General features: G+C 67.9%; 43 protein-coding genes and 1 pseudogene. 26 read left to right on the top strand and 18 right to left on the bottom strand.

The window, feature by feature from the left end; genetic code table 11:
* Positions 1-230 precede the first annotated feature (230 nt).
* A complete protein-coding gene (abc-f, locus tag ACLJRL_RS38510) occupies positions 231-1,850 on the bottom strand; it encodes a ribosomal protection-like ABC-F family protein (RefSeq protein WP_410661336.1) in 1,620 nt (539 codons plus the stop codon).
* Between the two features lie 432 nt (positions 1,851-2,282).
* On the opposite strand from abc-f, the gene ACLJRL_RS38515 reads away from it, so the two are divergent.
* Positions 2,283-3,581 (top strand): hypothetical protein, encoded by a 1,299-nt coding sequence (locus ACLJRL_RS38515; RefSeq protein ID WP_410661419.1) that lies wholly within the window; start codon positions 2,283-2,285, stop codon positions 3,579-3,581.
* A 63-nt stretch (positions 3,582-3,644) separates the two neighbouring features.
* Here ACLJRL_RS38515 and ACLJRL_RS38520 read toward each other — a convergent pair whose 3' ends face one another.
* Genes ACLJRL_RS38520 through ACLJRL_RS38535 form a run of 4 tightly spaced genes read right to left on the bottom strand, consistent with a single transcriptional unit; the run spans position 3,645 to position 8,214 of the window.
* Entirely contained in the window at positions 3,645-5,054 is a 1,410-nt protein-coding gene (locus ACLJRL_RS38520) for a GH1 family beta-glucosidase (RefSeq protein WP_410661337.1), read from the bottom strand.
* Complete coding sequence (locus tag ACLJRL_RS38525; protein ID WP_410661420.1) at positions 5,051-5,887, bottom strand: carbohydrate ABC transporter permease; 837 nt, start codon at positions 5,885-5,887, stop codon at positions 5,051-5,053. The genes ACLJRL_RS38520 and ACLJRL_RS38525 overlap by 4 nt, the downstream gene beginning before the upstream one ends.
* Before the next feature lie 32 nt (positions 5,888-5,919).
* A complete protein-coding gene (locus tag ACLJRL_RS38530; protein WP_410661338.1) occupies positions 5,920-6,909 on the bottom strand; it encodes a carbohydrate ABC transporter permease in 990 nt (329 codons plus the stop codon).
* Between the two features lie 3 nt (positions 6,910-6,912).
* Positions 6,913-8,214, bottom strand: coding sequence for an ABC transporter substrate-binding protein (locus tag ACLJRL_RS38535; protein ID WP_410661339.1), 1,302 nt, complete (start codon positions 8,212-8,214; stop codon positions 6,913-6,915).
* Positions 8,215-8,415: 201 nt separating this feature from the next.
* On the opposite strand from ACLJRL_RS38535, the gene ACLJRL_RS38540 reads away from it, so the two are divergent.
* Complete coding sequence (locus tag ACLJRL_RS38540) at positions 8,416-9,462, top strand: LacI family DNA-binding transcriptional regulator (RefSeq protein WP_410661340.1); 1,047 nt, start codon at positions 8,416-8,418, stop codon at positions 9,460-9,462.
* Between the two features lie 6 nt (positions 9,463-9,468).
* On the opposite strand, the gene ACLJRL_RS38545 is transcribed toward ACLJRL_RS38540, so the two are convergent.
* Positions 9,469-12,612, bottom strand: coding sequence for a family 43 glycosylhydrolase (locus tag ACLJRL_RS38545; RefSeq protein WP_410661341.1), 3,144 nt, complete (start codon positions 12,610-12,612; stop codon positions 9,469-9,471).
* Positions 12,613-12,929: 317 nt separating this feature from the next.
* On the opposite strand from ACLJRL_RS38545, the gene ACLJRL_RS38550 reads away from it, so the two are divergent.
* The 17 genes and pseudogenes from ACLJRL_RS38550 to ACLJRL_RS38630 all read left to right on the top strand — a co-directional run bounded on the left by ACLJRL_RS38550 (position 12,930) and on the right by ACLJRL_RS38630 (position 37,330).
* On the top strand, positions 12,930-13,718 hold the full coding sequence (locus tag ACLJRL_RS38550) for a hypothetical protein (protein WP_410661342.1): 789 nt from the start codon (positions 12,930-12,932) through the stop codon (positions 13,716-13,718).
* A gap of 126 nt (positions 13,719-13,844) precedes the next feature.
* Entirely contained in the window at positions 13,845-14,888 is a 1,044-nt protein-coding gene (locus tag ACLJRL_RS38555) for a LacI family DNA-binding transcriptional regulator (protein ID WP_410661343.1), read from the top strand.
* Between the two features lie 116 nt (positions 14,889-15,004).
* Entirely contained in the window at positions 15,005-15,940 is a 936-nt protein-coding gene (locus tag ACLJRL_RS38560) for an ABC transporter substrate-binding protein (RefSeq protein WP_410661421.1), read from the top strand.
* Positions 15,941-15,953: 13 nt separating this feature from the next.
* The gene (locus ACLJRL_RS38565; protein WP_410661344.1) at positions 15,954-17,474 is read left to right on the top strand and encodes a sugar ABC transporter ATP-binding protein; all 1,521 of its coding nucleotides are present in this window, start codon (positions 15,954-15,956) and stop codon (positions 17,472-17,474) included.
* Entirely contained in the window at positions 17,471-18,526 is a 1,056-nt protein-coding gene (locus ACLJRL_RS38570) for an ABC transporter permease (RefSeq protein WP_410661345.1), read from the top strand. Before ACLJRL_RS38565 ends, ACLJRL_RS38570 begins: the two co-directional genes overlap by 4 nt.
* Entirely contained in the window at positions 18,523-19,506 is a 984-nt protein-coding gene (yjfF, locus tag ACLJRL_RS38575) for a galactofuranose ABC transporter, permease protein YjfF (protein WP_410661346.1), read from the top strand. The genes ACLJRL_RS38570 and yjfF overlap by 4 nt, the downstream gene beginning before the upstream one ends.
* Positions 19,507-19,575: 69 nt before the next feature.
* Positions 19,576-21,258, top strand: a complete 1,683-nt coding sequence (gene araB, locus ACLJRL_RS38580; protein WP_410661347.1) for a ribulokinase — start codon at positions 19,576-19,578, stop codon at positions 21,256-21,258.
* On the top strand, positions 21,255-21,941 hold the full coding sequence (locus ACLJRL_RS38585; RefSeq protein WP_410661348.1) for an L-ribulose-5-phosphate 4-epimerase: 687 nt from the start codon (positions 21,255-21,257) through the stop codon (positions 21,939-21,941). Before araB ends, ACLJRL_RS38585 begins: the two co-directional genes overlap by 4 nt.
* Entirely contained in the window at positions 21,938-23,443 is a 1,506-nt protein-coding gene (gene araA / locus ACLJRL_RS38590) for an L-arabinose isomerase (RefSeq protein WP_410661349.1), read from the top strand. Before ACLJRL_RS38585 ends, araA begins: the two co-directional genes overlap by 4 nt.
* Positions 23,444-23,469: 26 nt before the next feature.
* Positions 23,470-24,596 (top strand): annotated as a pseudogene (chvE, locus tag ACLJRL_RS38595) (multiple monosaccharide ABC transporter substrate-binding protein).
* A 5-nt stretch (positions 24,597-24,601) separates the two neighbouring features.
* Positions 24,602-26,125: a multiple monosaccharide ABC transporter ATP-binding protein gene (gene mmsA / locus ACLJRL_RS38600; protein WP_410661350.1), complete on the top strand. Its 1,524-nt coding sequence runs from the start codon at positions 24,602-24,604 to the stop codon at positions 26,123-26,125.
* 3 nt (positions 26,126-26,128) lie between these two features.
* The gene (mmsB, locus tag ACLJRL_RS38605) at positions 26,129-27,376 is read left to right on the top strand and encodes a multiple monosaccharide ABC transporter permease (RefSeq protein WP_410661351.1); all 1,248 of its coding nucleotides are present in this window, start codon (positions 26,129-26,131) and stop codon (positions 27,374-27,376) included.
* 151 nt (positions 27,377-27,527) lie between these two features.
* Positions 27,528-30,062 carry an alpha-L-arabinofuranosidase C-terminal domain-containing protein gene (locus tag ACLJRL_RS38610; RefSeq protein WP_410661352.1) on the top strand — a complete coding sequence of 845 codons (2,535 nt, stop codon included), beginning with the start codon at positions 27,528-27,530 and terminating at the stop codon, positions 30,060-30,062.
* Between the two features lie 2 nt (positions 30,063-30,064).
* On the top strand, positions 30,065-31,534 hold the full coding sequence (locus ACLJRL_RS38615; RefSeq protein WP_410661353.1) for a family 43 glycosylhydrolase: 1,470 nt from the start codon (positions 30,065-30,067) through the stop codon (positions 31,532-31,534).
* A gap of 36 nt (positions 31,535-31,570) precedes the next feature.
* Complete coding sequence (locus tag ACLJRL_RS38620; RefSeq protein WP_410661354.1) at positions 31,571-35,317, top strand: glycoside hydrolase family 2 TIM barrel-domain containing protein; 3,747 nt, start codon at positions 31,571-31,573, stop codon at positions 35,315-35,317.
* A 222-nt stretch (positions 35,318-35,539) separates the two neighbouring features.
* On the top strand, positions 35,540-35,944 hold the full coding sequence (locus ACLJRL_RS38625) for a hypothetical protein (RefSeq protein WP_410661355.1): 405 nt from the start codon (positions 35,540-35,542) through the stop codon (positions 35,942-35,944).
* A 405-nt stretch (positions 35,945-36,349) separates the two neighbouring features.
* Complete coding sequence (locus ACLJRL_RS38630; protein WP_410661356.1) at positions 36,350-37,330, top strand: VOC family protein; 981 nt, start codon at positions 36,350-36,352, stop codon at positions 37,328-37,330.
* On the opposite strand, the gene ACLJRL_RS38635 is transcribed toward ACLJRL_RS38630, so the two are convergent.
* From ACLJRL_RS38635 to ACLJRL_RS38650, 4 genes are all read right to left on the bottom strand, one after another.
* On the bottom strand, positions 37,299-37,835 hold the full coding sequence (locus ACLJRL_RS38635) for a hypothetical protein (RefSeq protein ID WP_410661357.1): 537 nt from the start codon (positions 37,833-37,835) through the stop codon (positions 37,299-37,301). The two genes, ACLJRL_RS38630 and ACLJRL_RS38635, sit on opposite strands and share 32 nt — an antisense overlap.
* Before the next feature lie 38 nt (positions 37,836-37,873).
* On the bottom strand, positions 37,874-38,665 hold the full coding sequence (locus ACLJRL_RS38640) for a serine/threonine protein kinase (RefSeq protein WP_410661358.1): 792 nt from the start codon (positions 38,663-38,665) through the stop codon (positions 37,874-37,876).
* A gap of 100 nt (positions 38,666-38,765) precedes the next feature.
* A complete protein-coding gene (locus ACLJRL_RS38645; RefSeq protein WP_410661422.1) occupies positions 38,766-39,407 on the bottom strand; it encodes a DsbA family oxidoreductase in 642 nt (213 codons plus the stop codon).
* Positions 39,407-39,532, bottom strand: a complete 126-nt coding sequence (locus ACLJRL_RS38650; protein ID WP_410661359.1) for a hypothetical protein — start codon at positions 39,530-39,532, stop codon at positions 39,407-39,409. Before ACLJRL_RS38650 ends, ACLJRL_RS38645 begins: the two co-directional genes overlap by 1 nt.
* A 78-nt stretch (positions 39,533-39,610) precedes the next feature.
* Between ACLJRL_RS38650 and ACLJRL_RS38655 the strand changes: the two genes are divergently transcribed.
* From ACLJRL_RS38655 to ACLJRL_RS38665, 3 genes are all read left to right on the top strand, one after another.
* Entirely contained in the window at positions 39,611-39,991 is a 381-nt protein-coding gene (locus tag ACLJRL_RS38655) for a winged helix-turn-helix transcriptional regulator (protein WP_410661360.1), read from the top strand.
* Positions 39,992-40,163: 172 nt separating this feature from the next.
* Positions 40,164-43,061 (top strand): glycoside hydrolase family 48 protein, encoded by a 2,898-nt coding sequence (locus tag ACLJRL_RS38660; protein WP_410661361.1) that lies wholly within the window; start codon positions 40,164-40,166, stop codon positions 43,059-43,061.
* Positions 43,062-43,108: 47 nt separating this feature from the next.
* A complete protein-coding gene (locus ACLJRL_RS38665) occupies positions 43,109-44,599 on the top strand; it encodes a cellulase family glycosylhydrolase (protein WP_410661362.1) in 1,491 nt (496 codons plus the stop codon).
* Between the two features lie 47 nt (positions 44,600-44,646).
* Here the strand turns inward: ACLJRL_RS38665 and ACLJRL_RS38670 are convergent, their stop codons facing one another.
* Positions 44,647-45,831 (bottom strand): DUF418 domain-containing protein, encoded by a 1,185-nt coding sequence (locus ACLJRL_RS38670; RefSeq protein WP_410661363.1) that lies wholly within the window; start codon positions 45,829-45,831, stop codon positions 44,647-44,649.
* Between the two features lie 84 nt (positions 45,832-45,915).
* On the opposite strand from ACLJRL_RS38670, the gene ACLJRL_RS38675 reads away from it, so the two are divergent.
* Positions 45,916-46,665 carry a TetR/AcrR family transcriptional regulator C-terminal domain-containing protein gene (locus ACLJRL_RS38675; RefSeq protein ID WP_410661364.1) on the top strand — a complete coding sequence of 250 codons (750 nt, stop codon included), beginning with the start codon at positions 45,916-45,918 and terminating at the stop codon, positions 46,663-46,665.
* Between the two features lie 87 nt (positions 46,666-46,752).
* On the opposite strand, the gene ACLJRL_RS38680 is transcribed toward ACLJRL_RS38675, so the two are convergent.
* The 6 genes from ACLJRL_RS38680 to ACLJRL_RS38705 are packed head-to-tail and all read right to left on the bottom strand — an operon-like array spanning position 46,753 to position 53,085.
* Entirely contained in the window at positions 46,753-47,520 is a 768-nt protein-coding gene (locus ACLJRL_RS38680) for an HpcH/HpaI aldolase family protein (protein WP_410661365.1), read from the bottom strand.
* On the bottom strand, positions 47,505-48,290 hold the full coding sequence (gene hpaH / locus ACLJRL_RS38685; RefSeq protein WP_410661366.1) for a 2-oxo-hept-4-ene-1,7-dioate hydratase: 786 nt from the start codon (positions 48,288-48,290) through the stop codon (positions 47,505-47,507). Before hpaH ends, ACLJRL_RS38680 begins: the two co-directional genes overlap by 16 nt.
* Positions 48,291-48,300: 10 nt before the next feature.
* On the bottom strand, positions 48,301-49,395 hold the full coding sequence (hpaD, locus tag ACLJRL_RS38690) for a 3,4-dihydroxyphenylacetate 2,3-dioxygenase (protein WP_410661367.1): 1,095 nt from the start codon (positions 49,393-49,395) through the stop codon (positions 48,301-48,303).
* Between the two features lie 31 nt (positions 49,396-49,426).
* Entirely contained in the window at positions 49,427-50,932 is a 1,506-nt protein-coding gene (hpaE, locus tag ACLJRL_RS38695; protein WP_410661368.1) for a 5-carboxymethyl-2-hydroxymuconate semialdehyde dehydrogenase, read from the bottom strand.
* A gap of 15 nt (positions 50,933-50,947) precedes the next feature.
* Entirely contained in the window at positions 50,948-51,619 is a 672-nt protein-coding gene (locus ACLJRL_RS38700) for a GntR family transcriptional regulator (RefSeq protein ID WP_410661369.1), read from the bottom strand.
* Entirely contained in the window at positions 51,601-53,085 is a 1,485-nt protein-coding gene (locus ACLJRL_RS38705) for a fumarylacetoacetate hydrolase family protein (RefSeq protein WP_410661370.1), read from the bottom strand. The genes ACLJRL_RS38700 and ACLJRL_RS38705 overlap by 19 nt, the downstream gene beginning before the upstream one ends.
* Positions 53,086-53,241: 156 nt before the next feature.
* Here ACLJRL_RS38705 and ACLJRL_RS38710 point away from each other — a divergent pair, with 156 nt between their 5' ends.
* Positions 53,242-54,615: an MFS transporter gene (locus tag ACLJRL_RS38710; RefSeq protein WP_410661371.1), complete on the top strand. Its 1,374-nt coding sequence runs from the start codon at positions 53,242-53,244 to the stop codon at positions 54,613-54,615.
* 18 nt (positions 54,616-54,633) lie between these two features.
* Here the strand turns inward: ACLJRL_RS38710 and ACLJRL_RS38715 are convergent, their stop codons facing one another.
* Positions 54,634-55,335, bottom strand: a complete 702-nt coding sequence (locus ACLJRL_RS38715) for an IclR family transcriptional regulator (protein ID WP_410661372.1) — start codon at positions 55,333-55,335, stop codon at positions 54,634-54,636.
* 59 nt (positions 55,336-55,394) lie between these two features.
* Here ACLJRL_RS38715 and ACLJRL_RS38720 point away from each other — a divergent pair, with 59 nt between their 5' ends.
* On the top strand, positions 55,395-55,943 hold the full coding sequence (locus tag ACLJRL_RS38720; RefSeq protein ID WP_410661373.1) for a flavin reductase family protein: 549 nt from the start codon (positions 55,395-55,397) through the stop codon (positions 55,941-55,943).
* A 30-nt stretch (positions 55,944-55,973) separates the two neighbouring features.
* Positions 55,974-57,434, top strand: coding sequence for a 4-hydroxyphenylacetate 3-monooxygenase, oxygenase component (gene hpaB, locus ACLJRL_RS38725; protein WP_410661374.1), 1,461 nt, complete (start codon positions 55,974-55,976; stop codon positions 57,432-57,434).
* Positions 57,435-57,671: the final 237 nt, after the last annotated feature.

Here is a 57,671-nt window from a genome sequence, read left to right on the forward strand (position 1 = left end):
ACCAGCAGGGGCGACGGTCTTCACGAAGGTCTCGCAAAACCCAGGCCTCACGAGTGCTCACCCGCCAGCAGCCACCACATCCAAGCCTGCCAAACCCAGCTCGAACACAACCCATTAGGCCTCCTTGCCTACTCTCAAGGTAGGTAAGGAGGCCTTCACGGACCAGCGACCCGGAGACGACCGCGCGCACCCTCGTAAAGGACGCAACTAGAGGACTAAACGCAGAAGGCTCAGGAATCCGTCAGAACCCCATCGGCCAGCCGCACCCGCCGGTCCACCTTGATCTCCCGCAAGAACCGCTCGTCGTGGCTCACCACCACGAACGCCCCCTGATAGGCGCCGAGCGCGCTCTCCAGCTGCCCGACACTGACCAGGTCGAGATTGTTCGTCGGCTCGTCCAGCAGAAGCAGCTGAGGCGCCGGCTCGGAGAACAGGACGCAGGCGAGCGTGGCGCGCAGCCGTTCGCCGCCGGAGAGCACGCCGACGGGAAGGTGACCGCGTGACCCGCGGAACAGGAACCGGGCGAGCAACGTCATCCGTTGCGACTCCGGCAGCCCCGGGGCGAACGTCGCGAAGTTGTCGGCGATGGTGCGGTCGAGGTCCAGCAGGTCTAGGCGCTGGGAAAGGTAGGCGATCCGGCCCTCGGATCGTTTGAGCACACCGCTGTCCGGCTCCAGGTCGCCGTTGAGGACGCGCAGGAGCGTCGACTTCCCGGAGCCGTTGGCGCCGGTCAGCGCGATGCGTTCGGGGCCGCGGATGGTCAGGTCGACCCCGTCGCCCGCGAACACGTCCCGGTCGTCGTAGCGGACCTGGATGTGCTCGCCGTGGAAGACCGTGCGGCCGGCCGGGACCTGGGTGCCGGGGAGGATCAGCGCGATCTTCTGGTCGTCGCGTAGTGACCGCTCGGCCTCGTCCAGACGGTTCTTCGCGTCGCTGACCCGGGAAGCGTGGGTCTCGTTCGCTTTGCCCGCCGATTCCTGGGCGTTGCGTTTCATGGTTCCGGCGAAGATCTTCGGGAGACCGGCGCTGCCGAGGTTACGGGCCGCGTTGCCCGCCCGTCGCGAGGCGCGTTCGCGGGCCTGCTGCATTTCCCGTTTCTCGCGTTTGACCTCTTGCTCGGCGCTGCGGACGTTGCGCTCGGCCACTTCCTGTTCGGCCTTGACCGCCGCTTCGTACTGGGTGAAGTTCCCGCCGTGGTAACGGAGGTCGCCGCGGTCGAGTTCGGCGATCCGGTCCATGCGGTCGAGTAGTTCGCGGTCGTGGCTCACCAGCAGGAGACCACCGGACCAGTCTTCCAAGACGCCGTAGAGCTTGCGGCGGGCGTCGAGATCCAGGTTGTTGGTCGGTTCGTCCAGAAGCAGCATGTCGGGCCGCTTCAACAGTTGCGAGGCCAGGCCCAGCGAGATGATCTGGCCACCGCTGAGCGTGCGCAGGCTCCGGTCCATCGAGAGACCGTCGAGGCCTAGCCGATCGAGCTGGGCCCGGGTGCGTTCCTCGATGTCCCAATCGTTCCCGATGGTGGTGAAGTGCTCGTCGCTCGCGTCGCCGGACTCGATGGCGTTCAACGCCGCCAGTTGCGGCGCGATGTCCAGCACCTCGGCCACGGTCAGCTCGCCGGCCAGTGGCAGTGACTGCGGCAGGTAGCCGAGCACGCCCTGGACGGACACCGTCCCGGTGAGGGGGCGCAGTTCGCCCGCGATCAGTTTGAGGAGCGTGCTCTTGCCCGCTCCGTTGGGTGCGACGAGCCCGGTACGGCCGCCGGGCACGGTGAAGGAAAGGTCGTCGAAGACCGGGGTGTCGTCCGGCCAGGCGAAGGAAAGGGCGGACACGACGACGAAGGCGTCTGACATGGAAATGGACCTCGCGGGGAATGCGGGTTCCTCAAGGAAGCACCGCGGTGGACGTGGCGTTGAGGGAACGACGAAATGGCCACCTCGGCGATACCCGCCGGTGGCCTGGCAACTCCGGCTTACCCGGAGATGTCGTCTTCACCTGCCACGTCTGCTCTCTCCCGCTTCGTTGATCAGTTGCGTATACACCATAACAAACCGGCCGCCGTCGCTGTACTGCAAATAGCCGAGCCCTTTTCCGGTGAGTGGCACTGGCTTGTGAGGTGGATCATATTCGCCGAGGGCGCGGTGGGATCACTTCTAGTGTTCGTCGAGTGACGGTCTCGCGACTGGGGATTACGCGATCTGTCCGTCACCCCCCATTTCCTTTACCGGAGAGGTTCCTCGATGGCGCCGAGCCCGAGATCCCGAAGACGAGTCGCCCCCGCCGTGATGGCGGTAACCGCGTTGGGGACGTTCGCCCTGGCCGCTCCACCGGCTCACGCCGAGGAGATCGCCGTTCCCTGTGATTCCACCGCGCTGGTCCAGGCGGTGGCCGCGGCCACCGCCACCCCGGAGCCGGACACGCTGTCCCTTACGCCGAACTGCGTCTACACCCTCACCGCGCCCGCGGATGTCACCTCGAATACCGGGCTGCCCATTATCCGGGGGAAGCTCACCCTCAACGGGAACCACGCCACCATCGGCCGTGCGAAGGACGCACCCCCGTTCCGGATCATGTCCAACCAGGGCGAGCTGGACATCAAGGGACTCACGATCACCGGTGGTCATGCAAGTGATGGTGTCGGCACCGACGCTTATGGCGACGGAAAGGCGGGCGAGGCCGGTGGCGGTATCCACAACTGGGGTTCGTTGACCATCACCGGAAGCGTCATCACCGGCAACACCTCGGGCTCGGGTGCGCCCGGTGCCGACGCCACCGCCACCTCCTCCGCGGGTCGCGGCGGCGGCGGAGGTTTCGGAGGTGGTATCGCCTCCTACATCTCCGCGGAGGCGACGCTGACGATCACCGACAGCTTGATCACCGGCAACGCCACCGGGGCCGGCGGCCGGGGCGGCAACGGTACGGGCGCTAAACCCGGTGGCCGAGGTGGCTCGGGTGGTTTCGGCGCCGGCATCGACGTCCTCCGGGGTACTTTCCTGCGGCTCAGCGGCAGCACCGTGACCGGCAACGTCGCCGGTGATGGCGGAAAGGGCGGCGACGGAGGCGCCGAGCGCGGCGGGGGAGGAGACGGCGGTAGTGGTGGTACGGGCGCCGGCGTGATGACGTCGGCGGACGCGGGCAAACCGCTGAATCCGGTCATCGCCGGTACCGAGATCACCGGCAACCAGGCGGGCCGCGGCGGTGACGCCGGTGTGGCGGGGCCCGGCGGGTACTCCGGCTACGCAGGCTTCGGAGGGAGCGGCGGCGGACTCAGCGTGTTCCATGACACGCTCACGTTCGACGGCGGGGCGGTCAGTGACAACGCCGCCGGTGAGCCTGGATCAGGATCGTTCCCCCTTCCCGCCTCCGGTGGCGGCATCTACACGCTCGACGGGCACGTCACGCTGGCCAACGGGGCCGTGGTGAGCGGAAACCGGCCCGACAACTGCCACGACGTGGCGGAAGTACCCGGCTGTGTCAACGACTTCCGTGTCGCGGTGGCCCGCCATTCCGGCGCGGCCGACGCTCTCGCCGTCGCGGAACAAGCCGTGGTCTCGGCGATTTCGGTGGAGAGCTCGCGCGAGTAACCGACCTGAGCTGTCATGAAGGGTCCTTTGAGGACAGAGGAACCCTTCATGACAGCCGGTCGATCAGCTCAGCCCGTTGAGGCTGATCGCGCGGGCGTACCAGAGCGCGCTCTGCTTCGGCGTCCGCTGCTGCGTCTCGTAGTCGACGTGCACGAGACCGAACCGCTTGGCGTACCCCTCGGCCCACTCGAAGTTGTCGAGCAGCGACCAGTAGAAGTAGCCACGCAGGTCGACGCCTTCCTCGATCGCCTCGTACGCGGCACGCAGGTGCGAGTCGAGGAAGGCGATCCGGTCGGTGTCGGCGATGTCCCCGCCGATGAGGGTGTCCGGATAGGACGCCCCGTTTTCGGTGATGTACAGCGGAATCGGCCGGTACTCACGATGGACCTGCAGCAGGCACTCGGTGAGACGGCTGGGCTGGACCTCCCAGCCCGAGTCGGTACGCGGCGCCGCCTCGTCGGGGACGAAGTGGACATCGGGGACGCCGAGCCAGTCGGGTCCCGCCGGTTCGCTGCCCGGCAACGGGGTGCCGGAGACCTGGTAGCCGCGGTAATAGTTGATGCCCAGCCAGTCGATCGGGGCGGCGATCGCGTCCAGGTCGCCTTCCCGTACCAGGCCCTCGATACCGAGTGGCGCCAGGTCGGCGAGCAGGTCGGCCGGGTAGCCGCCGCGCAGCACCGGGTCGAGGAAGAGCCGGTTCTGCAGGCCGTCGATCCGGCGCGCCGCTTCGACGTCCACAGTGGACGAAGGGTCGACAGGGGAGACGGGATACAGGTTGAGCGTGATGCCCGACGACGCTGCCGGGGCATGCCGGCGCAGGACGTCCATCGCGAGACCGTGCCCCAGCAGGAGATGGTGCGCGGCGGCCACGGCCGCGCGGGGTTCCTGCCGTCCGGGAGCGTGGATCCCGGACGCGTAGCCCAGCATCGCGGCGCACCACGGCTCGTTCAGGGTGGACCAGTTCGTGACCCGGTCGCCGAGATGCGCCGCGATCGTCTCGGCGTATTCGGCGAACCGGAATGCGGTCTCGCGCGAAGCCCAGCCGCCCTTGTCCTCCAGCACCTGGGGCAGATCCCAGTGGTAGAGCGTCGCCCAGGGCTGGATCCCGGCCTCGAGAAGCCTGTCGACGAGCCTGTCGTAGAACGCGAGGCCCTGTGGGTTCGCCGCGCCGGCGTCGGGCCGGATCCGCGGCCAGGACAGGGAGAACCGGTACGCGCCGAGCCCGAGACGCCGCATCAGGTCGACGTCTTCGGCGTAGCGCCGGTAGTGGTCGGCACCCGGTTCGCCGGTGTCGCCGCCCACGACCGCTCCGGGCCGGCGGGCGAACACGTCCCAGATCGAGTCGGTACGGCCGTCGATCGAGGTGGCCCCCTCGACCTGGAAGGCCGCGGTGGCGGCGCCCCACACGAATCCGGGCGGGAACAGCAGCGCGGTCTTCGCCCGGACACTGTCGGGATGAGCTGACATGGTCACCCTTTCACGGCACCTTGCATGATCCCGGCCACGATCTGGCGGCCGAGCAGGAGAAAGACGATGAAGATCGGGATGGTGGCCAGGGTCGTCCCGGCCAGCACCAGCGAATAGTCGACGTAGTAACCGCTCTGCAGCTTCTCCAGGGCGAGCTGGACAGTGGGATTGCCGGCGTCCAGCACGACGAGCGGCCAGAGGAAGTCGTTCCACGACGTCATGAACGTGAACATCGCGAGGATCGCCGCGGCCGGGCGGACCGCGGGCATACAGACGTTCCAGAAGATCCGGATCATGCTGCAGCCATCGACCCGGGCCGCCTCGATCAGCTCGTACGGCACGGCGTCCAAGGTGTACTGACGCATCCAGAAGACGCCGAACGCGGTCACCAGGTTGGGCACGATCACCGACTGCAGGCCGCCCGCCCAGCCGAACTCCGACATCGCCATGAACAACGGGATGATGCCCAGCTGGGTCGGCACGGCGAGGGTGATCACGATGAACACGAACAACCCGTTCTGGCCGCGGAACCGCAGTTTGGCGAAGGCGAACCCCGCCAGCGACGAGAACAGCACCGTGGTGAGCGTGACCGTGCCGGACACGATCACGCTGTTCGCGAGCGCCTTCCAGAACGGCACCGTATCGAAGACCCGGGCCGCGTTGGCGAAGAAGTTCCCGCCGGGCAGGAACGGCGGGACCCGTTCGGTGAGCATCCCGCTGTCCCGGCTGGCCACCAGGAACGACCAATAGAACGGGAACAGCGAACCCAGCACGAAGATGACCAGCACGATGTAGGTCGCCTTGCGCGGTTTGCCGAGAGCGGACACCGTCCGCTTCATTCCATTCTGTTTGACAGTGCTGAGGATGGTGGTCATTTCTTCTTCACCGCCGGGGTCCGCGCCAGCCTGCCGGTGAGGAAGAAGTTCACCAGTGCGATCAGCACGATGATCACGAACAGCACCCAGGCGATGGCCGAGGCGTAGCCGAGTTCGTAGTTTTCGAAGGCCGTTTGATAGAGGTAGAGCGTCACGGTCTGGAACTGGTTGGACGAGCCGCCGTTGTTCGACCCGGGCATGGCGTCGAACAGCTTGGGCTCGGTGAAGATCTGCAGCCCGCCGATCGTCGACGTGATCGTGACGAAGATCAGGGTCGGCTTCAGCAGGGGAAGGGTGATGCTGAAGAACCGGCGGACGGCGCCCGCCCCGTCGATGAGGGCGGCCTCGTGCAGTTCCTTCGGGATCGCCTGCATCGCCGCCAGCACGATCAGCGCGTTGTACCCGGTCCAGCGCCAGTTCACCATGATCGCGATCGCGGCATGGCTGCTGAACCGGCCGGCCTGCCAGTCGACCGGGTCCAGCCCGATGGTCTGCAGCAGGCCGTTGACCAGGCCGTACTTCGGGCCGAACAGGTTCGCGAAGATGATCCCGAGCGCCACCAGGCTGGCGGCGTAGGGGAGCAGGATGCCGACGCGCCACCCGGTCGCCCCGCGCAGCCTGCTGCTGAGCAACGCCGCGAGCAGCACGGCGATGATCAGCTGGGGAATGCTCGAGAGCAGGAAGATACTGACCGTGTTCTCGAGCGCGTTCCAGAACTGGGTGTCGGCGAACAGGTCCTTGAAGTTGTCCAGTCCGATGAAGTCCGGATCGTCGTCACCGGCTTCCCAGCTGAACAGGGACACGTACGCGGTGTAGAGCAGGGGGAACAGCCCGACGATCCCGAACACGATGAAGAACGGCGCGATGTAGAGGTACGGCGAGACCTTGACGTCCCACCGGCTCAGGCGATGCCGGAGGGTGGGCCGGGGCGACGTGCGCACCCCGGCCTTACTCCCTTCCGGCGCGATCTTGTCGACGACGGTCATCGGTCAGCGCGTGATCTTCTTCGCGGAGTCGAGCAGTTGCGTCCAGCCCTCGTCCGCCGACTTGCCCTGTTCGACCGCCTGCAACGCCGGACTCGACGCGTTCTCCTGGATCTGGCCGTCGCCCGGGCCCTTGTACTGCGGCTTGGTGACCTTCTTGGCCTGCTCGGCGAACAGCTGACCGACCTTGGCGCCGCCGAAGTAGGCGTCGGTCTCGTTCAGCAGCGCCGGGTCCTCCAGCGCCTTGACCTGGCTGGGGAAGGTGCCCTTGGCCTGGAACGCCTTGATCTGCTGCTCGGGCGCGGTCAGCCAGGCGGCGAGTTCGGCCGCCTCCTTCGGGTGCTTCGACTGCGTGGGCACGGTCAGGTACGACCCGCCCCAGTTGCCGCCGCCACCGGGGAACGCCGCGGTGACCGCCCACTTACCGGCGTTGTCCAGCCCGGAGTGCTCCTCGATCACGCCGAGCATCCACGCGGGACACACCTTCGTGGCGAAAGCGCCCTGCTTGAAACCGGAGTTCCATTCGTTGCTGAACGCGGTGAGCTTGGCCGACTGTCCTTTCGCGACAGCGCCGGTGACCTTGGTCCAAGCGTCCTTGATGCCCTGGTTGGCTTCCAGCGCCAGCTTGTCGTCGCTGCCGATGTAGCCGGTGGGAAGCTGGTTGACCATGGCGTTGAAGTTCTGCGACGCCGAGTCGAACCACGCCTTGCCGTTGGTCTTGGCGACGTACTGGTCGCCCGCGGCGAAGTAGCTGTCCCAGGTGGCGAACAACGGCTTGACCGCTTCGGGATCGGTCGGCAGGCCGGCCGCCTCCAGCATGTCCTTGCGGTAGCACATGGCCAGCGGCCCGATGTCCGTGCCGTAGCCGATGACCTTGCCGTCCTTGGTCTTCGCCGCGTCGTACTTCCAGCCGAGCCAGCGGTCGGGGGAGGCGTCCGCCGGGCCGATCTTGGGCAGGTCGTTGAACTTCGAGCCCTTGTCGAGGACGTTGGACAGGTGTCCCTCTTCGACGGCGGTGACGTCGGCGAGGCCCGATCCCGCGGCCAGCTTCGTGATCAGGTCCTGGTGGTAAGGCCCGCCCTGACCGGTCTTGCGGTGGGTGACCTTGATGTTCGGGTGCAGCCGTTCGTACTCGGGAATGAGATTTTCGTACCCGAATTCGGTGAACGTCGCCAGCGACAGTTCGACCTTCGCGTTCGGGTCCGACGCGGCGGGTGCACCGCCGTCGTCACCTCCGCACGCCACTAGGCCGAATGCCGTCATCGTGATACCCAGTGCCAGCACCAGGCCGTTCCGGATGGTTCTCACGTGTCTAAACCCCTTGCCGATGGATAGGGAACTCCGTTGCGAGACGAGCAGAAAATGGGAGCGCTCCCAGGATGCGCCGAGTCTGTCGCCAAGGTCCAGTCATGTCAAGGTCTTGTAATGAGAGCGTTTTCATCAGGGGAGCGCTCTCAGTGTCCGGGGCCGCCGGACACTAAGCTGTAGGTGTCCGGGTGGTTGTGAAGGGTGAAGGTGACGCGGGTGGGGCCTCGACCAGGAGAAGACGGGCGGCCGACGCTGGAAGACGTCGCCGCGTCCGCCGGCGTGAGCCGGTCGACGGCGTCCCGGGCGCTCAACGACGACGGGTACGTCAGCGCGCGCTCCCGGGAGAAGGTGCAGGCCGCGGCCCGCGAACTCGGCTATTCGCCGAACCAGGCGGCCCGGTCGCTGGTGACCCGGCGGACCGGCGCGGTCGCGGTGGTGCTGTCGGAGCCGGAGGCACGGCTGCTCGACGATCCGTACCGCACCGCGGTCATGCGCGCCGGGTACCGGGAACTGGCCGACATCGGCTGCCAGATGGTCCTGATCTTCAGCGATACCCGCGAGGATCTCGTCCGCACGGTGCGCTTCCTGGACGGCGGGCACGTCGACGGCGTGCTGGTCTTCGCGCCCCACCGGACCGACCCGCTGCCCAAGGCCCTGCGGCAGCTGAGGGTCCCGGTGGTCTACGGCGGGCAGGCGGCCGGGCTCAAACGGGGCGTCCACGTCGTCGACTTCGACAACGAGGGCGGCGCGAAACTGGCCGTCGCCCACTTGGTGGACGCCGGCTACCGCCGGATCGCCACGATCGCCGGCCCGCAGGACCAGAGCGCGGCCATCGACCGGCTGTCCGGCTGGCGCAAGACGCTGCTCGACGCCGGTCTCGACCCCGGCGACCTGGTCGAGGAAGGCGACTTCACGCTGACCGGCGGGGCGAAGGCGATGACGAACCTGCTCGCGCGGCGGCCCGACCTCGACGCCGTCTTCGTGGCCAGCGACATGATGGCCGTCGGCGCTCTCCGGACCCTGCACGCGGCCGGGCGGCGGATCCCCGCCGACGTCGCGGTCGTCAGCTTCGACGACAACGCGACGCTGGCGCCGGAGATGGATCCGCCGCTGACCTCGGTGCATCAGGACCCGCGTGAGCAGGTCCACGCGATGGTCGAGACGCTCCTGGCCCTGATGGACGACCAGGAGCTCAAACCCCGGCAGCGGATACTGCCGGTCTCCCTCACACACCGCGCTTCGAGCTGAACCGGCTCACACCGGCCGGCTCGCCCCGCAGACGTGGCGGATCGGCCGGGGAGCGACGCCTTCGAGCGTCGGCACGACCGGGGCGATCGCGCCGTCGCGGGTGAAGGACAGCTTGTCGATGGCGGTCTCCCGGTGCATGCCGTCGCCGCCGGGGATGGCGAAACGGTGGTAGGCGATGTACCACTCGTCCGTCCCCGGCACCCGCAGCATCGAACTGTGCCCGGTGCCCTTGATACCGAGCGTCGGGTTCTTGCTCAGGATCAGGCCGCGGTTCGTGAACGGACCCGTGGGGCCGCTCGCGGTGGCGTAGGCGACGCGGTAGTTCTCGCTGCGGGTGTCGTCGATCGACCAGCTCAGGTAGTAGGTGCCGTTCCGCTCGACCATGAACAGCCCCTCGCGGAAGCCGTCGAGACCGGTGATCCGCTGGATCTTGGTCGCGTCGAAGGAGACCATGTCGTCGTTGAGCGGCACGACGTACGCCTCGCCGTTGCCCCAGTAGAGGTACGCCTTCCCGGAGCGGTCGATGAAGACGGCCGGGTCGATCGCCTGGCCGCCGCCGGGGTTCTTCGCGATCAGCGGCTTGCCGGTGTCGACGAACGGGCCGGTGGGTGAATCACCGACGGCGACCCCGATCTTGGCTTCGGCGCAGTAATAGAAGTAGTACTTGCCGTTCCGCTCGGCGATCGTCGGCGCCCAGGCGTTCTTGTCCGCCCAGCTCACGCCGGGGCCGAGGTCGAGCGCGACGCCGTGGTTCGTCCAGTCGACGAGGTTCTTCGACGACCAGGCGGAGAAGGTCGTGCTTCCCCAACCGTCGAAGCCGTCGGAGGTCGGGTAGAGATAGTAGGTATCGCCGAACGCGACGATGTTCGGATCCGCGGTCAGCCCGGGCAGCGCCGGGCTGCGGAGTTCGCGGGCTTCGACGGTCCACACCCGCCTTTGCCCGCCCGGCGCGGCGACCGTGTACTTCTGGGGACGGCGGAGGTCGACCGGACGGCCGTCACCGGGCTTGATCGTCGCTCCCGGAGCGAGGGCGAACCGAGGACTGAGCCGGCGCAGGTCGGTACCGGGCCGGACCGGGAGCACGACGGTGCCCGCGCCCGCGTCGACGATCGCCGGTGCCTTGAGCGAGTCGAGTTCGACCGAACGGATCAGCGTGCTGTTCGACGGCAGCGCCGCGACGTCCGCGCCGGACAGTGCCCGGTTGTAGAGCCGGACGTCCTTCATCCGGCCCTTGAACGTCTTGTCGGCCGAGTACACCGAGCGGCCGAGGTAGTTCGCCGCGGTGACCCCGCCACCGAGATCCGAGGGCTTGAGGGTGACCTTGTCGTTGCGCCCGACCTCGACGCCGTCCAGGTACAGCACCGCGCTGCCACCGCCGACGGTGAGCGTGACGTTCTTCCACACCCCGCGCGGCAGCCCGCCGCTCGAGGCCGCGCCCTGTTCGGTGGTCCAGTTCCCGGTCGCGATCGCGCCCCGGAAGCCGCCGCCGTCGGTCCCGCCGGTGCCGAAGAGGTAGCCGTCCCCGGCTCCGGACGGGCCGGTGTTGCCCAAGCCGTAGAGGAAGTAGGGCGTCTGCTGGTCGGGATCGACGAGGACGTCGGCGGACACCGTGGCGGCCGGGGCACCGTTCAGCAGGTTGTTCGGCAGTTGCACGTGACCGTTGGTGCCGCCGAACTCCAGGGCGCCGTCGGCCCATTTGACGTCCCCGGCGAGCGCGCCGTCATAACCGTGGCCCGTGCTGTCGGCCGCGGTCGGCCCCGTCTTGCCGTCGAGCGGCCACCGCGCCACGAGACCGTCCTTGTCGGCCTTGGCCGGGGCGGGCGGCGCGGTCAGCCGGTCGAGTTCGGCCTGCGTGACCGGGAGAACGGTGCCGTGCCTCGGCGACGCGGGCAGCTTCGCCCCGGCCGACATCGTCCACTTGCCGGACGCGAGGTCGGTGGTTTCGAACGGGACGTAGCCCCGCCCGCCGTACTCGTCGATGAACAGGTACCACTTGTCCTCGGTGTTGGACTTGAACCCGGTCGGGCCCTCGCCTCGGTCGAGTCCCGGGTTCCCCTTGCCGATGCAGTCGGCGACGAAGTCGTAGGACGGATCGAGGAGATCGGTCGACTTCTCGGCGGTGATGTACTTGCTGCACGGCGACGACGACGTGGGGTTCCGCTCGTCCTTGGTGTACCGGTAGTAGGTGCCCTTGTCCTGGATGATCGTCGAGTCGATCACCGAATAGCCCGGGTCGATCCATACCTTGGGCGCGCTGAACGTGTGGAAGTCTCGAGTGGTGGCGTAGAGCATCCGGTTGTAGCTGTCGCCGGTATGCGCGGGATCGTTCTCCGCGTAGAGCTTCGACGCCCAGTACACGACGTAACTGCCGCGCTTGGCATCCCAGAACGCTTCCGGCGCCCAGGTGTTCCCGGCCGTCGGTGGCGAGACCTGCACGCTGCGCTGCCGGGACCAGGTGACCAGGTCGGTGGACTCCCACACCATGATCGACCGGCTGCCGGTGCGCTGCGCGGCGTCCCAGCCGCGGCCGTTGTGGATCTTGAGGTCGGTGGCGAGGAGGTAGAACTTGTCGCCGTCGGGGGAGCGGAGGATGAACGGATCGCGGACGCCGAGTTCGCCCAGGCTCGATTTGAGGGCCGGCCTGCCGTTGTTGAGCTCGGTCCAGTTCAGCGGGTCGTTGCCCTTGCTGGCCGCGGTGTAGATCTGCTCGCCGTCAGGGGTGCCCTCGCCGGTGAAGTAGAAGAAGCTGTAGCCCGTGAGCGGCTGCTGGACCGGTTTCGGGGGCACCGTCGCGGTGAACCGCCGGGTCACCGCGTCCCGCCCGCCGGAGACGTTCGCCGTGAGGGTGACTTTGGCGGCCGGGCCGCCCGAGGCGGGCCGGGTGACCTCGCCGGTCGGGGTGATGACCGAGGGATTCGAGGACTGCCAGCGGATCGACGTTCCGTCCGGGCCTGTTCCGGGGAGGGTCAGGTTTCCGCGGACGTCGTCCAGGCCGGGGACGGAGAGCGTGTTCGCCGCGGTCCGCGCCAGGTCCGCTGTGGACGCTGTCGCGGCCGGGACGGCGGCCGCTGTGGTGATGAGTGCTGTGGTGGCCAGCAAGGCCACGGAGGTGAGGAGGACGCCGAGCCGGCGTGGACGTAAGGAGATCATCGTTGAGTGCTCCATAGGCCGCTGGGGAATGTTAACGTTAACATCAGCTGGTGCATGCTGACGGTAGAACGACGGCTCCTCTTGGTCAAGAGTCCGGCCGGCGGCTCTCCGCTTCCGCTTCCTAGGTAATACGTATCGGAGAACGGTTCGGTTCAAAGAGATTTCTCTTTTCTTTTTTCGCTGTCCGGTACTGGACAAAGCGGCTCCGAGAAGGTCACGATGTGGATACGGCGGGAGTGCGAACAATGCGCACTCCCTATTCCGGGACATTCCTTTCCCTGCTGTATTCCCCTTTGGTTTCTAGCTTGGAGTGACGCATGAATCGAAGAGCGGGCGCTCATCGCCTTTCCCGGCGGACGAAGGTCGCCACCGGTGCCCTGGGCCTGGCCATCGCGGCCGGCGCGTTGATCGTGTCGACCGCCGCGGGCAATTCCGACAGCGCCGGTGCGGCGCAGGCGTCGCGGATCATCTGCCCGGACGTCGCGAGCAGGTTGCCGTCGATCCCGGCGCGGGCGAAGGCAGAGGTCGATCGAAATCTGGCGCAGCTGGCCACGCAGATCGCGGAAGCGGAGCAGCGCTTGGCGTCGTCGCAGGGACAAGGCGGGCCGAATTTCGTGCAGAACGCGATCCTCGGGCCGCTGGCGGACAAGCGGACGGCGGCGATCGAGCGCATCGCGATCGCCATCGGCCGGGTGGACGCGAAACCGCAAGGTCTCGGGAGTCTGGCCCCTTGTGCTCAGGGTTCGGGTGGTGGACAAGCACCGGCTCCCACGACGACGACGTCGAGTGCCGGTGACACCGGCGCCGCACCGGGTGTGCGGCGGATCGCCTGCCCGGACGTCGCGAGCAGGTTGCCGTCGATCCCGGCGCGGGCCAAGGCCGAGGTCGATCGGAACCTGGCGCAACTGAACACCCAGATCGCCGAAGCCGAGCGGCGGTTGGCCACATCTCAGGGTCAGGGCGGGCCGAACTTCGTCCAGAACGCGATCCTCGGGCCGCTGGCGGACAAGCGCGCGGCGGCGATCGACCGGATCGCCATCTCGATCGGGCGAGTGGACGCGAAACCGCAGGGATTGGGCGACCTGGCCCCTTGCGCCTTAGCCTGATCTTCAGGTCCGTGCCTGTGACCCGACTGTGACTCAAAGGGCCCTTGACCCTGTCCGTGTTATCGCTAACACTTGCGGCACTCGTCACACGGCGGGGTACCCGGCGACGCGGATGGGAGGCAGGCGATGGCGCGCGACACCGTCGGCGGAGATGGCAAAGCGATCGTTTCCCCCGCGAGCAAGCAGGCGAGCTTGACCGACGTCGCCGCGCTCGCGGGGGTTTCGCATATGACCGTTTCCCGGGTCATCAACGGCACCGGCCCGGTGCGCGCCGAGACCCGGGTCCGGGTCAACGCCGCGATCGAGCAGCTGGACTACCGGCCGAACTCGGTCGCTCGCGCGCTGGTCACCGGCCGTTCGGGCACGCTCGGCGTGGTCGCGCTGGAGGCGAACCTCTACGGCCCGGCCAGCACCTTGAGCGGGATCGAGCACGCGGCGAGGGAAGCCGGGTACGCGACGACCATAACGAGCATCAGCCGTCCGGGCCGGTCGTCCATCGCCGACGCGGTGGAGCGCCTGCGGCGCCAGGCCGTCGAAGGCATCGTCGTGATCGCCCCGCACGTCACCGCCGGGCGCGCCCTCGAAGCGGCCCCCAGGGACGTTCCGCTCGTCGCGGTCGGCGGCGGTGAAGAAGCGCCGGTACCGGTGATCTCGGTCGACCAGTACGACGGCGCCCGCCGCGCGACCGAGCACCTGCTCGGGCTCGGCCACGAGACCGTCTGGCACGTCGCCGGACCCGAAGACTGGCTGGAGGCGCTCGACCGCGAGCGCGGCTGGCGAGAAACCCTGCAGCGGCGCGGCGCGCGGATCCCGCCCGTCGTCCGGGGTGACTGGAGCGCGCGTTCCGGGTACGCGGCGGGGCGATCCCTCGTCGGCGAAAAGGGGCTGGACGCGGTTTTCGTCGGCAACGATCAGATGGCCCTCGGTTTTCTCCGCGCCTGTACCGAGGCCGGGGTGAACGTGCCGGGGGAGATGCGCGTCGTCGGATTCGACGACGTGCCCGAGGCGGCGTACTACACGCCTCCGCTGACGACCGTGCGCCAGGACTTCGTCGAAGTCGGCAGGCGCACTTTCGAACTCCTGCGCCGCCGGATGAACGGTGGCGAGGAACGAGCACGTGACCTGGTGGTCCCCGAGTTGATCGTGCGGGAGAGCACCGGCATTTCGTAGCACCGGAGCCGTCCGCAAGGCGGCTTCACTCTCAACTGTTAACGCTAACTCAAATGATCAGTGCAGATCTAGGAGTCGATGTGTCAAGAAAATCGTTGACGTCGATCGTGGCCGGAATGGCCGGGCTGCTGGTGCTCACGGCGTGTGGCGGTGGTGGCGGAACGGGTGACGGCGGGGCCATCACCCTCGGATTCGCTCAGGTGGGCGCCGAGAGCGGCTGGCGGACGGCGAACACCAAGTCCATCCAGGATTCCGCGAAGGCGGCCGGGATCGAGCTGAAGTTCTCCGACGCGCAGCAGAAGCAGGAGAACCAGATCACCGCGATCCGGTCCTACATCCAGCAGAAGGTCAAGGTGATCGCCTTCTCGCCGGTCGTGGAGTCCGGTTGGGACACCGTGCTCAAGGAGGCGAAGACGGCGAACATCCCGGTCATCCTGACCGACCGGGCCGTCGACTCGCAGGACAAGACGCTCTACAAGACCTTCCTCGGTTCGGACTTCGTGGCCGAGGGCAAGAAGGCCGGGCAGTGGCTGACCAAGGAGTTCGGTTCGGCGGCCGGTGACGTGAACATCGTCGAACTGCAGGGCACCACCGGTTCCGCGCCCGCGAACGACCGGAAGAAGGGCTTCGCCGAAGTCATCGCGTCCGAGCCGAAGTACAAGGTCGTCGCCTCGCAGACCGGTGAGTTCACCCGCGCCAAGGGCAAGGAGGTCATGGAGGCCTTCCTGAAGTCCCAGCCCAAGATCGACGTGCTCTACGCCCACAACGACGACATGGCGCTCGGCGCCATCGAGGCGATCGAAGCCGCGGGCAAGGTGCCCGGCAAGGACATCAAGATCGTCTCCGTCGACGGTGTCCGCGACGCGCTGCAGGCCTTGGCCGACGGCAAGATCAACCACGTCGTCGAGTGCAACCCGCTGCTCGGCCCGCAGCTGATGGACCTGGTGAAGAAGGTCGCCGCCGGCGAGCAGGTGCCCCCGCGCATCGAAACCGCCGAGACCGAATTCGACCAGGCGGCCGCGAAGGCCGCGCTGCCGCAGCGCCAGTACTGACAAAGGCCGGACGATGACAGAGCCCACCGCACTTCTGCGGATGAGCCACATCCGGAAGGAATTCCCCGGTGTGGTCGCCCTCGACGACGTCTCCTTCCGGATGTTCCCCGGTGAGGTGCACGCCTTGATGGGCGAGAACGGCGCCGGCAAGTCCACCTTGATCAAGGTGCTCACCGGTGTGTACGGAGTGGACGCGGGCTCGATCGAACTCGCCGGGGCCCAGGTCGCGTTCAGCGGCCCCGGCGAGGCTCAGCGCTCCGGCGTGAGCACCGTCTATCAGGAAGTGAACCTCTGCCCGAACCTCTCGGTGGCGGAGAACATCTGCCTGGGCAAGGAGCCGCGAAGGCGCGGCCGGATCGACTGGCGCGAGATGCGCCGCCGGGCGGCCGCGCTGCTGGCCAGGCTGGACGTCGAGGTGGACGTCTCGGCCGAGCTGAGCAGTTGCTCGATCGCGGTGCAGCAACTCGTCGCGATCGCCAGGGCGCTCGACGTCGAGGCGCGGGTCCTCGTCCTCGACGAGCCGACGTCCAGTTTGGACGCCGGTGAGGTCGAGCAACTGCTGAACGTGGTGCGGTCGTTGCGGGATCAGGGGATGGCGATCCTGTTCGTCTCCCACTTCATCGAACAGGTCTTCGCCGTCGCGGACCGGATGACGGTACTGCGCAACGGGAAGCTCATCGGCGAGTACCGGACCGAGGAGATCACCCCGGTCGATCTGGTGACCAGGATGATCGGCAAGGAACTCGCCGCGCTCGAAGACATCGAGGACGCCGGCCACAGCCGGTCCGACGTGGCAGGCGCGCCGGTGTTCCTCGAAGCGGGCGACGTCGGCCGCAAGGGCGGTGTCGCCCCGTTCTCGCTCGACATCCGGGAAGGCGAGGTCGTCGGCCTGGCCGGGCTGCTGGGTTCCGGCCGCACCGAACTGGCCCGGCTGCTGTTCGGGGCCGATCACGCGGACAGCGGCGCGGTGCGGATCAACGGCGAGCCCGTGTCCCTGAAGACCCCGCGGACCGGGCTCGACCACCGCATCGCCTTCTGCTCGGAGAACCGCAAGACCGAGGGCCTCGTCGAGGAACTCACCGTGCGCGAGAACATCGTGCTCGCGCTACAGGCTTCCCGGGGCTGGGCGAGGCCGATCTCGCGACGGCGGCAGGACGAGATCGCCGAGCGCTACATCGAGACGCTCGACATCCGGCCCGCCAATCCCGAGGCGAAGGTCGGTGACCTGAGCGGCGGGAACCAGCAGAAGGTGCTGCTCGCGCGGTGGCTCATCACCGAACCCCGGCTGCTGATCCTCGACGAGCCGACGCGCGGCATCGACATCGGCGCCAAGACGGAGATCCAGCGGCTCGTCACCCAGCTCTCAGGCGACGGGATGGCCGTGGTGTTCATCTCCGCCGAACTCGAGGAAGTGCTGCGGCTCAGTCACCGCGTGGTCGTGCTGCGCGACCGGGCGGTGGTCGCGGTGCTGGACAACGATTCGCTGACCGCGGACCAGGTCATGGCGACGATGGCGGAAGGAGTCCCCCGATGAAGACATTGTCGAACTTGCCGAAACAACGGCTGTTCTGGCCCGTCGTCGCACTGCTGGCCTTGCTGCTGGGCGACCTCATCGCCCACCCCGCCTTCTTCGCCATCGAACTGCGCGACGGGCACCTGTACGGGAACCTGATCGACATCCTGAAGAACGGGGCGCCGCTGATCCTCATCGCGATCGGCATGACCCTGGTGGTGGCGACGCGGGGGATCGACCTCTCCGTCGGTGCCGTGGTGGCGATCAGCGGCGCGCTCGCATGCCTGCACATCAGCGGTCTCGGTGACCAGAACAGCGTCGGCGGGACACTCGCCGCGGTCGGGATGGCGCTGGGCCTGGCCATCGCGCTCGGCGCGTGGAACGGCTGGCTCGTGGCGGTGCTGGGCATCCAGCCGATCATCGCGACACTGATCTTGATGGTGGCCGGGCGCGGGATCGCCCAGCTGATCACCGGCGGCCAGATCATCACCATCAATTCCGGGCCGTACGAATGGATCGGCAGCGGGTTCACCTTCGGCCTGCCGAGCGCGATCCTCCTCGCCCTCGCGGTGTTCGCCATCGCCGCGGTGCTGGTCCGCCGGTCCGCGCTGGGCCTGCTGGTGGAAGCCGTGGGCGGCAACCCGGAGGCGGGCAGGCTCGCCGGGCTGCGCTCGACGCGCCTCATCTGGCTCACCTATGTCTTCTGCGCGCTGTGCGCCGGGATCGCCGGGCTGATGATCAGCGCGAACGTGCACAGCGCCGACGGCAACAACGCCGGGCAGTTCATCGAACTCGACGCGATCCTCGCCATCGTCATCGGCGGGACGCAGCTGACCGGCGGCCGGTTCTCGCTCACCGGGTCGGTGATCGGCGCGCTGCTCATCCAGACGCTGACCACCACCGTCTACGCCCTCGGCATCGCGCCCCAGGCGATCATGCTGTTCAAGGCGCTGGTCGTGCTGGCGGTCTGCCTGCTGCAGTCGCCGGCGTTCCGCAAGAAGTTCGGCAGGCGAAGGAAACCGGCAGCCGTCGCGCCCGTCGCTCAGCCCGAGAAGGTGGAGGCAGCGGTATGACCACCATGCTGACTCGCGTAAAGGAATACCGGCCGAGGCAGCGGCACCTGCCGATCCTGGCGACGATGGCGATGCTCATCGGCGCGTACGTCTACGGCGCGTCGAGCTACACGGCGTTCGGCTCCGGCCAGGTCGTGCTCGACCTGTTCATCAACAACGCCTTCCTGCTGGTGGTCGCGGTCGGGATGACGTTCGTGATCCTCACCGGCGGGATCGACCTCTCCGTCGGCTCGGTGGTCGCGCTGTCCACAGTGGTCTCCGCCGATCTGCTGCAGAACCAGGGCTGGCCGGTGCTCGCGGTGATCCCGGCGGTACTCGCGATCGGCGCGGCGCTCGGGTTCGGGATGGGCGTGCTGATCCAGGTCTTCGAGATCCAGCCGTTCATCGCCACCCTGATCGGGATGTTCTTCGCACGAGGGCTCTGCTACACGATCAGCACGCAGGCGTACTCCATCGACGATCCGACGGTCGCGAGTCTCGCGCAGACGCAGATCCCGCTCGGTGCTGAACTGCATATCTCGATCGGCGTGGTCGTCGCGTTCGTGGTGGTCGCCGTCGCGGCGTATGTCCTTTATGGAACGCGGTTCGGCCGGACGGTCTACGCGATCGGGGGCAACCCCAAGTCGGCCCTGCTGATGGGGCTGAACGTCGGCCGCACGAGGATCTCGGTCTACACACTCAGCGGGTTCTGCTCGGCGCTCGGTGGCCTGCTTCTGGTGCTGTACAAGTCCTCCGGCGACCCGCTCAACGGCGTCGGGCTGGAACTGACCGCGATCGCGGCCGTCGTCATCGGCGGAACGCTGCTCACGGGCGGTTCCGGTTACGTCCTCGGCACGGTGCTCGGGATCATGGTGCTCGGCATCATCCAGACCCTGATCACCTTTGACGGCACGCTGAACTCCTGGTGGACCTCGATCATCACGGGGGCGCTGCTGTTCGTCTTCATCGTCCTGCAACGGCTCGTGAGCAGACGCGCCTAGAAATCGCCGCCACCGCCTTCCCGGTGGTGCTCGGCCACGAATGTGAACGCTAACAGTGCGGGAGAAGAAGTGAGTACAGGGGAACCGCTGGTCGTCGGCGTCGACTTCGGGACGCTGTCCGGCCGGGCCGTCGTGGTCCGGGTCCGCGACGGCGCGGAGCTGGGCAGCGCGGTTTCGGAGTATCGCCACGGCGTGATCGACCGGATCCTGCCGGAGACCGGTCACGGGCTGCCGCCGGACTGGGCGCTGCAGGTGCCGTCGGACTATGTCGACGTCCTCCGCACAGCCGTACCGGAGGCGATCCGCGCGGCCGGGGTGGATCCCGCCGACGTGGTCGGGATCGGGACCGATTTCACCGCCTGCACGATGGTGCCGACGACCGGCCAGGGCACACCGCTGTGCGAGCTGATCGAGTTCGCCGGCGAACCGCACGCCTACGTGAAGCTGTGGCGGCACCATTCCGCGCAGCCGCAGGCGGACCGGATCAACGCGCTGGCCCGGGAACGCGGCGAATCCTGGCTCCCGCGCTACGGCGGGCTGATCTCCTCGGAGTGGGAGTTCGCCAAGGCACTGGAGATCTTCGAAGAGGCACCCGAGGTGTACTCGCGGATGCGGCACTGGGTGGAGCTGGCCGACTGGATCGTCTGGCAGCTCACCGGGACCTACGTCCGCAACGCCTGCACCGCCGGGTACAAGGGGATCCTTCAGGACGGGCACTATCCGAGCGCCGAGTTTCTGGAGGAGCTGTCGCCGGGCTTCGGGTCCTTTGTGGACGAGAAGCTCACGCATCCGCTGGGCGCGCTCGGCGACAAGGCTGGAATCCTGAGTGCCGGAGCCGCCGAGTGGACCGGGCTGCCGGAAGGTATCGCGGTCGCCGTCGGCAACGTCGACGCGCATGTCACCGCGCCGGCCGTGCAGGCTGTCGAGCCCGGTCAGATGGTCGCGATCATGGGCACCTCCACCTGTCACGTGATGAACGGTGCCGAACTGCGTGAGGTACCGGGAATGTGCGGCGTCGTCGACGGCGGCATCGTCTCCGGGCAGTGGGGTTACGAGGCCGGGCAGAGCGGTGTCGGCGACATCTTCGCGTGGTTCGTCGACCATGGCGTGCCGTCGTCCTATGTGCACGACGCCCAAGAGGCCGGGGTCTCGATCCACGAACTGCTCACCCGGCTCGCCTCGGCGCAGGAGATCGGTGAGCACGGCCTGGTCGCGCTGGACTGGCACAGCGGGAACCGGTCGGTGCTGGTCGACCACGAACTGTCCGGGGTGGTCGTCGGGCAGACGCTCGCGACCCGCGCCGAGGACACCTACCGCGCGCTGCTCGAAGCGACCGCGTTCGGGACCAGGACGATCGTCGAGACCTTCGAACGCGCCGGCGTCCCGGTGACCGAACTGATCGTCGCCGGCGGCCTGGTCAAGAACGTCCTGCTGATGCAGATCTACGCCGACGTCACGAACCTGCCGCTGTCGGTGGCCGGATCCACGCAGAGTCCCGCGCTGGGTTCGGCGATCCACGCCGCCGTCGCCGCGGGAGCGCACCCGGACGTCCCGGCCGCGGCCGCCGCGATGGGCTCGGTCCACCGCGCCGTCTTCCGGCCGATCGCCGAGAACGTCAAGGCCTACGACGACCTCTACCGCGAGTACGCCGAGCTGCACGACTACTTCGGCCGCGGCGCCAACGACGTCATGCATCGCCTCGCCGCCCGCCGCCGCGCGGCCGCGTCCGTCCGGAAAGGACAGAACCGATGAGTCTCGCCGTCGAGATCACGGACACCTTCGAAGAGTTGCGGGACACCGTCGCCCGCCTGCACGGCGACCTGACTCGGTACGAACTGGTCATCTGGACCGCGGGCAACGTGTCGGCCAGGGTTCCGGGCCACGACCTGATGGTGATCAAGCCGTCCGGCGTCTCCTACGACGCACTGACCGCCGACACGATGGTCGTCACCGACCTGGACGGCAAGGTCGTCCACGGTGACTTCGCGCCGTCGTCGGACACCGCCGCGCACGCCTACGTCTACCGGCACATGCCGGAGGTCGGCGGCGTCGTCCACACGCATTCGACCTACGCCACCGCATGGGCGGCGCGGGGGGAAGCGATCCCTTGCGTGCTCACGATGATCGCCGACGAGTTCGGCGGGGAGATCCCGATCGGGCCGTTCGCGCTGATCGGCGACGACTCGATCGGCCGGGGGATCGTCGAGACGCTGCGGTCGAGCCGCTCGCCCGCGGTGCTGATGCGCAACCACGGCCCGTTCACCGTCGGCCGGACCGCGCGGGACGCGGTCAAGGCCGCCGTGATGGTCGAAGACGTCGCGAGAACCGTCCACATCGCTTCCGCGTTCGGGAAGCCGGAACCACTGTCCTCAGAGGACATCGACCGGCTCTACGCGCGTTACCAGAACGTCTACGGCCAGCAGGGAGAGAAGTGAGCACACAGCGGAAGACCGAGGTCTGGTTCCTCACCGGAAGCCAGGCGCTCTACGGCGAGGAGACCCTCGAACAGGTCGCGGGGCAGTCGCTGCAGATCCAGCGGATGCTGGCCGACACCGGCCGGGTCTCCGCCGAGATCGTCTCGAAGCCGGTGCTCACCGAGCCGTCGGCGATCCGGCGCGTGATGCTCGAAGCCAACGCCGACGACGCCTGTGTCGGCGTGATCGCGTGGATGCACACCTTCTCCCCGGCCAAGATGTGGATCACCGGGCTGGACGTGCTGCGAAAGCCGTTGCTGCACCTGCACACCCAGCTCAACGAAGCCCTGCCGTGGCAGTCCATCGACATGGACTTCATGAACCTGAACCAGGCCGCGCACGGCGACCGCGAGTTCGGCTACATCCAGACCAGGCTCGGTGTGCCGCGCAAGACCATCGCCGGGCACGCCGCCGATCCTTCGGTCGCCGCCCGGATCGACGCGTGGATCCGCGCGGCCGTCGGGCGCCAGACGATCGGCTCGCTCAAGCTCGCCCGGTTCGGCGACAACATGCGCGACGTCGCGGTCACCGACGGGGACAAGGTCGAGGCGGAACTGAAGTTCGGCGTCTCCGTGAACACCTACGGCGTCAACGAACTCGTCGCGCTGGTCGACGCGGTGCCGGAGGCCGAGATCGACACGCTGGTCGAGGAGTACGCCGACTCGTACGCGCTCGCGCCGGAACTGGCCAAGGCAGGGGAGCGGCACGAATCCCTGCGGTACGCGGCGCGGATCGAGCGGGGACTGCGCACCTTCCTCACCCGCGGCGGCTTCGGCGCCTTCACCACCAACTTCGAAGACCTCGGCGGCTTGCGGCAGCTTCCCGGGCTGGCCGTGCAGCGGCTCATGGCCGACGGCTACGGCTTCGGTGGTGAAGGCGACTGGAAGACGTCCGCGCTGCTGACCGCGGTGAAGGCGATGGGCCGCGACTCGGCGTTCGGAACGTCCTTCATGGAGGACTACACCTACCACTTCGGCCCCGGCGAACCGAAGATCCTCGGCGCGCACATGCTCGAAGTCTGCCCGAGCATCGCCGTGTCCCGGCCGTCGTGCGAGATCCACCCGCTGGGAATCGGAGGCCGCGAGGACCCGGTCCGGCTCGTGTTCGACGCCGCCCCGGGCGACGCCGTGGTGATCGGCATGGCCGACCTCGGCGACCGGTTCCGCCTCGTGGCCAACGAAGTCGAGGTCGTCGTACCCGACGAACCGCTGCCGAACCTGCCGGTGGCCCGCGCGGTATGGAAGCCGGCGCCGTCGCTGGCGACGTCCGCCGAAGCCTGGATCACCGCGGGCGGCCCGCACCACACGGTGCTCACCCAGGCCGTCGGCGCCGAAACGATCCGCGATTTCGCCACCATGCTCGACGTCGAACTGCTGGTGATCGACCAGGCGACGACGCCCGCGTCGATCGCGGACCGGATGCGCTGGAACCAGGCGTACTACCGGCTCGCACAGGGTTTCTGAACGGTCCCCACCGGAAAGAAGGAACAATGAAGTTCACGAAACTGGCCACTTTGGCCATGGCGGTCGGCCTCGGCGCCGCGCTCACCGCCTGCGGTTCGAGTGAGAAGACCGCCGACCAGCAGGCCGCCCCGAGCGGTGCCGCGGGCGGTCTCGTCGGCGTCACCATGCCGACCAAGTCGTCGGAACGCTGGATCCACGACGGCGACAACATCAAGGCGGCACTGGAAAAGCTGGGCTACCAGGTCGACCTTCAGTACGCAGAGGATGACATCCCACCCAGGTGAACCAGATCGAGAACCAGATCACCAAGGGTGCGAAGCTGCTCGTGATCGCCTCGATCGACGGCACCGCCATCACCACGCAGTTGCAGGAGGCGGCGGACAAGAAGATCCCGGTCATCGCCTACGACCGGCTGCTGCGCAACACCCCGAACGTCGACTACTACGCGACCTTCGACAACTTCAAGGTCGGCGTGCAGCAGGCGACGTCGTTGCTCACCGGCCTCAAGGTGCTCAAGGAGGACGGCTCACCGGGTGAGGCGAAGGGGCCGCTCAACGTCGAACTCTTCGCCGGCTCGCCGGACGACAACAACGCGACGTTCTTCTTCAACGGCGCCATGTCGGTGCTGAAGCCCTACCTGGACAACGGGACGCTGGTCGTCAAGAGCGGCCAGACCGCGTTCAACGTCGCGGCGATCCTGCGCTGGCAGGCGGCGACCGCGCAGCGGCGCATGGAAGACCTGCTGACCAAGACCTACAGCTCGGGCGACAAGGTGCAGGGCGTGCTTTCGCCGTACGACGGGCTTTCCATCGGCATCCTCTCGGCGCTCAAGAGCAACGGCTACGGCACGCCGGGGCAGCCGTACCCGGTCGTCACCGGTCAGGACGCAGAGGTCGCCTCGGTGAAGTCCATCATCGCCGGTGAGCAGTACTCGACCATCTTCAAGGACACCCGCAAGCTCGCCGAGACCACGGTCAAGATGGCCGACGCGGTGCTCAAGGGCGGCAAGGCCGAGACCAACAACACCACCGACTACAACAACGGCCAGAAGGTCGTCCCGTCGTTCCTCCTGGAGTCGGTGATCCTCAACAAGGGGAACTACCAGAAGGAACTCATCGACTCCGGCTATTACAAAGCGGAACAGCTGAGGTAGTAGAAGTGACCGACGAAATCCTTCGGATGCGGGGAATCACCAAGACCTTCCCCGGGGTCAAGGCGCTGCAGGACGTGAACCTGTCGGTGCGCAGGGGAGAGATCCACGCGATCTGCGGCGAGAACGGCGCGGGCAAGTCCACGCTGATGAAGGTGCTTTCGGGTGTTTACGCGCACGGTTCGTACGAGGGCGAGATCGTCTTCGACGGCGAACCGTGCGCGTTCTCCGCGATCCGCGACAGCGAACGCCGCGGCATCGTGATCATCCACCAGGAACTCGCCCTCTGCCAGCAGTTGTCCATCGCGGAGAACATCTTCCTCGGCAACGAAAAGGCGCGCGGCGGCCTGATCGACTGGAACCGGACCAACCAGAAGGCCGGCGAGCTGATGCGCCGTGTCGGGCTGCGGGAGAACCCGGTCACGCCGGTGCTCGACATCGGTGTCGGCAAACAGCAACTGGTCGAGATCGCCAAGGCACTGTCCAAAGAGGTCAAGCTGCTGATCCTCGACGAGCCGACCGCCGCGCTCAACGACGACGACTCGGCGCATCTGCTCGAACTGCTGCGCGGCCTGCGGGACGACGGCGTCACCTGTGTCCTGATCTCGCACAAGCTCAACGAGATCGCCGCGATCGCCGACTCGATCACCATCCTGCGCGACGGCAGGACGATCGAGACGCTGGACGCGGCCGAGGTCACCGAAGACCGGATCATCTCCGGAATGGTCGGGCGGAAGCTGGAGAACCGTTTCCCGCCGAGAGAACCGCGGATCGGCGACGAAGTGCTGCGGATCGAGGACTGGACCGTGCACAGCCCGTCCCAGCACGGCCGGGTGGTCGTCGACGGTGCGAGCCTGACGCTGCGTCGCGGCGAGATCGTCGGCCTGGCGGGGCTGATGGGTGCCGGGCGGACCGAACTCGCGATGAGCGTGTTCGGCCGCTCGTACGGAAAGGACATCTCCGGACGCCTGGTGAAGGACGGCAAGGAGATCGAGGCCCGGACGGTCGGCGAGGCCGTCGGGCACGGGCTCGCCTACGCCACCGAAGACCGGAAGCGCTACGGGCTGAACCTCATCGAGGACATCCAGCGCAACGTTTCCGGTGCCGCGCTGGGCAAACTCGCCCGCCGCGGCTGGGTGGACGAGAACGAAGAACACCGTGTCGCCGAGGAATTCCGCAAGAGCATGAACATCAAGGCCCCGGACGTGAAGAGCGTGACGGGCACGCTGTCCGGCGGCAACCAGCAGAAAGTCGTGCTGTCCAAATGGATCCTGACCGATCCGGACGTGCTGATCCTCGACGAGCCGACACGCGGCATCGACGTCGGCGCGAAGTACGAGATCTACACGATCATCAACCGCCTCGCCGACGAGGGAAAGGCCGTCCTGGTCATCTCGTCCGAGCTGCCGGAGCTGATCGGGCTGTGCGACCGGATCTACGCGTTGTCCGCGGGCCGGATCACCGGTGAGGTCGGCCGGGCCGAAGCGACGCAGGAGGTCCTCATGCGCGCGATGACCAGGGAACAGGAGTAAGTCATGAGCACCGCCTCCGCAGACACGATCGCGGGTGTCCCGGACGAGAAGGGATCCGCGCCGGCCAGGGCGCCGCGACGGATCTCGTTCAACCCACGCCAAAGCGGCATCTACGTCGCGTTCGCGCTGATCGTCGTGCTGTTCTCGATCCTCACCGGCGGCGCGCTGCTGGAACCGCAGAACATCTCGAACCTGATCGTGCAGAACTCGTACGTGCTGATCCTCGCGATCGGCATGATCCTGATCATCATCGCCGGGCATATCGACCTCTCGGCCGGTTCGGTGGTGGCGCTGACCGGCGCCATCTCCGCGGTGCTGATGGTCGACTTCGGCATGGCGTGGCCACTGGCGCTGCTCATCACGCTGGTCGTCGGCGCGGTGATCGGGGCCTGGCAGGGATATTGGGTCGCCTACTTCGGCATCCCCGCGTTCATCGTGACGCTGGCGGGGATGCTGATCTTCCGCGCGCTCACCCTCACCGTGCTCGGGAACCAGGGGATCGGCCCGTTCCCCGACCCGGTGCGGACCCTGGCCAACGGGTTCACCGGCGGCTACCTCGGCAACATCGGCCTCGGCGCGCTCGGTGGCGCCGACCTGGTCAGCCTGCTCGTCGGGATCCTGGCGATCGCGGGTGCGGTCTTCTCGCAATGGCGCAAGCGCACGGCGCGGCTGAACTATCTGCAGGAGGTCGACCCGCTGCCGATGTTCCTGCTGAAGATCGCCGCCGCGGCCGTCGTCGTGCTGTTCGTGGTGATCCAGCTGGCGCGGTACAAGAACCTGCCGTGGGTGCTGATCCTGTTGTCGGTGCTCGTGATCGGCTATTCGGTGGTGACGACGCGCGCGGTGTTCGGCCGCCACATCTACGCCATCGGCGGGAACCTCCAGGCCGCGACGCTGTCCGGCGTGAAGGTCAAGGCGGTGACGTTCTGGATCTTCGTCAACATGGGCGTGCTCGCCGCGCTCGCCGGGATCATCGTGGCCGGGCGGCTCAACCAGGCCGGGCCCACCGCGGGCAACATGTTCGAACTCGACGCGATCGCGGCGGCCTTCATCGGCGGCGCGGCGGTCCAGGGCGGGGTCGGCAAGGTGGTCGGCGCGATCACCGGCGGCCTCATCATGGGCGTGATCAACAACGGCATGTCCCTCATCGGCGCGCCGACCGAGAGCGTGAACCTGGTCAAGGGGTTCGTGCTGCTGGCCGCCGTCGCCTACGACATCTGGACCAAACGGCGGGCGAGGATCGCCGCCTGACGGTGCCACTCACGACCCCCTGCTTCACGACCCCCCCTTCCTCACTAGCCGCTGACGTTGCGAAAGTGGCTTTCGCAACCTCTGCCACGGGACCGGCCCCCGCCAAGGGCCGGCCTCCCGGTTTCCTCGCAAAGAAGCGAAAGGAAGTGCTGTGCGCAGCAGGTTCGCCCGGATCAGTGTGCTGTCCCTGACCCTCGCCGCAGGTGTCCTCGTCCCCGTCCCGACGGCGTCGGGTCAGACTCCGACGACCGACTACACGCTCGCCGTCGACGCGGCGGGCCGTGGTGCCACGATCGACCGCTCGATGTACGGAGTCTTCTTCGAGGACATCAACCGTGCCGCGGACGGCGGTCTGTACGCCGAACTCGTGCAGAACCGGTCTTTCGAATACGACAAGGCCGACAACGCGTCGTACACCTCGCTGACGTCGTGGGCACCCACGTCGCTCGGCGGGGGAACCGGGACGGTGTCGGTGGCCGACGATGGCCGGCGGCTCAACGAACGCAACCGGCGCTACCTGCGGCTCGACCTGTCCAGCGGTGAATACGGCGTCGCGAATTCCGGCTACAACTCGGGAATCCGGGTCGAGAAGGGCAAGCAGTACGACTTCTCGGTGTTCGCCCGGACCGACCGGACGGCGGGGACGCCGCTCACGGTGGCGGTCACCGACCCGGCGGGCAAGGCGCTCGCCGATCCGGCGCGGGTGCAGGTCCGCGGCGACGGCTGGGTGAAGTACACCGGGACCGTCCGGGCGAGGGAGTCGAGCGCGCTGGGCAGGCTCGCGCTCACCGCGTCCGGCGGCGGGACGCTGCGGCTGGACCAGGTTTCGCTGTTCCCGCGCGACACCTACAAGAACCGGCCCAACGGGATGCGGCCGGATCTCGCGGAGAAGGTCGCCGCGCTCAAGCCCGGGTTCGTCCGGTTCCCGGGCGGCTGCCTCGTCAACACCGGCAGCCACCAGGGCTACGAGGCGCCGAACTGGGAGCGGAAGCGCTCGTACCAGTGGAAGGACACGATCGGCCCGGTCGAACAGCGGGCCACGAACGCGAACTTCTGGGGCTACAACCAGTCCTACGGCATCGGCTACTACGAGTACTTCCAGTTCTCCGAGGACATCGGCGCGATGCCGCTGCCGGTGGTGCCCGCGCTGGTCACCGGCTGCGGGCAGAACCGGGCGACCGACGATCCCGCGTTGCTGCAGCGGCATATCCAGGACACCCTTGACCTGATCGAGTTCGCCAACGGCCCGGTCACCTCGCCCTGGGGCAAGAAGCGGGCCGAGATGGGGCATCCGGCGCCGTTCAACCTGACGCATCTCGGCGTCGGCAACGAGGAGAACCTGCCGGACGAGTACTTCGCCCGCTTCACCGAGTTCCGCAAGGCGATCGCGGCGAAGTATCCCGGGATCACGGTGATCGGCAACTCCGGGCCGGACGACACCGGGACGACGTTCGACAGGCTGTGGGAGCTGAACCGGGGCGCGAAGGTCGCCATGGTCGACGAGCACTACTACAACAGCCCGCAGTGGTTCTTGCAGAACAACCAGCGCTACGACTCGTACGACCGCAACGGTCCCAAGGTGTTCCTGGGGGAGTACGCGTCACTGGACAACAAGTTCGGCAACGCGCTGGCCGAGGCCGCGTACATGACCGGGCTGGAACGCAACGCCGACGTCGTCAAACTCGCGTCGTACGCGCCGCTGCTGGCGAACACCGATTACGTGCAATGGAAACCGGACATGATCTGGTTCGACAACCAGCGGTCGTGGAGTTCGGCCAGTTACGAGACGCAGAAACTGTTCATGACCAACGCCGGCGACCACGTGGTGCCCAGCAAGGCGTCCTCGACACCGGTGACGGTGGCGCCGATCTCCGGCGCGATCGGCCTGTCGACCTGGGCCACGAGCGCGGCCTACGACGACGTGAAGGTCACCGGGGCCGACGGGACGCGGCTGTTCTCCGACGACTTCTCCGGTGACGATTCACGGTGGACGAAAGCGGCCGGACGCGGATCCTGGGCGGTGTCCGACGGCGCGTACGTCCAGTCCGACCAGGCCGCGGAGAACACCCTGGTGACGGCGGGCGATCCTCGGTGGAACAACTACGACTTCTCGGTCAAGGCGACCAAGACCGCCGGACGGGAAGGCTTCCTGGTCTCGTTCGGGGTCAAGGACAGCGGTAACAACTACTGGTGGAACCTCGGGGGCTGGAACAACACCGTCTCCGCCGTCGAGAAGACCGAAGGCGGAGCCAAGGAGACCTTGCTGCAGAACGACACCAAGATCGAGACAGACAGGCAGTACGACCTGCGTGTCGAGGTCCGGGGCCGTCAGGTGACCCTGTTCCTGGACGGGCAGAAGTGGGGCTCGTTCACCGACGACAAGGTCGCCGAGCCGTTCCGCCAGGTCGTCACGCGCGACGTCAAGACCGGCGAACTCGTGGTCAAGGTCGTCAACGCCCAGAACACCGCCGCTCGGACCAAGGTCGATCTCGGCACCCGCGTCCAGCCCGGCTCGACCGCCCGCGTGACGACGTTGCAGGGCTCGCCCGACGACGTCAACACCGCTTTCGTGACGCCGATCCAGCCGCGTGAGTCGCGATTCTCCGGGGTGGCGAACACCTTCAGCTACACCTTCCCGCCGAACTCCGTGACCTTCCTGCGCTTCCCGGCCCGAGTGAGGGGATGACCATGACCATCGACCGACGCGACCTGTTCAGAGCGGGTGGCGGAGTTCTGGCCGCCACCGCCGTCGGCACCCTGTCGACAAGTGCGTCCGGCACGGCCAGTGCCGCCGAAGCCGCTCCCGCGTCGTTGACCACGCGGAACCCACTGGTCGAGCAGCGGGCCGATCCGTTCATCACCCGGCCGGTCAACGGGATGTACTACCTGACCGGCTCGGTGCCCGAATACGACCGCCTCGTCGTGCGGGGTTCCTCCACGATCGACGGCCTGGCCACGGCCAGGGAGAAGACGATCTGGCGGCGTCCGTCGTCGGGTAAGATGGGCGGCCATATCTGGGCGCCGGAACTGCACCGGATCGACGGCCGCTGGTACGTCTACTTCGCCGCGGGCGACTCGGACAACGTGTTCCGGATCCGCACCTACATCCTCGAGTCCACATCGGACGATCCCCGGGCGGACACCTGGGTGCTGCGCGGGCAGATGGTGACCAAGTGGGACACCTTCACCCTCGACTCGACGACGTTCGAGCATCGCGGCAAGCGGTATTTCGCCTGGGCACAGAGCGAACCGGGGATCGAGACCAACAGCAATCTCTACCTGGCCGAGATGGCGTCGCCGCTGGCGCTCAAAGGCGAACCGGTCCGGCTCGCCGTACCCACGCTCCCGTGGGAGATCCAGGGGTTCAAGGTCAACGAAGGGCCGGCGGTACTCGTCCGCAACGGGCGGGTGTTCATGACCTACTCGGCCAGCGCCACCGATTCCCGCTACTGCATGGGGCTCCTGACGGCCGACGAGCGTTCGGACCTGCTCGACCCGCGCTCGTGGACGAAGTCGCCGCAGCCGGTGTTCACCACCAACGAGGCGACGCGGCAGTACGGGCCAGGGCACAACTCGTTCACCGTCGCCGAGGACGGCCGGACGGATGTGCTGGTCTACCACGCGCGGGACTACCGGGACATCACCGGCGATCCGCTGTACGACCCGAACCGGCACACCAGGGTTCAGCGCCTGTACTGGAACGACGACGGCACCCCGAGTTTCGGTGTGCCGGTCGGCAAGGGCGGGCCGTGCGTCCGGCTGTCCCCTTTGGACGCTCCGGCGCTCTTCGTGCGGCACTACGAATACCGGCTGACCGTCGACGGCGATGTCCGGGAGCTGGCGGACTCGCAGTTCCGTGTGGTGGCGGGATTCCGGGGCGCGGGCACCGTCGCGCTGCAGTCGGTGAACTTCCCGGACCGCTACGTCCGCGTGGTGGACGGCTCGACGGTCCGGGTCGATCCGTATGACGAGAGCGACGCGTACGGCCGGACGGCGAGTTTCACCCAGGTGCCGGGCCTGGCGGACCGTCAGGCGGTGTCGTTCCGGCTGACCGGCGAATCTGCCACCTATTTGGCCCACGACAATGGAAGGATCTTGCCCTTCCGTCCCGGTACCGGGGTACGGGATCGTCAACGGGTCAGCTTCCGGCTCAGCTGAACTCTCAGCTGAACTCTCATCGGGAGGTCGAACGCAGTGCTGCGAACACGCCCCATCGTCCTGGTCCTGGCGGTTCTCGCCGGGACCCTGGTCGCGGCCGGATCCACGGCCGCGGCCGGGGGGCCCGCCGACGTCCAGTCCTATCTCGACGATCCCCGGAAGGTGGCCGAAGGACAGGAGCCACCTCACGCCAATCTGCGTCCCTACGCGGACGTTTCCGCCGCGGCCCGCCGCGACGAACGCTCTCCGTACACGATGTCGCTCGACGGCAAGTGGCGGATCGCCATGGCGGACAACCCCTCCCAGGTCCCGGCGGGCTTCCACGAAGACGGCTACGACGCGTCGCGGTGGCGCGAGGTGTCCGTCCCGCACACCTGGCAGACCGACGGTCTGGACCACCCGATCTTTCGCAACATCGCCACCGAGATCCAGCCCGACGATCCGCCGCGCGTCCCGCGTGACGTCAACCCGACCGGCGCCTATGTCAAGGACTTCCCGCTGCCGGCGAACTGGACGAAGCGCGAGACATTCGTGCGCTTCGAAGGTGTCACCTCGGCGTACTTCGTCTGGGTCAACGGCCGGTACATCGGCTACGACCAGGGCGGTTACACGCCCGCCGAGTTCGACATCTCGTCCGCCCTGCGGCCGGGCCCGAACCGGATCGCCGTGCAGGTGCACCGCTGGAGCGCGGGCGCCTACCTCGAAGACGTCGACCAGTGGCGGTATTCGGGCATCTTCCGCTCGGTGACCCTGCACTCGACGCCGTCGACGTTCCTCCAGGACGTCGGGCTGACGACCGATCTCGACCCGAGGTATGTCGACGCCACGCTGAAGGCCTCGGTCGAAGTCGCCACCAAATCCGGCGGCACGACGGGCAGGCATCGCGTCGGGCTGAGCCTGCGCGACGCGGCGGGGAAGGAGGTCGGGACGACGAGCGGGGACGTCGATCCGGGCGGCAAGACCGCACTCAACCTGTCGGTGCGCGACCCGGCGAAATGGACCGACGAGACACCGAATCTCTACACCGCCGTCCTGACGTTGACCGGGCCCGACGGCCGGGTCACGCACATCACCAGCGAGACGGTCGGGTTCCGCGAGATCGAGATCCGGGACAAGCAGTTGCTGGTCAACGGGAAGCGGGTGCTGTTCAAGGGCGTCAACCGCGCCGAGACCGACCCGGATCACGGCAGGTATGTGCCTCGCCGGGCGCAGGAACGCGACGTCGCGTTGATGAAGCAGCTCAACGTCAACGCGGTGCGGACCTCGCATTACCCGTCGGACCCGTACTTCTACGAACTCGCCGACCGCCACGGGCTCTGGATCGACGACGAGATCGACATCGAGACCCACAACCACGAGAACTGCGCGAGTTACTGCCAGGCGAACGATCCGGCCTGGCGGGACGCGTTCTTCGACCGGATGATCGGGATGGTCGAGCGGGACAAGAACCACCCGAGCGTCTTCCTGTGGGACACCGGCAACGAGGCCGGTCTCGGTGCGCATCACTTCGCGCTGGCGGAATGGCTGAAGGCGAACGACCCGACCCGGCCGATCTACCACCAGTCCAACAATCCGGACGGCGACGCACCTTTCGCCGATGTCTGGGGGCCGCGGTATCCGTCCCCGGAGAAGTTCGCCGAACAGGCGAAGAACACCACGAAACCGCTGATCTTCGGTGAGTACGCCCATGCCATGGGCAACAGCCTCGGCAACTTCCGGGAGTTCTGGGACACCATCCGCGCGAATCCCCAGACCCAGGGCGGGTTCATCTGGGACTGGGCCGAGCAGAACATCCGCCAGCGGATCCGGACCACTCCGGACTCCTCGGGCAACGACATCTCGGCCCACCTGTCCGGGAAACCGGACGTGGTCGACGGCCATCGCGGAAAGGCCCTGGGTCTGTCCGGATTGGACGATTTCGTCGAGGTCTACCGCGACCGGAAACTCGACATCACCGGCAAGGCGATCACCCTCGACGCCTGGGTCAAACCGGGGAAATGGACCGGTGACTTCCGCATCCTCGGCAAGGGCGACCACCAGTACGCGCTGAAGATGAAGACACAGGACACCCTGGAGTTCTTCATCCACAGTGGAACGTGGCAGGCCGTCCAGGCCAAGGTCCCCGCCGACTTCTACAGGAACTGGCACCGGGTGAGCGGTACCTACGACGGCACGGCCCTGCGGCTCTACCTCGACGGCAAGGAGATCGGGAACAAGCCGTTCACCGGGGCGATCGACTCGTCCTCGGCCGAGGTCAACGTCGGCCGTGACTTCGAGACGTCGTGGAACGACCCCTCGACCATCGGGTGGATGGGACGTGGTGCCGTCGACGACGTCCGTATCTACGACCGTCCGCTGGCCGCGGCCGAACTGGCCGGCGGAGACCCGGCCGGCGGGGCGGTGCTGGCGCTGGACTTCGACAGCATCGCCGACAAGGGGAGTCATCTGTCGTACGGCTCCAGTCTGTCCGGTGTGGACGGTCTGATCGGCTCGGACCGGTCGGCACAGCCGGAGACCGCGCAGATGGCGTGGGCGCATCAGCCCATCCGGTTCGCCTACTCCGGCGGCGCGCTGTCGGTGACCAACGAGCGGCAGTTCCGCGGGACCGACGAACTGAACCTGCGGTGGCGGGTGCAGGAAGGCTCCCGGGTCGTCGCCCGCGGCGAACAGCCGTTGCGGGTCGGTGCCGGGGCGACCGGGAAGATCCCGTTGCCCGTACCGGCGAACCCGGCCGACCGCGAACGGTTCCTCACCGTCGAGGCCGTGACCACCCAGGGCGAGCCGATGCTCGCGCGAGGTCACATCCTGGCGCACGACCAGTTCTCCTTGGGCGGCAAGAAGGTTCCCGGCCTGGACCGGACGCCGTTCGACGGGAAGTCCGTCGCTGTCGCGGAAGACGCAGGTTCGGTGACGGCGTCGGCCGCCGGGGTCACGTACAAAGTGGACAAGACGACGGGAGCGTTGTCGTCGATCCGGCACCAGGGCAAGGAACTGCTCAGCGGCGGACCGCAGCTCGACGCGTGGCGGGCGCCGATCAGCAACGAGACCTTCGCCTGGGGCCGGGCCGAAGGTGAAGACTGGCGCAAGGCCGGCCTCGACCGGCTGAAGACCACGGTCACCGGCGTCCGGGTCGAGAAGGACGGCTCGCGGAGCGTGCGGGTGATCGTGGACAGCCGGGTCGCGGCTCCGGACGTCACCGGGGCGTGGTTCGACCAGACGATGACCTATGCAGTCGACCGGACCGGGACGCTGAGCCTCGGCAACCGGGTGGTGCCGCAGGGGAGCGTGCGCACCCTGCCGTACCTGCCCCGGATCGGCGTCTCACTCGCCGTGCCGGACCGCTACGACCGGTTCGCCTGGTACGGACGGAAGGCCGAGAGCTACATCGACCGTAAGGACGGGACGCCGATCGGGGTGCAGTCCAGCACGGTGGATCAGCAGTACGTCGACTACCACCGGCCGCAGGACCACGGCAACCACACCGACAGCCGGTGGGCGCTGCTGACCGACGGCCGGACCGGCGGGCTGCTGGTCGGGGGAGCGAACGACGTGAGCGTGACGCCGTTCGACGACCTCGACCGGGCGGCGTACCCGTTCCAGCTGCAGCGCAACAAGGGCTGGTTCACGCTGCACGCGAGCCACGCGGTGACCGGGGTCGGTGACACGCCCAACCCGGTCCGGGAACGCAGCCAGGTCCAGCCGGACAGCACCTATGAGTACACGCTGTCGCTGCGGCCGCTTTCCGCGCAGGAAGCACGGGCGGGGGTGCCGGTAGGCGGCTGAGCCGAGGAAGTGCGTGAGGGCCCCCTCAGAGTCCCTGCGGGTGGCCCTCACGCGCTCACGACCAGCCGATCTCGTAGGTCGCGCTTCACTCCACGGTGCGACATATCGGGCGTGGGAACACGCACGGGCGGCAGCTGTCCGGGTGATTACCGGCTGAGCCCGGTTTCGCGTTGTCCGCAGTCGATAGTCTTCGATCTTCGACTGTCAGGGAGGACGGATTCAATGGCGGAATGGGCCGATCTGGTCGCGTTCGTACGGCACGAATATCGGGTGATCAAGGACGAACCGGACGAAATTCGGATTCGGTTGTCCTACGGCGACGACGACTACGAAGAGCGGGCCCAGACCGTGGTCATCGCCAGGGAGATCCTCGACCGCCGTGAGGACTGGGTGCAGATCGCGACGCCGTTCGCTCGCGCCTCCGAGGTGGACCTGGCGAGTGTTCTGATCGAGATCGGCAACACGATCGTGGTCGGGGGAGCGGCGGTCATGGGCGAACACCTGGTGCTGCGCCATTCCTTGCCGCTGGTGAACCTCGACATCAACGAGTTCACCGACCCGCTCGAACTCGTCGCGGGTTCGGCGGAAGTGCTCGAGCAGCACTTCACCGGACGCGACGACTACTGACGTCCGGCGGCCTGGCCCCGGGTCGTTTCCGCCAAAGGTGGGACCGCGTCTCGCGGCGTGGGCGGCCGGGGATGACGGCAGCGGGAAGAAGGTGCTGACTCGCCGCGCGAGCTGACCGATGTCCCGCCTGTCCGGCGTGGACACCCTAGATGAGTGATTCCGTGAAGTCGGTGTGAGCGGGCCTGCTACATGCTTGCCCCCGGCCGATCGAGGCGACCGTAGACGAGTCCGTGAGGGCCACCTTGAGGGACTCAGAGTCCCTCAAGGTGGCCCTCGCGGACTCGCGAATAAGGATATGCAGTAGCTAATCGGACATTTTGGTCCAGCAAGCGTCCTTTATGGACGGACAGAGAGTCCTCGCACTTCACGCGACCTTCACGGAATCACTCATCTAGGCTGACCGGCATGGGACGCGACATCGCACGTCTGCACCATGTCGGCCATGTCGTCGGCGACATGCCGGCCGCCCTCGAGTGCTACCGGCGCCTGGGTTTCGTGCTGCCGCCGCCGAGTTATCCGGCGATGGCCCGCCGGGAAGGCGGCGAACCGGAGCCGTTCGGAGCGGCCAACACCCACGCCGATTTCGCCGACGGTTTCCTCGAACTCGCGACGCCCGTGCGAGAGGGCGACCGCGTCCCGACCGACGCGCATGTCGTCCCGCTGGCGGCGCCGCCCGAGGTGCTGCCGGTGCTCGTCGAGAAGATCGCCACCACGAGTGACAACCTGGCCGCCTGCCTGGACCGGTTCGCGGGCCTGCACATCCTGATGTTCTCGTCGCCCGACATCGACGCGGCGGCCACGAGGCTGTCCGCGTCCGGCGTCGGGCACGGCGGGGTGAACACGGTGCGGCGCCCGGTCGAGACCGAGGCCGGTGTGGTGGCCGAGAGCGTCCGCTATCTGGAGATCGACGGCGCCGGCGCGCGGCCGGGTTCGGTCGCGGAAGGCCGGGTCGGTGTGGTCGCGGATCTCGACAGGGAGATCCAGGGGCACCGGGTGGCGGAGCATCCCAACGGGGCGATCGCGCTCGCGGAAGCCGTGCTGTGCGTGGCCGACGACGACCTCACGGCGGTCGTCGCCCGGTACGAGCGGTATCTCGATCGCCCGGTCCACCCGGACGGCCCGGCGTGGATCTTCGACCTCGACGGCGCGCGGCTGACGCTGGTGCCGGCGTCCAGGCTGGCGGATCTGCTGCCGGGAGAACGCGTGACCGCGTTGCCCGCGCTCGTCGCCTGCTCCGTGGCCGTGCGGGACCTCGCGTCCACGGAGGAGTTCTTGCGCGGCACGGCGTTCTCGTTGAGCAGGACCGCCGACGGCGCCCCGTTCGTACCGTCCTCGGAGGCGTTCGGCGCGGCCATCATCTTCCGCCTAGCTGGTCGAGCGACGTGAGGCGCTCGCACTCCTCCTCGGTGAGCTTGTTGATCGCCGCCCGGTAAGCCTGCGCTTGCGGCGTGGTGGGCAACTTGCCCTCGATCAGTCCGGGAAGCCCGAGTTCGAATCCACAGCGAGCGCGCGGCCCGTAGCGATGCCGGGTTCGCGCGACGGCGGAGGCGACGCGGAGCCCGTGCTCGGTACCCGGCGGGGTGGCCGGACGGTCGACCTCGATCGCCGCGAACCGGAAACCGTCGGCCTGATCGCACTTCACGCAGCCGCGCGGACCCGAGCCGAGTCCGTTGCCGCAGTCGGGACAGCTCAGCCTGGCGAAAGCGGCGTCGACCACACGCCACGGGAACGCGGACGTGTCGGCGACGACGAGTTCGGCGAGGTCGGTTTCCCCGGCGGTCCTGGCATCGACGCCGTACTCGGCGAGAAGATCCCGCCAGCTTTCGTCGATGCTCGCTTCGATCGCGACCAGTGCCTCGGCGGGACGGCCACCGCGCGGAAGTGCCGACATGATCCCGACCCTAAACCGCGGCAGGGCGGTGGCGATCGCTATTTCGCGCTGATCAGGGTGTCGGCGTCGATGCACGGGCCGTCGTCGCAGGGCACGACGGTCAGTTCGTGGGTCTCCGTCGGAGCGGGGCGGCCGTCGCGGTAGTGAAGGGTGATCCGGACCTCGACGGTCGTGGCCGAAGTGGTCGTCGCACGGTGGACGTCCACCTTGTCGATCTTGCCCCAGTGGGCCTCGTAACCGGCGCGTCCGCGGCGCTGCAGGTTCGGCCCGATGAGGGGCCAGCCGGCCTGGGTGTCGGGCATCAGCCGGTAGTAGGCGGTGACGAAATCGGTCAGGCCGGACGGCCGGGGCTCGGTCACCGGCGTCGGCGTCGGGATCCGCGTCGTGGTCAGGGTGCGAGTGGGCTCCGGCAGTGGAGCCGTCCTCGTCGACGGGGGAGAGTCGAGCAGCGGTTCGGTGACGGCGGGCCGCGGCGAGCCGGAGGTCAGCAGTGACCCTGAGAAGTGAACGCCGATGAGGGTCGCCGCCAGCAAGGAACCCGCGATACCGAGAATCAGGATAACGAGCCAGAAATTCACCTGTGAATGCTGAACGTTGCCGTAGATCGTGGTGGTCCCCGCGCCGGGTTCAGCCGCGTTTTCGCGATTCCGGGTGATCAGGGATTGCGAGACGCCGGTGATCATGCCGGTCGCGAGGGTGAAGGCGACAACGAGACCCCAGGCCAGGAAATCGGTCTTCAGGTCGGTCGCGAAATTGATCGCGGTGCCGAGTGCGGCCGCGACCACCGCGCTGATCAAGGACCAAAGCCATACGGAACCCGCCCGGCGCAAGATCTTCTCCCCTTCCGGGTGTCGAAGCCATCGGCTTACAACTCGCGGGGCGGAGAAGTGTTGTTACGGCGGACAGGTTCCGTGGCCCTATCGTGACTGCCTATTCTTCGCCCTTTGCGTACGCCTTCTCCAGGGTGGAAAGAAAGGTCACCGCGGATTGTGCGCCCGAAACCCCGAATTTCCCGTTCAGGACGAAGAACGGAACGCCGTTGACGCCGATCCTTCGCGCTTCGGCGAAGTCCGCGTCGACCTCGGCGGCGTACTCGGTGCCTTTCAGGACTTCCCGCGCCTCGTCCTCGGGAACGCCGACCTCGGCCCCCAGCCGGACGAGGGTGTCCAGGTCGTCGACGAGTTCGCCGTCGGACAGATGGGCCTTCAACAGCCGCTCGTGCATCGCGTCGCCGAGCCTGTGCCGGGCGGCGAGATGGTTGAGGCGGTGCGCGTCGAGCGTGTTGACCGACACCGCGTTGTCCAGGTCGTAGGTGAGGCCTTCTTCGGCGGCGAGTTCGGAGACCTGCCGGGTCATCGCGCGGACCTGCTCCGGCGGTGCCCCGATCTTCTTGGCGAGCATCTCCTGCACCGGCGCGCGGTGGCCCTGAGGGTGCGAGGCGTCGAGCTGGAAACTGTGCCAGCGCAGTTCGACGTCCGCGGCGTGCTCGAACTTGCCGAGCGCGGTTTCGAGGCGGCGCTTGCCGATGTAGCACCACGGGCAGACCACGTCCGACCACACGTCGATGTACATCACCACGCGCAGGCCCCGTCCGTGCAGGTGGGAGCGTCGTCGGAGCCGATGACGATCAAGGCCGGCTGTTCCGTCTCCGGGGACGGTGACGGCTGGGACGGTTCGGGCAGAGCAGGGGCAGTCATGACCACTTCCAATGGTTACTACTTGTTCGTAACCTCAACCTACGCCAGTATGGGGCGCGCCGGTAAGGAGGCACTTTGATGTCAGCTACGCACATCCATGTGCCCATGCCCGTGCCCGCCGACCACGACTGCCCGACCCGCGAGATCCTCGACCTGGTCGGCGACAAGTGGAGCGTGCTGATCGTGGTCCTGCTCGGCAGGCGGACCTACCGGTTCGGCGAGCTGCATCAGGGCATCGAGGGCATCAGTCAGCGGATGCTCACCCTCACGTTGAAGGCGCTGGTCCGGGACGGCCTGGTGACGCGGACGCCGTATGCCACGGTGCCCCCTCGGGTGGACTACTCACTCACGGAGCTGGGCAGGACGTTGCTGGTCCCGTTGAGCGCTTTGGACGCTTGGGCGAACACGCACCGCGCGGACATCCTCACGGCTCGGGAGCGGCACGACTCGGTGGGCTGACCCGGGCGCCTGACCGTCCGCGATTAGTCCTCTAATGGCGCACGCCCCGAGCTGATCATCCACAAAGGACTCTTGGGGCCACCTGGCGGAGCACGTCTTCCCAGAACGTGTCCGTCCCGCTACTCTGCATGGGAGCGCTCCCAGTCGCCCGTCCGGCCAGAGGAGAGGATGCATGAGATCCAGAAGAGCTCTGCCCGTAGTGACGTCGGTGGCGCTGCTTTCGGCCGCCCTGATCACCGCCGCCCAGCCCGCCGAGGCGGCCGTTTCCTGCGCTGCCGAGTACACCGTCACCAACGAATGGAACACGGGTTTCGGCGCCGCCGTGACGATCCGGAACCCTGGCACCGAAGCGATCACCGGCTGGGACCTGACCTGGACGTTCGCCGACGGTCAGCGGATCACTCAGCTGTGGAACGGCGTGCCGAGCCAGACCGGGGCCGCGGTCTCGGTGCGGAACGTCGACTGGAACAAGACGATTCCCGTCGGTGGCTCCGTCCAGTTCGGCTTCAACGGCAGCAAGACGGCCGCGAACCGGGCGCCGGTGGACTTCGCCGTCAACGGGACGGCGTGCACGGGAGCCAACCGGGCACCGGCGGTCGCGCTGACCAGCCCGGCGAACAACTCCAGCCATCCACTGTCCACGGTCATCCCGCTGGCCGCCGCCGCGAGTGACGCCGACGGAACGATCGGCAAGGTCGAGTTCTACGCCGGAACTGCGTTGCTCGGCACCGATTCCTCGGCCCCGTACCAATTCGGCTGGACTCCGGCCGCGGCGGGCCAGTATTCCGTCGTCGCCAGGGCTTACGACGACAAGGGGGCGTCCACGATCTCCTCGCCGATCGCGGTCCGGGTGCTCGCCGCTCCGACGATCGTCGCGACTCCGGGGACCGTCTCGCTGAGACAAGGGACCACGGCCACCGTGGACGTGACCTTGGCGAGCCCGCCGACGACGACCGTCCCGGTCGCGATCGCCCGGACGTCGGGCAGTGCCGACCTCACCGCCACACCGGCACAGGTGAGTTTCACCGCCGCCAACTGGAATGTGGCCCAGAAGGTCACCGTCTCCTCGGCCGCCAACGGAGGCGCGCCGGCGACGGCGACCTTCACCGCGACGGCGGCCGGTTACGACAGCGCCATCGTGACTGCGACCGAACTCGATCCGTCCACTCCGGAGTTCAAATCCGCGTTCCTGGTGCAGTACAACAAACTCAAGGATCCGGCCAGCGGCTACTTCCGGCGGTTCGGCGACCTGCTCGTGCCCTATCACTCGGTCGAAACGCTCCTGGTCGAAGCGCCGGACCATGGCCACGAGACGACGTCCGAAGCCTTCAGCTACTACCTCTGGCTCGAAGCGGCCTATGGCCAGCTCCAAGGTGACTGGGCGCCGTTCAACGCGGCCTGGGCGTCGATGGAGAAGTACATCATCCCGGCGCACGTCGACCAGCCGACGAACGACAAGTACAACCCCGCCAAACCGGCGACCTACGCGCCGGAGCATCCGCGGATGGACAGCTATCCGGCCGTCCTCGACTCGGGCGTCCCGGCCGGTTCCGATCCGATCGCCGCCGAGCTGAAGACCGCCTATGGCACCGACGACATCTACGGCATGCACTGGCTGCTCGACGTCGACAACACCTACGGTTTCGGACGCTGCGGCGACGGGACCACCGCACCCGCGTACATCAACACCTATCAGCGCGGTTCGTCGGAATCGGTGTGGGAGACGATCCCGCAGCCCTCGTGCGACACGTTCGCGCACGGCGGGCCGAACGGCTACCTCGACCTGTTCACCAAGGACGCTTCCTACGCCAAGCAATGGAAGTACACCAACGCGCCGGACGCCGACGCGCGTGCCGTCCAGGTCGCTTATCTGGCCCAGAAGTGGGCGACGGCGCAGGGCAAGGGCACTCAGGTCGACGCTGTGGTGAAGAAGGCGTCGAAGATGGGCGACTACCTGCGGTACGCCATGTTCGACAAGTACTTCAAGAAGATCGGCGGCTGCACCAGCCCGTCCTGCCCGGCGGGTAGCGGCAAGGACAGCGCGCACTACCTGATGTCCTGGTACTACGCCTGGGGCGGCGCGACCGACACCTCGGCGGGCTGGGCCTGGCGCATCGGCGACGGCGCGAGCCACCAGGGCTATCAGAACCCGCTCGCGGCGTACGCGCTGGCGAACGACCCCGCGCTGAAACCGTTGTCGGCCACCGGTGCCGCGGACTGGTCGAAGAGCCTCGACCGGCAACTCGAGGTCCTGCAATGGCTCCAGGCGGGCGAAGGCGGGATCGCGGGTGGCGTGACCAACAGCTGGGAGGGCCAGTACGGGGCCCCTCCGGCCGGGACGCCGACGTTCTACGGGATGTACTACGACGCGCATCCGGTCTGGCGTGATCCGCCCAGCAACCGCTGGTTCGGGTTCCAGGTGTGGAATCTCGAACGGGTCGCGTCGCTGTACCAGCTGACCGGTGACGCCAGGGCGAAGAAGATCCTGGACAAGTGGGTCCCGTGGGCGATCGCGAACACCACCACCGGCGCGAACTTCCAGATCCCGTCCGATCTCGAATGGACCGGAGCGCCGGACAACTGGAACCCGGCGAACCCCGGCGCCAACCCGGGCCTGCACGTCCGGGTGCTCAACCACAGCCAGGACGTCGGTGTGGCGGCCTCGTACGCCAAGGTTCTGCTGAACTACGCGGCGAAGTCCGGTAACGCGGCGGCGAAGAGCACCGGTGAAGGGCTGCTCAACGCGTTGCTGTCGCACACCGATTCACTCGGGATCAGCACACCCGAAACCCGGACGGACTACGCGCGTTTCGACGACGCGTACAACTCCACCACAGGGGAAGGGACTTATGTCCCGCCGGGCTGGACCGGGACGATGCCCAACGGCGACGCCATCGGCGCGAACAGCACGTTCCTGTCGATCCGGTCCTTCTTCCGGGACGACGCGCAATGGCCGAAGGTCCAGTCCTATCTGGACGGTGGCGCCGCCCCGTCCTTCGAGTTCCACAGGTTCTGGGCCCAGGCTGAGATAGCCACGGCGTTTTCCCTGCACGTCCAACTCTTCGGCTGATCAGGAGGACCTCGGTGAAACTCTGGCGTTCACGCACACTGAAGTGCTTGATCGCCGCGATGGTCGGGCTCACCACCTTCACGATGGTGAGCCCGGCCGCCTCCGCGGCGGGCACCGGATCCGGCTTCTGGAGTGCTCGGGGCGCGCAGCTGGTCGACGCCCAAGGCGATCCGGTGCGGATGACCGGCATCAACTGGTTCGGCTCGGAGACGGCGAACTTCACCTTCCACGGCCTGTGGAGCCGCGGCTACCGCGACATGGTCGCGCAGATGGCGGGGCTGGGCTACAACACCATCCGCGTCCCGTATTCCAACCAGATGTTCGACGCCGGCTCGACGCCCACGAGTATCGACCTGGCCAAGAATCCGGATCTGGCGGGCCTTTCCGGGATCCAGATCATCGACAAGGTGATCGCCGAGGCGGGGTCGCGGGGAATGCGCGTGATCCTCGACCGGCACCGCCCGGACGGCGCCGGGCAGTCGCCGCTCTGGTACACCGGCGCCTATCCCGAGTCACGCTGGATCGCGGACTGGAAGACGCTGGCCGCACGGTACAAGGGAAATCCGACGGTCGTGGGCGCGGACCTGCACAATGAACCGCATTCGGTGGCGGGCGGCGGCGGAGCCTGCTGGGGCTGCGGCGACACGGCGGTGGACTGGCGTCTCGCGGCCGAACGCGCGGGCAACGCCATCCTCACGGTCAACCCGGACTGGCTGATCATCGTCGAAGGTGTTGACTGCGTCGCGGGCACCGGATCGCCGCAATGCGGCTGGTGGGGCGGCAACCTGTCCGGAGCGAGGCAGTTCCCTGTCCGGCTGAGCCAACCGGACAAACTGGTCTACTCGGCGCACGAGTACGCGACCTCGGTGTTCGCACAGCCCTGGTTCGACGACGCCGCCTTCCCGGCGAACCTGCCCGCGCTTTGGGATCACTGGTTCGGCTACCTGGAGAAGGAGAACATCGCACCCGTGCTGCTCGGCGAGTTCGGCACCACGCTGCGGGACTCCCGCGACGGGGTCTGGCTCCGGGAACTCCTGCGCTACCTCGGTTCGGGACCGTCCGGAATGGACTTCACCTTCTGGTCGTGGAATCCGAACTCCGGTGACACCGGCGGCATCCTCAACGACGACTGGACGTCGGTGGACACGGTCAAGCACGGGTACCTCGGCCCGTACCTGATCCCGCCGTCCGGTGGCGGACCGTCGGAACCGGGGCCGCGGCCGGGGTGCACCGCGGCGTACCGGGTGGAGAACTCCTGGAATGGCGGCTTCACCGCGTCGGTCCGGCTCACCAACACGGCCGCGGCCGCGATCGGGAACTGGACGGCGTCCTGGACGGCGCCGCCCGGAGTGCTCCTGGTCGGCGGCTGGAACGCGACGGTCACCCAGCAGGGTGACACGGTCACGGCCACGGCGCCGTCGTGGGCGCCGACACTGGCCGCCGGAGCCCACGCGACCATCGGATTCCAGGCCGCCGGGCCGGCGGCTCCGATGCCGACGGGGTTCCGGCTCGGGGCGGCATCCTGCACCGCGGGATGAGACGCGGTGGGTCGTCACGAGCAGGGTCGTGACGGCCCACCGCCCGGTCAACCGGAGGTGTCCTTGCGCCAGCCGGGGCGGCTCCCGTTGGTGGCCCAGCGGAGAAGCCATTCGGCGGGGCCGTAGCGGTGGCGGCGCAGCCACCATGCGCTCGCCGCCAGCTGCCCGGTGAAGATGAGCAGCGCCAGCCCGATGGTGGCCAGTGGCGAGAGTGAACCGGCCGCGCCGAGCCCGATGCCGGTGAAGATCAGCAGGCCGAGCAGCGACTGGACGAGATAGTTGGTGAGCGCGATGCGGCCGGCGGGGGCGAGAGCCGCCCGCACGCGAGCGGTGCGCGGATGGTGCATCACCCGGAGCAGGGTGGCGACGTACGCCGCGGTCAGCAGGGGAGCGGTCGCCACGCTGGCCGCGACGGCCAACGTGGTGCCGTTGCCGCCACCGAGCGTGTAGGCCAGGCCGCCCGCGATCCCGACCGGGAAGCCGATCCACTGGATCCGGCGCAGGATCGGCTCGTCGCCGCGGACCTGAGTGAGCAGACGGCGACGTCCCGCGACCATGCCCAGCAGGAACATCGCCAGCGCGGTCGGCCCCTGCATCGAGACCGCCTGGAGCACCAGGAGCGGCAGCCCGCCGAGATGCTGGCCGATGATGTCGCCCCAGCCGCCGAGCAGCGCCTGGGTGGTCCGCTCGGCGTTGGCCAGCGCTTCGGTCTCCGGCGGCAGGAACGACGACGAGTCCAGGAAGAGCCCGCTGCTCACCATGCTGAGCACGACCACGCCGTACACGATGGCGGCGACCCGCAGCGCCGTCCGGTCGCGGGCCCCGCGCATCCAGAAGAGGATCAGGCACACGAGTGCGTAGGTGGTGAGGATGTCGCCGCCGTAGAGGAGCACGATGTGCAGGACGCCCAGTACGAACAGGCCGGCGATCCGGCGGAGCATGCGCGGCGCGAAGTCCGCCCCGGCGCGGGCGGCCGCGTCCATCTGCAGGGTGAAGCTGTAGCCGAAGAGGAACGAGAACAGGAGGTAGAACTTCATGTCCACGAACACCGACGACAGGCCGCGCACGACGTCGTCGAAGGTGGAGGAGTACGCGGGGTCGGCCACGAGGTTGCCCGGGAACCCGGAGGCCATGAAGGTGATGTTGACGATGAAGATCCCGAGTAGCGCGAAACCCCGCAGGGCATCGACGTCGTGCACCCGTGCTCTCGCCGCGGCGAGTTGTCCGGTCATGCTTTCCCCCTGAAACGAACGCGATCGACTGGATAGTGTCCTCGGGATACTATCCTATGGACACTATATGGATGGTTGCCACTCATGACTGACCGCGAGGTGCCCGCCGACCTGGGCCGACTCTGGCGGCTCCCGGTGCCTTCCCGGCTCGGGCGGCCGGCCGAACTCGACCTCGATCAGGTCGTGCGCGCCGCCGTCGGCCTCGCCGACAACGACGGGCTCGAGGGGGTGACCCTGCAGAAGGTCGCGCAGGCGCTCGGCTTCACGAAGATGTCGCTCTACCGCCACGTCGGCTCGAAGGACGAACTGTTCGAGCTGATGACCGACCACGCGAGCGGGCCCGCTCCCGACCTCGGTGACGACGGCGGGTGGCGCGACGGCGTGCGGCGCTGGGCGGACGCGATCCGCGTCAGGTACGCCGAGCATCCCTGGCTGATCGACATCCCGGCGCTCGGCCCGCCACGCGGCCCGAACGCCATCAGCTGGATGGACGCCCTGCTGCGGGCGCTCCGGGACACCGGCCTCGACCTGGGGACCCAGGCGGGTGTGCTGAACGTCGTCACCGGCTACGTCCGGCACGCGATCGTGCTGACACGCTTGCTCGAACAGGGGCGTGAGGGCACCGGAATGAGCCAGGCCGACGCCGAACAGGACTATGGCCGGACGCTCGCGACGCTGGTCGACCCGGGCCGCTTCCCTTACGTGGCGAAGCTTTTCTCCGCCGAGGTCTTCGAGCCGGAGCCCGGCGCGGACCCCGCGAACGACGATTTCGCGTTCGGCCTGGGCCTGATCCTCGACGGGGTCGCCGCAGCCATCGAGGCGGCTCAGGAATGATCTCGGGTCGGTCGGGCCTGGTCGCGTTTAGTCCTCTAGTTGCGTTCGTTGCACACGCAAGTATCGCAACTAGAGGACTAATTGCGGTTAGTGCAGCCGGGCCAGCGCTTCGGAGCCTTGCGCGAGGAGCGTGACGTCGGCGCCGACGAGGACGAAGGACGCTCCGGCGCCGAGGTAGCGCTTGGCCTGTGCCGGATCGAAGGCGTTGACGCCCACCGGTTTCCCTTCGGCCCTGACGGCCTCGAAGGTGCTCAGGACGGCGGCCGTGACGTCGGCGTGGGTCTGCTGTCCGAGCAGGCCCATCGAGGCGGCGAGGTCGGACGGCCCGACGAAGACGCCGTCGACGCCGTCGACAGCGGCTATCTTCGCCGCGGCTTCGACGCCGGCCGTGGACTCGATCTGCACGTACAGCGACGTGAACTCGCCGGCCTTGGTGAGGTAACCCTCGACCCGGTTCCAGCGAGCGGATCGCGAGAGCGCGCTGCCGACGCCGCGGACACCCCGCGGCGGGTAGCGCACGGCGCGGACGACGGCTTCCGCTTCCTCCGCGCTGTCGACCATGGGCACGAGCAGGTTCTGCGCGCCGAGGTCGAGCAACTGCTTGAGCGCGACCGTGTCGCCGGAGGGGGCGCGCACCATCGGCGTGATCGGGTAGGCGGCGATGGTCTGCAGCAACGACTGCACCGTCTCGAGCCCGACGGGCGAGTGCTCGGTGTCGATGAGCAGCCAGTCGAGCCCGGAGCCCGCGCAGATCTCCGCGACGACCGGGCTGCCCGAGGTGACCCACATGCCGATCTGGGGCTGCGACGCGACGGCCAGCCGGTCGCGGAAGGTCGGGGCTAGACGAAGCGGCATGTGATCGTCCCCAGCTCCCGGTAGTCGGCGACCACGGTGTCGCCTTGGTGGACCCACATCGGCCGGGTGAAGGACCCGGCGAGCACGATGTCGCCGGGATCGAGCCCGTCGCCGTGCTGGGCGAGCTTGTTCGCCAGCCATGCGACGCCGTTCGCGGGATGGTTCAGCACCGCGGCGGCGACGCCGGACTCCTCGATGGTTTCGTTGCGGTACAACAGTGCCGAGACCCAGCGGAGGTCGACGGCGTCCACGGCGACCGGGTTGCCGCCGTAGACCATCCCGCCCATGGCCGCGTTGTCGCTGATCGTGTCGACGATCGTGCGGCCCGCCATCGAGATGCGGGAGGAGAGGATCTCCAGTGCGGGCACGACGTACTCGGTCGCGCGCAGGACGTCGAACACCGTGGTGTCCGGCCCCTTGAGGGATTCCTTCAGCACGAAGGCCAATTCGACCTCGATGCGCACGTTCGAGAACCGGCCGTGCTCGATCACGGCACCGTTCTCGAACACCATGTCGGCGAAGATGGCGCCGTAGTCGGGTTCGGTGATCCCGGTGGCGGCCTGCATGACCTTCGACGTGAGCCCGATCTTGCGGCCGACCGGACGACGGCCCGCCGCGATACCCCGGCGCCGCCATTCGTTCTGCACAGCGTAGGAATCCTCGACGGTCATGTCCGGATACCGCGCCGTCAGCAGCGGTATGGTTTCGCGGGCCGCCTCGGCGGCCGCGAGTTCGTCGGCGATCGTGGTGATCGTTTCCTGATCCAGCATCGTCCCCGCCTCAGAGCTGGTTGCCGAGTTTGTATTCGCCCTGTTTCCAGGCCGGCAGTTCGTCTTCGTCGTCGCCCTTGCGGGTGTAGGAGAAACCGTCGGCGCCGATGGTGACTTCGAGTTCGCTGTCGGCGGTTCTCGCGACGACGGGCTGTGGCTTGCCGTCGAGGTCGAGCACCAGCGACGCGTCGGTGTACCACGACGGGACGACCGGCGTGCCCCACCAGTCACGCCGCTGGTTGTCGTGCACATCCCAGGTGACGACCGGGTTGTCGGGGTCGCCGGTGTAGTAGTCCTGCGTGTAGATCTCCACGCGGTGCCCGTCCGGGTCGCGCAGGTAGAGGTAGAACGCGTTCGAGACGCCGTGCCTGCCGGGACCTCGTTCGATGTGGTCCGACATCCGCAGCGAGCCGAGCTTGTCGCAGATCGAGAGGATGTTGTGCTTCTCGTGCGTGGCGAACGCGACGTGGTGCATCCGCGGGCCGTCGCCGCCGGTCATCGCGGTGTCGTGCACGGTCGGCTTGCGGCGCATCCAAGCCGCGTACGTGGTGCCGTGCTCGTCCTGGATGTCTTCGGTGACGCGGAAAGCGAGGTCCTCCATATGCTTCACCGCGCGCGGCACGTCCGGGGTGACCTGGTTGAAGTGGTCGAGCCGGACGAGCGCGCCGGGGGAGTGGAGGTCGTAGCGCCAGCCGAGCCGCTCGACGTGCTCGACTTCGTGGAAGAACTCGAGCGGGAAGCCGAGCGGGTCCTGCACGCGCACCGAATCGCCGATGCCCTGGGTGAAGCCGTCGGTGCGGCGCTCGATCCGGCAGCCCAGTTCTGTGTAGAATGCGACGGCCTTGTCCAGGTCCTCAGGCGCTCGGACGCGGTACGAGAACGCCGCCACCGCGGCGACCGGGCCTTGGCGCAGCACGAGGTTGTGGTGGATGAACTCGTCGATGGATCGCAGGCTGACCGTGTTCTCGTCCTCTTCGGTCACCGTCAGGCCGAGCACGTCGGCGTAGAACCCGCGGGAGCGCGCCAGGTCGGTCACGACGAGTTCCATGTACGCGCAGCGCAGGATGTCCGGCGGTGGCGAGGACGGCGTGGGGATCGGGGTCATGGCAACATCCTTTGTGGACGAAGGAACGGGGTCAGTCCTTGCCGAAGGCGGGGTTGTGCACCTCGCCGAGGTTGATGTGCACCGCCTGCTGGTCGGTGTAGAAGTCGATCGAGCGGTAGCCGCCCTCGTGTCCCAGCCCGGACGCCTTCACCCCGCCGAAGGGGGTGCGCAGGTCGCGGACGTTGTTCGAGTTGAGCCACACCATCCCGGCCTCGACCGACTGCGCGAAGTTGTGCGCCCGCTTGAGATCGTTCGTCCAGACGTAGGCCGCGAGCCCGTACTTGGTGTTGTTCGCCAGCGCGAGCGCTTCCTCTTCGCCGTCGAACGGCGTGATCGCGACGACCGGGCCGAAGATCTCCTCCTGGAAGATCCGGGCGTCGGGTTTGACGTCGGCGAAGACCGTCGGTGCCACGTAGTTCCCGGTCGGGAAGCCCTCCGGGCGGCCGCCACCCGCGACGAGCCTGCCTTCGGTCTTGCCGATCTCGATGTAGCCCATCACCTTGTCGTAGTGCTCGGGGTGCACCAGCGCGCCGACCTCGGTGGCCGGGTCGCGCGGGTCGCCGACGACGACACGTGCGGCCTGCGCGGCGTAGCGCTCGACGAACTCGTCGTAGATCGCGCGCTCGACCAGGATCCGGCTGCCCGCCGTGCAGCGTTCGCCGTTGAGGGAGAAGACGCCGAAGATCGTCGCGTCGATCGCGGTCTCCAGGTCGGCGTCGGCGAACACGATGGCGGGGGACTTGCCGCCGAGTTCCATCGACAGTCCTTTGAGGAACGGCGCCGCGTTCCCGAAGATGAGGCTGCCGGTGCCGCTCTCACCGGTGAACGAGATCAGCGGGACGTCCGGGTGCTTCACCAGCGCGTCGCCGGCGTCCTCGCCGAAACCGTGGACGAGGTTGAACACGCCTTGGGGCAGCCCGGCTTCCTCGAAGATCCCGGCCCACAGCGACGCCGAAAGCGGGGTGAACTCGGCGGGCTTGAGCACCACGGTGTTCCCGGTCGCCAGCGCCGGGGCGAGCTTCCACGACTCCAGCATGAACGGCGTGTTCCACGGCGTGATCAGCCCGGCGACACCGATCGGCTTGCGGTTGACGTAGTTGATCTGGCGGCCCGGCACCTTGTAGGTGTCGTCGGCCTGCGCGACGATCAGGTCGGCGAAGAACCGGAAGTTCTCCGCGGCCCGGCGCGCCTGGCCCAGCGCCTGCGAGATCGGCAGGCCCGAGTCGAAACTCTCCAGCTCCGCCAGCCGCTCGTTCCGTGACTCGACGAGGTCGGCGATCCGGTTCAGCACCCTGGACCGCTCCCGCGGCAGCATCTTCGGCCACGGCCCGTCGGTGAACGCCCGGCGCGCGGCGACGACGGCGCGGTCGATGTCGGCCTTCTTGCCCGCCGCGGCGCGCACGTACACCTCGTTGGTCACCGGGTCGAGCACGTCGAACGTGGCGCCGTCGGCCGAATCGGTGAGCTCACCGTCGATGTAGTGCCGGATCCGCTCCGGCACCCCGTCCGGGACGGTCCGGGGAGTGGTCGTCGTCAAGGAAGTCCTCCTCAGTCAGGGGTTCGCGCGGTCCCGAGCGTCCAAAAAGGCCTGCATGGTGGCCCAGCGGTGATTGCGCGCGGCGAATTCGATTTCGAGTGGGTCGGCCTTCTCGGAGATCAGCCGGAGGATTTCTTCGTGCTCTTCGACCGACCTGCTCGCCCGGTCGGGGACGAAGGCGAACGTGGAGTCGCGCAGGCCCGAAAGCCTCGTCCAGCCCTGGTGCACGAGCTCCAGGATCTGCGGGTTGGGGCAGCACTCGAACAGCAGCGAGTGGAACCGCTGGTTCAGCGTGGTGAACTCGTGGGCGTCGAAGTGGCTCAGCAGGTCGATCATGCGCCCGTTGACCGCGCGGGCCCGCTCGATGTCCTGGTCCGTCAGCCGCGGCGCGGACAACGCGGTGGCCACACCTTCGACGACGCCGAGCGTCTGCATCGCGTGGACGTACTCGTTCTGGTCCACCATGGCCACGCGCGCGCCGACGTTGCGTTCGAAGGTGACGAGCCGCTCGGCCTCCAGCCGCCGGATCGCCTCGCGCACCGGGACCACGCTCATGTCGAGCGCGCCGGCGATCTCGGCGAGGACGAGCCGGTAGCCCGGGCCGTACTCGTGCCGGGCGATCTTCTCTCGCAGCCACGCGTAGGCGAGTTCGGACTTGCTTGCGGTCTTCACCGTTTCTTCTGCCATGCCTCATACCTTTCCCGCCAGAGGGCGTTCAGCGGGAACAGCCCCTCGATCGGGCGGCCCTGGCCGATCTGCTCGGCGATCCAGGCGTCCTCGTCTTCCTGGACGAGTGCCGCGGTGGCGACCTCGTCGGCGAGGGCCGGCGGGATGACGAGCACGCCGTCGTCGTCGCCGACGATGATGTCGCCGGGCAGCACGGTGGCTCCACCGCAGGCGACCGCGACGTCGGAGTCCCACGGCACGTGTTTACGGCCGAGGACCGCCGGATGCGGGCCTTGCGAGAACACCGGAAGCCCGGTCTCGGCCACGGCGCCGGAGTCGCGGATCCCGCCGTCGGTCACCACTCCGGCCGCGCCGAGATGCCGCGCCCGCAACGCGAGGATGTCCCCGAGTGTTCCGGAACCCGCGTCGCCACGGGCCTCGATGACGATCACCTCGCCCGGGCCGACGGAGTCGAAGACGCGCTTCTGCGCGTTGTAGCCGCCGCCGTGGCTCTTGAACAGGTCCTCGCGGTTCGGGACGAAACGCAGGGTCCGCGCGGTCCCGACGATCTTCGTACCCGGCAGGTTGGGGCGCACGCCGTCGATCGCGACGTTGTTCAGGCCACGCTTGCGCAGCTGGGCGGACAGCGCGGCGACCGGCGCGCGCTCCAGCTTTTCGCGCAGTTCCTCGGCGAGCGCGGGAGGCTTTTCGGTGACCTCACCGGTTTTCGGTGTGCCCCACGCTTCGGCGCGCTGCTTGTCGTCGACCTCGGGCAGGCCGCCGATGTCGGAGAACGCCCGGATTCCCTGCGAGATCGTCGTGTGGAGCCGTCCGCTGCTCGCCGACGTGCCGGGAGCGTCCACTTCGACCACGACGACGTCGCCGGGGGAGACCACGGTCGAGCCGGCGGGGGTGCCGGTGAGGATGACGTCGCCGGGTTCGAGCGTGAAGTGCTGGGAGAGGTCGGAAACGAACTGCCGCAGCGGGAACAGCAGGCCGGCCGTGGTGTCCTCCTGTACCAGGTCCCCGTTGACCCAGGTGCGCACGCGCAGCGCGGCGGGGTCGATGTCGCGCGCGTCGATCAGCCCGGGGCCGAGCGGGGTGAAGCCGTCACCGCCCTTGGACCGGACGTTGGAGCCTTTGTCCGCCGCGCGGAGGTCATAGAGGCCGAAGTCGTTGGCGGCGGTGACGGCGGCGACGTGATCCCACGCCTTCTCCGGCTTGACCCAGCGGGCCGTGGTGCCGATGACCAGCGCTATCTCGCCCTCGAACGCCAGCAGTTCGGTACCGGCGGGCCGTTCGACCGTGCCACCGGACGACCCGAGCGAGCTCGGCGGCTTGAAGAAGTACGACGGGTTCGCCGGCCGCCGCCCGCGCTGCTCGGCCCGGGACGCGTAGCTGAGATGGACGGCGATGATCTTGCCCGGTCGTGCCCCCAGGGGACCGGACCGATGATCCGCCGGCGACGTTGCCTCGTAGATGTCCATGCCTTCCCGCTCCACTCGACCCTTGCTTCGTATCTAATAACGTATATGATCCTGTGCCACAGTGGCAAGGCGGTCACCGAGTGGCCTTCGCCTCGCCCCAGGGGATCCAGCGGGCCGCCACTCGCGTCAGGCCTAGGACAAAGGAGTCCACACGTGATGTCGAATCCAGCGCAAGGTGAGGTCACCCCCGGCCGGACCGGCCCCAGGTCCGCCGAACAGCGGCGGGTGGCGTTCGCGACCGTCGTCGGGACGACTGTCGAGTGGTACGACTTCTTCGTCTACGCGTCCGCGGCCGGACTCGTCTTCGGCAAGTTGTTCTTCTCCGGTCTCGGGGCGAACAGCACGCTGGTCTCCTTCGCGACCGTGGGCGTGAGCTTCCTGTTCCGCCCGCTCGGCGCCTTCCTCGCCGGGCACTTCGGCGACAAGTACGGGCGCCGGGTGGTCCTCGTCCTCACCCTGATCCTGATGGGCGCCGCGACGACGTTGATCGGCGTGCTGCCGACGTTCGGCCAGATCGGCGTCCTGGCGCCGGTCCTGCTGATCCTGTTGCGGATCCTGCAGGGTGTGTCGGCGGGCGGGGAATGGGGCGGTGCCGTGCTGATGGCCGTCGAGCACGCGCCCCGGGAACGCCGGGGTCTCTTCGGTGCCTCACCGCAGATCGGCGTGCCGCTCGGTCTGCTGCTGGCTTCCGGTGTCCTGGCCCTGACCAGCCTGCTCGTCCCCGGCGACGCGTTCCTCGACTGGGGCTGGCGGATCCCGTTCCTGCTCAGCGTCGGGCTGATCGCGGTCGGCCACTACGTGCGGCGCCGCGTCGAGGAAAGCCCGGTGTTCAAGGAGATCGCGGAACGCCGCGAGCAGACCCGGACCCCGATCGTTCAGTTGTTCCGCAAGCACTCGCTGCTCGTCCTGGTGGCCGCGCTGGTGTTCGCGGGCAACAACGCCGTCGGCTACATGACCACCGGTGGCTACATCCAGAACTACGCGACCAACCCGAAGGGCCCGATCGGCCTCGAACGCGGTCCGGTGCTGTGGGCGGTGACCGCGTCGGCGGCGACCTGGCTGCTGTCGACCTGGGCGGCGGGGGCGGTGTCCGACCGGATCGGCAGGCGGCGCACCTACGTGCTGGGCTGGATCGCCCAGTTCGCCGGCGTCGCCGTCCTCTTCCCGTTGGTGGACACCGGAAAGATCGTCTTCCTCGCGCTGGGCCTGATCATTCTCAGTGTCGGGCTCGGCTTCACCTACGGCCAGCAGGCGGCCTTCTACGCGGAACTCTTCCCCGCGTCGATCCGGTTCTCGGGTGTTTCGATTTCCTACGCGCTCGGCGCGATCCTCGGCGGCGCGTTCGCTCCGACCATCGCCACCGCACTGGTCGCGGCTACCGGAACGTCCTTGTCGGTCGCCGTCTACCTGGGCGGGATGACGGTCATCGGGTTCCTCGCGACGCTGCTGCTGCGGGACCGGTCGGGGATTCCGCTCGGACCCGATCACGAAGCCGAGCAGGCGGTGAGCCCGCTCCGGTTCGCGAAGTAGTTCCGGAGTCCGTGACGCTCAGCCTCCGAGAGCGTCACGGACGGCCTTTGCCGCCGCCCTGAGCCGTTCCGCCAGTTCCGCCGGGCCGTGCGCACTCGACAGATAGACCACGGCGAGCGCCGCCGGGCTGTGCCCGCGCAGGGGGAGCGGGACGGCGACTGAACTGAGGTTCTCGATCACTTCACCGTGGCTGTCCGCGTATCCGCGAGCAGTCACTTCACGGACTTCTTTCGTGACCCCTTCCGGCCATTCTTCGGCCGGCAACTGGGAAAGCACCGCGCGGCCCGGAGCGCCGGCGGTGAACGGATGCCTGGACCCCGGGCGCTGCGCGACCGACGCGATGGCGTGCCGGGGTTCCACGCTGACCAGGGTCACGCACTCTTCGCGGTCCAGCACCGCCACGAAACACGTCATGCCGAGTTCGTTCGCGACGGCGGTCAGTTCGGGCAGCGCGGCGGCCTGAAGGTCGTGGGCGATCCCCGCGGCGAGCGCGGCCAGCCGCGCGCCGAGCTCGATCCGGCCGGCGGCGTCGCGCGTGACCAGCCCGTGGTCCTCGAGAGTGCGGATGAGCCGGTAGGCGATCGACCGATGCACACCGAGCCGTTCGGCGATCCGGTCGACGGTCAGCGCTTCTTGCGCGTCGGCAAGGACTTCCAGTACCTGGATGCCGCGGCTGAGCGTTTGGGACGCCGCCGGACCCTTGCGTGACTCCGAAACCATCGTATACGATCCATTTCGATAGTTGAACTGGCTGTTCGATTATAGAACAGGAACAGACGATGATGTCACGCGAAACCAGTTTCCTGCCCGGTTCGAGCCTCTACCGGCCACCGGCGCAGTTCTTCCGCGGCTGTCTCGGCCGGTTCGCCACGGGCGTCGCGGTGGTGACCTTCGATGCCACCACGGCCGAAGGAACCGTGAAGCGACATGGGCTGACGGTGAACTCCTTCACCGCGGTCTCGATGGACCCGCCACTCGTGCTGGTTTCGATCCAGCGCACGGTGAAGAGCCACGACCTCCTTGAAGGGTGCTCGTTCGCGGTGAACGTCCTCGGCGCGGAACAGCAGGCGCTGGCGATGAACTTCGCCGGGCGGACGACTCCCGAAGGTGCGCCGGTGTGGGTCGAAGGCGGCCACGCGCCGCGGCTCGGCGGCGTTCTGAGCTGGTTCGACTGCACGCCGTGGGCCGCCTACGACGGCGGCGACCACACCCTGTTCCTCGGCGAGGTGCAGGAGTTCGACTACCGCGCGGGTGACGCGCTCGGCTTCGTCGACGGGCAGTTCTCGACGATCCGGGAATCCACCCAAGGCCACGAATCCCTGTTCTGACACCGACGTCCACATGAAAGGGAGCACGACATGGGAGCCCGCACCGGACAGCAGTACCTCGACAAGCTCAACGCGATGACGCCGGAGCTGTACGTCGACGGTGAGAAGGTGACCTCGAAGGTCGCCGAGCACCCGGCGTTCCGCAACAACGCGCTGACCTACGCGAAGCTGTTCGACCTGCAGCACGACCCGGCGCACCGCGACGTGCTGACCTACGAGTCTCCGACGACCGGCGATCGCGTCGCCACGTCGTTCCTGGTGCCGCGCACGGAAGAGGACCTCAAGCGCCGTCGTGCCGCGTTCTCCGCGTGGGCCCGGTACTCCAACGGTTTCCTCGGGCGCACCGGCGACTACATGAACTCGTCGCTCACCGCGCTTTCGTCCGCGAAGAAGTTCTTCTCCCAGGCGGATCCCGTCTTCGGCGAGCGGATCGAGAAGTACTACGAAATAGCGCGGGAGAACGACTTGCTCGCGACGCACACCCTGATCCCGCCGCAGGTCAACCGTTCCGTGTCCGGAAGCCAGCAGGGCGGCGGCAACCTCTCGGCCAAAGTCATCGAAGAGCGGGAAGACGGCATCGTCGTCCGCGGCGCCCGCATGCTCGCCACGATCGCGCCGATCGCCGACGAACTCCTGGTGTTCCCGTCGACGGTCCTGCGAGGTACTCCGGAAGACGCCCCGTACTCGTACGCTTTCGCCGTCCCGAACGACGCGCCCGGCCTGAAGTACTTCTGCCGCGCCGGTCTCGACCACGGGCGCTCACACTTCGACGAGCCGCTCGCCTCGCGGTTCGAAGAGATGGACGCGGTCGTGGTGTTCGACGACGTGTTCATCCCGAACGAGCGAGTCTTCCTGCTGGGACACCCGGAACTGTGCAACGCCTGGTACGCCGAGACCGGCGCGGGCGCGCTGATGACCCACCAGGTCGTCACCCGCACACTGGCCAAGACGGAGTTCTATCTCGGCCTCGCCAGTGAGATCGCCGCCGCGATCGGGATCGGCGGGTTCCAGCACATCCAGCAGGACCTGTCGGAGCTGATCTCCTACGTCGAACTGGAGAAGGCCGTCTTGCGCGCGGCCGAGGCCGACGGCTCGGTGAGCGAGGACGGCGTCTTCCTGCCCAAATGGGAAGTGCTCAACGCCGCCCGGAACTGGTACCCCACCCAGGTTTCCCCGCGGCTGACCGAGATCATCCGCAAGTTCTCGGCGTCCGGCCTGATGGCACTGCCCGGCGAGGCGGACTTCGAGACCGACGGCCGGCCCGACCTCGACACCTACCTCCAGTCGGCCACGCTGTCCGCGAAGGAGCGCGCGCGGCTGTTCAAGCTGGCGCTCGACGCGTCGGTGTCCGGTTTCGCCGGGCGGGAGTCGCTGTACGAGTACTTCTTCTTCGGCGACCCGGTGCGGATGGCCGGCGCCCAGGTGAAGGCCTACCCGACGGAGGCGCTGCAAGAGCGGGTGCGGGAACTCCTGGGGCGGGAGGGCCACTAGATGGGTGATTCCGTGAAGTTGGTGTGATCGGACTGGGGTTTGCGGCTTCGGTGACCTGCCCTTGACCTTTGAGGTGCCCGTCTGGGAACCAGGTAGGTGCGTGAGGGCCACCCTCAGGGACTCAGAGTCCCTGAGGGTGGCCCTCACGCGCTTCGGAATATGGACAAAGGGTAGTCAATCGGGCATTTCGCGCGACTGGTGTCCTTTGTGGATGGTCGGAGGAGAGTGAGGTCGCTA

This window comes from Amycolatopsis sp. lyj-112 (assembly GCF_046549055.1).
Lineage (GTDB): Bacteria > Actinomycetota > Actinomycetes > Mycobacteriales > Pseudonocardiaceae > Amycolatopsis.

Bases quoted from the DNA above. Each gene is read 5' to 3' on its own strand.
- abc-f (WP_410661336.1), bottom strand. From the start codon at position 1,850: ATGTCAGACGCCTTCGTCGTCGTGTCCGCCCTTTCCTTCGCCTGGCCG.
- ACLJRL_RS38515 (WP_410661419.1), top strand. From the start codon at position 2,283: ATGGCGGTAACCGCGTTGGGGACGTTCGCCCTGGCCGCTCCACCGGCT.
- ACLJRL_RS38525 (WP_410661420.1), bottom strand. From the start codon at position 5,887: ATGAAGCGGACGGTGTCCGCTCTCGGCAAACCGCGCAAGGCGACCTAC.
- ACLJRL_RS38530 (WP_410661338.1), bottom strand. From the start codon at position 6,909: ATGACCGTCGTCGACAAGATCGCGCCGGAAGGGAGTAAGGCCGGGGTG.
- ACLJRL_RS38545 (WP_410661341.1), bottom strand. From the start codon at position 12,612: ATGATCTCCTTACGTCCACGCCGGCTCGGCGTCCTCCTCACCTCCGTG.
- ACLJRL_RS38550 (WP_410661342.1), top strand. From the start codon at position 12,930: ATGAATCGAAGAGCGGGCGCTCATCGCCTTTCCCGGCGGACGAAGGTC.
- ACLJRL_RS38555 (WP_410661343.1), top strand. From the start codon at position 13,845: ATGGCGCGCGACACCGTCGGCGGAGATGGCAAAGCGATCGTTTCCCCC.
- ACLJRL_RS38560 (WP_410661421.1), top strand. From the start codon at position 15,005: ATGGCCGGGCTGCTGGTGCTCACGGCGTGTGGCGGTGGTGGCGGAACG.
- ACLJRL_RS38565 (WP_410661344.1), top strand. From the start codon at position 15,954: ATGACAGAGCCCACCGCACTTCTGCGGATGAGCCACATCCGGAAGGAA.
- ACLJRL_RS38570 (WP_410661345.1), top strand. From the start codon at position 17,471: ATGAAGACATTGTCGAACTTGCCGAAACAACGGCTGTTCTGGCCCGTC.
- yjfF (WP_410661346.1), top strand. From the start codon at position 18,523: ATGACCACCATGCTGACTCGCGTAAAGGAATACCGGCCGAGGCAGCGG.
- ACLJRL_RS38585 (WP_410661348.1), top strand. From the start codon at position 21,255: ATGAGTCTCGCCGTCGAGATCACGGACACCTTCGAAGAGTTGCGGGAC.
- mmsB (WP_410661351.1), top strand. From the start codon at position 26,129: ATGAGCACCGCCTCCGCAGACACGATCGCGGGTGTCCCGGACGAGAAG.
- ACLJRL_RS38615 (WP_410661353.1), top strand. From the start codon at position 30,065: ATGACCATCGACCGACGCGACCTGTTCAGAGCGGGTGGCGGAGTTCTG.
- ACLJRL_RS38625 (WP_410661355.1), top strand. From the start codon at position 35,540: ATGGCGGAATGGGCCGATCTGGTCGCGTTCGTACGGCACGAATATCGG.
- ACLJRL_RS38630 (WP_410661356.1), top strand. From the start codon at position 36,350: ATGGGACGCGACATCGCACGTCTGCACCATGTCGGCCATGTCGTCGGC.
- ACLJRL_RS38635 (WP_410661357.1), bottom strand. From the start codon at position 37,835: ATGTCGGCACTTCCGCGCGGTGGCCGTCCCGCCGAGGCACTGGTCGCG.
- ACLJRL_RS38645 (WP_410661422.1), bottom strand. From the start codon at position 39,407: ATGTACATCGACGTGTGGTCGGACGTGGTCTGCCCGTGGTGCTACATC.
- ACLJRL_RS38650 (WP_410661359.1), bottom strand. From the start codon at position 39,532: ATGACTGCCCCTGCTCTGCCCGAACCGTCCCAGCCGTCACCGTCCCCG.
- ACLJRL_RS38655 (WP_410661360.1), top strand. From the start codon at position 39,611: ATGTCAGCTACGCACATCCATGTGCCCATGCCCGTGCCCGCCGACCAC.
- ACLJRL_RS38660 (WP_410661361.1), top strand. From the start codon at position 40,164: ATGAGATCCAGAAGAGCTCTGCCCGTAGTGACGTCGGTGGCGCTGCTT.
- ACLJRL_RS38670 (WP_410661363.1), bottom strand. From the start codon at position 45,831: ATGACCGGACAACTCGCCGCGGCGAGAGCACGGGTGCACGACGTCGAT.
- ACLJRL_RS38675 (WP_410661364.1), top strand. From the start codon at position 45,916: ATGACTGACCGCGAGGTGCCCGCCGACCTGGGCCGACTCTGGCGGCTC.
- ACLJRL_RS38680 (WP_410661365.1), bottom strand. From the start codon at position 47,520: ATGCCGCTTCGTCTAGCCCCGACCTTCCGCGACCGGCTGGCCGTCGCG.
- hpaH (WP_410661366.1), bottom strand. From the start codon at position 48,290: ATGCTGGATCAGGAAACGATCACCACGATCGCCGACGAACTCGCGGCC.
- hpaD (WP_410661367.1), bottom strand. From the start codon at position 49,395: ATGACCCCGATCCCCACGCCGTCCTCGCCACCGCCGGACATCCTGCGC.
- ACLJRL_RS38700 (WP_410661369.1), bottom strand. From the start codon at position 51,619: ATGGCAGAAGAAACGGTGAAGACCGCAAGCAAGTCCGAACTCGCCTAC.
- ACLJRL_RS38705 (WP_410661370.1), bottom strand. From the start codon at position 53,085: ATGGACATCTACGAGGCAACGTCGCCGGCGGATCATCGGTCCGGTCCC.
- ACLJRL_RS38710 (WP_410661371.1), top strand. From the start codon at position 53,242: ATGTCGAATCCAGCGCAAGGTGAGGTCACCCCCGGCCGGACCGGCCCC.
- ACLJRL_RS38715 (WP_410661372.1), bottom strand. From the start codon at position 55,335: ATGGTTTCGGAGTCACGCAAGGGTCCGGCGGCGTCCCAAACGCTCAGC.
- ACLJRL_RS38720 (WP_410661373.1), top strand. From the start codon at position 55,395: ATGATGTCACGCGAAACCAGTTTCCTGCCCGGTTCGAGCCTCTACCGG.
- hpaB (WP_410661374.1), top strand. From the start codon at position 55,974: ATGGGAGCCCGCACCGGACAGCAGTACCTCGACAAGCTCAACGCGATG.